51 protein-coding genes, 1 tRNA gene and 1 pseudogene (1 of these 53 cut by a window edge) are annotated in these 56,576 nt (G+C 73.3%); 16 read left to right on the top strand and 37 right to left on the bottom strand.

Translation table 11 applies throughout. The annotated features are described in order from the left end of the window. The 25 genes from ACIQKA_RS14245 to ACIQKA_RS14125 all read right to left on the bottom strand — a co-directional run. Positions 1–380, bottom strand: the 5' portion of a protein-coding gene (locus ACIQKA_RS14245) for a DUF2550 domain-containing protein (RefSeq protein ID WP_053648655.1). The gene continues 67 nt to the left of window position 1, outside the view; only the first 380 of its 447 coding nucleotides appear in the window; it begins with the start codon at positions 378–380; the stop codon falls past the left edge of the window. Positions 381–522: 142 nt separating this feature from the next. Continuing rightward, positions 523–897: a F0F1 ATP synthase subunit epsilon gene (locus tag ACIQKA_RS14240; protein WP_030218854.1), complete on the bottom strand. Its 375-nt coding sequence runs from the start codon at positions 895–897 to the stop codon at positions 523–525. A 113-nt stretch (positions 898–1,010) separates the two neighbouring features. Then, positions 1,011–2,453 carry a F0F1 ATP synthase subunit beta gene (gene atpD / locus ACIQKA_RS14235; protein WP_366371954.1) on the bottom strand — a complete coding sequence of 481 codons (1,443 nt, stop codon included), beginning with the start codon at positions 2,451–2,453 and terminating at the stop codon, positions 1,011–1,013. Beyond that, the gene (locus ACIQKA_RS14230) at positions 2,453–3,370 is read right to left on the bottom strand and encodes a F0F1 ATP synthase subunit gamma (protein WP_376236916.1); all 918 of its coding nucleotides are present in this window, start codon (positions 3,368–3,370) and stop codon (positions 2,453–2,455) included. Before ACIQKA_RS14230 ends, atpD begins: the two co-directional genes overlap by 1 nt. 20 nt (positions 3,371–3,390) lie before the next feature. Further along, positions 3,391–4,989: a F0F1 ATP synthase subunit alpha gene (gene atpA / locus ACIQKA_RS14225; protein ID WP_125661757.1), complete on the bottom strand. Its 1,599-nt coding sequence runs from the start codon at positions 4,987–4,989 to the stop codon at positions 3,391–3,393. Positions 4,990–5,129: 140 nt separating this feature from the next. Then, entirely contained in the window at positions 5,130–5,945 is an 816-nt protein-coding gene (locus ACIQKA_RS14220; RefSeq protein ID WP_383152198.1) for a F0F1 ATP synthase subunit delta, read from the bottom strand. Beyond that, positions 5,942–6,484, bottom strand: a complete 543-nt coding sequence (locus tag ACIQKA_RS14215; protein WP_383152199.1) for a F0F1 ATP synthase subunit B — start codon at positions 6,482–6,484, stop codon at positions 5,942–5,944. Before ACIQKA_RS14215 ends, ACIQKA_RS14220 begins: the two co-directional genes overlap by 4 nt. A 42-nt stretch (positions 6,485–6,526) precedes the next feature. Then, a complete protein-coding gene (gene atpE / locus ACIQKA_RS14210; RefSeq protein WP_093874070.1) occupies positions 6,527–6,784 on the bottom strand; it encodes an ATP synthase F0 subunit C in 258 nt (85 codons plus the stop codon). 91 nt (positions 6,785–6,875) lie between these two features. Beyond that, positions 6,876–7,685, bottom strand: a complete 810-nt coding sequence (gene atpB, locus ACIQKA_RS14205; RefSeq protein ID WP_365541398.1) for a F0F1 ATP synthase subunit A — start codon at positions 7,683–7,685, stop codon at positions 6,876–6,878. 222 nt (positions 7,686–7,907) lie between these two features. Next, complete coding sequence (locus tag ACIQKA_RS14200; protein ID WP_402541049.1) at positions 7,908–8,321, bottom strand: hypothetical protein; 414 nt, start codon at positions 8,319–8,321, stop codon at positions 7,908–7,910. Positions 8,322–8,583: 262 nt separating this feature from the next. Further along, complete coding sequence (locus ACIQKA_RS14195) at positions 8,584–9,915, bottom strand: MraY family glycosyltransferase (protein ID WP_383152201.1); 1,332 nt, start codon at positions 9,913–9,915, stop codon at positions 8,584–8,586. Between the two features lie 152 nt (positions 9,916–10,067). Next, positions 10,068–11,315, bottom strand: coding sequence for a serine hydroxymethyltransferase (gene glyA / locus ACIQKA_RS14190; protein ID WP_383446895.1), 1,248 nt, complete (start codon positions 11,313–11,315; stop codon positions 10,068–10,070). Between the two features lie 286 nt (positions 11,316–11,601). After that, positions 11,602–12,249 (bottom strand): protein-tyrosine-phosphatase, encoded by a 648-nt coding sequence (locus ACIQKA_RS14185; protein ID WP_383152203.1) that lies wholly within the window; start codon positions 12,247–12,249, stop codon positions 11,602–11,604. Next, the gene (locus ACIQKA_RS14180; protein WP_383152204.1) at positions 12,246–12,893 is read right to left on the bottom strand and encodes an L-threonylcarbamoyladenylate synthase; all 648 of its coding nucleotides are present in this window, start codon (positions 12,891–12,893) and stop codon (positions 12,246–12,248) included. The genes ACIQKA_RS14185 and ACIQKA_RS14180 overlap by 4 nt, the downstream gene beginning before the upstream one ends. A gap of 58 nt (positions 12,894–12,951) precedes the next feature. Then, positions 12,952–13,833, bottom strand: coding sequence for a peptide chain release factor N(5)-glutamine methyltransferase (prmC, locus tag ACIQKA_RS14175; RefSeq protein ID WP_383152205.1), 882 nt, complete (start codon positions 13,831–13,833; stop codon positions 12,952–12,954). Between the two features lie 72 nt (positions 13,834–13,905). Continuing rightward, positions 13,906–14,982 (bottom strand): peptide chain release factor 1, encoded by a 1,077-nt coding sequence (gene prfA / locus ACIQKA_RS14170; RefSeq protein ID WP_383435801.1) that lies wholly within the window; start codon positions 14,980–14,982, stop codon positions 13,906–13,908. A gap of 96 nt (positions 14,983–15,078) precedes the next feature. Next, positions 15,079–15,303 carry a 50S ribosomal protein L31 gene (rpmE, locus tag ACIQKA_RS14165; protein ID WP_030218896.1) on the bottom strand — a complete coding sequence of 75 codons (225 nt, stop codon included), beginning with the start codon at positions 15,301–15,303 and terminating at the stop codon, positions 15,079–15,081. A gap of 135 nt (positions 15,304–15,438) precedes the next feature. Beyond that, complete coding sequence (locus ACIQKA_RS14160) at positions 15,439–16,491, bottom strand: LCP family protein (protein WP_383152207.1); 1,053 nt, start codon at positions 16,489–16,491, stop codon at positions 15,439–15,441. Positions 16,492–16,687: 196 nt separating this feature from the next. Further along, positions 16,688–18,775, bottom strand: coding sequence for a transcription termination factor Rho (rho, locus tag ACIQKA_RS14155; protein ID WP_402541045.1), 2,088 nt, complete (start codon positions 18,773–18,775; stop codon positions 16,688–16,690). Positions 18,776–19,188: 413 nt separating this feature from the next. After that, a complete protein-coding gene (thrB, locus tag ACIQKA_RS14150; RefSeq protein WP_366371931.1) occupies positions 19,189–20,106 on the bottom strand; it encodes a homoserine kinase in 918 nt (305 codons plus the stop codon). Positions 20,107–20,421: 315 nt separating this feature from the next. Beyond that, the gene (gene thrC / locus ACIQKA_RS14145) at positions 20,422–21,540 is read right to left on the bottom strand and encodes a threonine synthase (RefSeq protein WP_402541042.1); all 1,119 of its coding nucleotides are present in this window, start codon (positions 21,538–21,540) and stop codon (positions 20,422–20,424) included. Positions 21,541–21,546: 6 nt separating this feature from the next. Then, positions 21,547–22,848, bottom strand: a complete 1,302-nt coding sequence (locus ACIQKA_RS14140) for a homoserine dehydrogenase (protein WP_402541040.1) — start codon at positions 22,846–22,848, stop codon at positions 21,547–21,549. 144 nt (positions 22,849–22,992) lie between these two features. Beyond that, positions 22,993–24,384 carry a diaminopimelate decarboxylase gene (gene lysA, locus ACIQKA_RS14135; protein WP_402541038.1) on the bottom strand — a complete coding sequence of 464 codons (1,392 nt, stop codon included), beginning with the start codon at positions 24,382–24,384 and terminating at the stop codon, positions 22,993–22,995. A 16-nt stretch (positions 24,385–24,400) separates the two neighbouring features. Then, positions 24,401–25,396 (bottom strand): ArgS-related anticodon-binding protein NrtL, encoded by a 996-nt coding sequence (nrtL, locus tag ACIQKA_RS14130; RefSeq protein ID WP_402541037.1) that lies wholly within the window; start codon positions 25,394–25,396, stop codon positions 24,401–24,403. 96 nt (positions 25,397–25,492) lie between these two features. Then, positions 25,493–26,134 (bottom strand): response regulator, encoded by a 642-nt coding sequence (locus ACIQKA_RS14125; RefSeq protein WP_383152213.1) that lies wholly within the window; start codon positions 26,132–26,134, stop codon positions 25,493–25,495. Between the two features lie 55 nt (positions 26,135–26,189). On the opposite strand from ACIQKA_RS14125, the gene ACIQKA_RS14120 reads away from it, so the two are divergent. Then, positions 26,190–26,261: transfer RNA gene (locus ACIQKA_RS14120), tRNA-Arg, on the top strand. A 114-nt stretch (positions 26,262–26,375) separates the two neighbouring features. Here the strand turns inward: ACIQKA_RS14120 and ACIQKA_RS14115 are convergent. Then, positions 26,376–26,600, bottom strand: coding sequence for a hypothetical protein (locus ACIQKA_RS14115; protein ID WP_383152230.1), 225 nt, complete (start codon positions 26,598–26,600; stop codon positions 26,376–26,378). Positions 26,601–26,972: 372 nt separating this feature from the next. Between ACIQKA_RS14115 and ACIQKA_RS14110 the strand changes: the two genes are divergently transcribed. Next, complete coding sequence (locus tag ACIQKA_RS14110) at positions 26,973–27,662, top strand: thioesterase II family protein (protein WP_402541035.1); 690 nt, start codon at positions 26,973–26,975, stop codon at positions 27,660–27,662. A gap of 108 nt (positions 27,663–27,770) precedes the next feature. Here the strand turns inward: ACIQKA_RS14110 and ACIQKA_RS14105 are convergent, their stop codons facing one another. After that, positions 27,771–28,202, bottom strand: a complete 432-nt coding sequence (locus ACIQKA_RS14105) for a PPOX class F420-dependent oxidoreductase (RefSeq protein WP_383152232.1) — start codon at positions 28,200–28,202, stop codon at positions 27,771–27,773. A gap of 493 nt (positions 28,203–28,695) precedes the next feature. On the opposite strand from ACIQKA_RS14105, the gene ACIQKA_RS14100 reads away from it, so the two are divergent. From ACIQKA_RS14100 to ACIQKA_RS14080, 5 genes are all read left to right on the top strand, one after another. After that, positions 28,696–30,780, top strand: coding sequence for a HEAT repeat domain-containing protein (locus ACIQKA_RS14100; RefSeq protein ID WP_402541033.1), 2,085 nt, complete (start codon positions 28,696–28,698; stop codon positions 30,778–30,780). 194 nt (positions 30,781–30,974) lie between these two features. Then, entirely contained in the window at positions 30,975–32,018 is a 1,044-nt protein-coding gene (locus ACIQKA_RS14095) for a hypothetical protein (protein WP_402541031.1), read from the top strand. After that, positions 32,015–33,292: an ATP-binding protein gene (locus ACIQKA_RS14090; RefSeq protein WP_402541030.1), complete on the top strand. Its 1,278-nt coding sequence runs from the start codon at positions 32,015–32,017 to the stop codon at positions 33,290–33,292. The genes ACIQKA_RS14095 and ACIQKA_RS14090 overlap by 4 nt, the downstream gene beginning before the upstream one ends. A 94-nt stretch (positions 33,293–33,386) precedes the next feature. Beyond that, a complete protein-coding gene (locus ACIQKA_RS14085) occupies positions 33,387–34,766 on the top strand; it encodes an FtsW/RodA/SpoVE family cell cycle protein (protein WP_383435777.1) in 1,380 nt (459 codons plus the stop codon). 61 nt (positions 34,767–34,827) lie between these two features. Further along, positions 34,828–36,303 carry a penicillin-binding transpeptidase domain-containing protein gene (locus tag ACIQKA_RS14080; RefSeq protein ID WP_402541028.1) on the top strand — a complete coding sequence of 492 codons (1,476 nt, stop codon included), beginning with the start codon at positions 34,828–34,830 and terminating at the stop codon, positions 36,301–36,303. 61 nt (positions 36,304–36,364) lie between these two features. On the opposite strand, the gene ACIQKA_RS14075 is transcribed toward ACIQKA_RS14080, so the two are convergent. Next, on the bottom strand, positions 36,365–37,483 hold the full coding sequence (locus ACIQKA_RS14075) for a ferritin-like domain-containing protein (RefSeq protein ID WP_383435770.1): 1,119 nt from the start codon (positions 37,481–37,483) through the stop codon (positions 36,365–36,367). 208 nt (positions 37,484–37,691) lie between these two features. Here ACIQKA_RS14075 and ACIQKA_RS14070 point away from each other — a divergent pair. The 4 genes and pseudogenes from ACIQKA_RS14070 to ACIQKA_RS14055 all read left to right on the top strand — a co-directional run. After that, positions 37,692–37,988, top strand: a pseudogene (locus tag ACIQKA_RS14070) (diiron oxygenase); the annotation flags it as partial. A gap of 349 nt (positions 37,989–38,337) precedes the next feature. Next, positions 38,338–39,060 carry a TetR/AcrR family transcriptional regulator gene (locus ACIQKA_RS14065; protein WP_383152239.1) on the top strand — a complete coding sequence of 241 codons (723 nt, stop codon included), beginning with the start codon at positions 38,338–38,340 and terminating at the stop codon, positions 39,058–39,060. A 57-nt stretch (positions 39,061–39,117) separates the two neighbouring features. Next, positions 39,118–39,414 carry a hypothetical protein gene (locus tag ACIQKA_RS14060; protein ID WP_383152240.1) on the top strand — a complete coding sequence of 99 codons (297 nt, stop codon included), beginning with the start codon at positions 39,118–39,120 and terminating at the stop codon, positions 39,412–39,414. A gap of 74 nt (positions 39,415–39,488) precedes the next feature. After that, a complete protein-coding gene (locus ACIQKA_RS14055) occupies positions 39,489–40,805 on the top strand; it encodes an NlpC/P60 family protein (protein ID WP_402541027.1) in 1,317 nt (438 codons plus the stop codon). Between the two features lie 5 nt (positions 40,806–40,810). Here the strand turns inward: ACIQKA_RS14055 and ACIQKA_RS14050 are convergent, their stop codons facing one another. The 6 genes from ACIQKA_RS14050 to ACIQKA_RS14025 all read right to left on the bottom strand — a co-directional run bounded on the left by ACIQKA_RS14050 (position 40,811) and on the right by ACIQKA_RS14025 (position 47,437). Beyond that, positions 40,811–41,338 (bottom strand): DUF6584 family protein, encoded by a 528-nt coding sequence (locus tag ACIQKA_RS14050; RefSeq protein ID WP_402541026.1) that lies wholly within the window; start codon positions 41,336–41,338, stop codon positions 40,811–40,813. A 90-nt stretch (positions 41,339–41,428) separates the two neighbouring features. Then, positions 41,429–42,664 (bottom strand): styrene monooxygenase/indole monooxygenase family protein, encoded by a 1,236-nt coding sequence (locus tag ACIQKA_RS14045; protein ID WP_383152243.1) that lies wholly within the window; start codon positions 42,662–42,664, stop codon positions 41,429–41,431. A gap of 37 nt (positions 42,665–42,701) precedes the next feature. Beyond that, on the bottom strand, positions 42,702–43,457 hold the full coding sequence (locus ACIQKA_RS14040) for an ATP/GTP-binding protein (RefSeq protein ID WP_383152244.1): 756 nt from the start codon (positions 43,455–43,457) through the stop codon (positions 42,702–42,704). Then, positions 43,438–43,869 carry a DUF742 domain-containing protein gene (locus ACIQKA_RS14035; RefSeq protein ID WP_391093215.1) on the bottom strand — a complete coding sequence of 144 codons (432 nt, stop codon included), beginning with the start codon at positions 43,867–43,869 and terminating at the stop codon, positions 43,438–43,440. Before ACIQKA_RS14035 ends, ACIQKA_RS14040 begins: the two co-directional genes overlap by 20 nt. Then, on the bottom strand, positions 43,866–44,357 hold the full coding sequence (locus ACIQKA_RS14030) for a roadblock/LC7 domain-containing protein (RefSeq protein ID WP_402541024.1): 492 nt from the start codon (positions 44,355–44,357) through the stop codon (positions 43,866–43,868). The genes ACIQKA_RS14035 and ACIQKA_RS14030 overlap by 4 nt, the downstream gene beginning before the upstream one ends. Next, on the bottom strand, positions 44,354–47,437 hold the full coding sequence (locus tag ACIQKA_RS14025; RefSeq protein WP_402541023.1) for a nitrate- and nitrite sensing domain-containing protein: 3,084 nt from the start codon (positions 47,435–47,437) through the stop codon (positions 44,354–44,356). The genes ACIQKA_RS14030 and ACIQKA_RS14025 overlap by 4 nt, the downstream gene beginning before the upstream one ends. Before the next feature lie 370 nt (positions 47,438–47,807). On the opposite strand from ACIQKA_RS14025, the gene ACIQKA_RS14020 reads away from it, so the two are divergent. After that, positions 47,808–48,665, top strand: coding sequence for a hypothetical protein (locus ACIQKA_RS14020; protein ID WP_402541022.1), 858 nt, complete (start codon positions 47,808–47,810; stop codon positions 48,663–48,665). A 96-nt stretch (positions 48,666–48,761) separates the two neighbouring features. On the opposite strand, the gene ACIQKA_RS14015 is transcribed toward ACIQKA_RS14020, so the two are convergent. Beyond that, positions 48,762–49,364 carry a MarR family winged helix-turn-helix transcriptional regulator gene (locus ACIQKA_RS14015; protein WP_402541020.1) on the bottom strand — a complete coding sequence of 201 codons (603 nt, stop codon included), beginning with the start codon at positions 49,362–49,364 and terminating at the stop codon, positions 48,762–48,764. Between the two features lie 251 nt (positions 49,365–49,615). On the opposite strand from ACIQKA_RS14015, the gene ACIQKA_RS14010 reads away from it, so the two are divergent. Both ACIQKA_RS14010 and ACIQKA_RS14005 read left to right on the top strand, forming a co-directional pair. After that, positions 49,616–50,446 carry a lysozyme gene (locus ACIQKA_RS14010; protein WP_383438538.1) on the top strand — a complete coding sequence of 277 codons (831 nt, stop codon included), beginning with the start codon at positions 49,616–49,618 and terminating at the stop codon, positions 50,444–50,446. A 225-nt stretch (positions 50,447–50,671) separates the two neighbouring features. Next, the gene (locus ACIQKA_RS14005; protein WP_383152253.1) at positions 50,672–51,565 is read left to right on the top strand and encodes a lytic polysaccharide monooxygenase; all 894 of its coding nucleotides are present in this window, start codon (positions 50,672–50,674) and stop codon (positions 51,563–51,565) included. A 145-nt stretch (positions 51,566–51,710) separates the two neighbouring features. Here the strand turns inward: ACIQKA_RS14005 and ACIQKA_RS14000 are convergent, their stop codons facing one another. Both ACIQKA_RS14000 and lon read right to left on the bottom strand, forming a co-directional pair. Next, entirely contained in the window at positions 51,711–52,301 is a 591-nt protein-coding gene (locus ACIQKA_RS14000; protein WP_383434414.1) for a DUF4240 domain-containing protein, read from the bottom strand. Between the two features lie 122 nt (positions 52,302–52,423). After that, the gene (lon, locus tag ACIQKA_RS13995) at positions 52,424–54,835 is read right to left on the bottom strand and encodes an endopeptidase La (RefSeq protein WP_391093222.1); all 2,412 of its coding nucleotides are present in this window, start codon (positions 54,833–54,835) and stop codon (positions 52,424–52,426) included. Between the two features lie 137 nt (positions 54,836–54,972). On the opposite strand from lon, the gene ACIQKA_RS13990 reads away from it, so the two are divergent. Together ACIQKA_RS13990 and ACIQKA_RS13985 are read left to right on the top strand one after the other, a co-directional pair. After that, positions 54,973–55,605: a GNAT family N-acetyltransferase gene (locus tag ACIQKA_RS13990; protein WP_390107415.1), complete on the top strand. Its 633-nt coding sequence runs from the start codon at positions 54,973–54,975 to the stop codon at positions 55,603–55,605. A 127-nt stretch (positions 55,606–55,732) separates the two neighbouring features. Then, entirely contained in the window at positions 55,733–56,281 is a 549-nt protein-coding gene (locus ACIQKA_RS13985) for a hypothetical protein (RefSeq protein ID WP_390107417.1), read from the top strand. Positions 56,282–56,576 lie beyond the last annotated feature (295 nt).

Below are 56,576 nucleotides of genomic sequence, written 5' to 3'. Positions count from 1 at the left end.
TCCTCGCTCATCGCGAGCTCCAGGCGGACGCCCTCGTACATACAGGGCTGGATCACCGCGTCCGAGAGCAGCGCGAGCTCCTCCTCGCCCTCCGGCGTCCGGCGCTCCAGGGCCACGATGGAGGAGCGCTCCAGGACCCGGCGCGGGCGGGGCGCGTACGAGAAGACGCGGAACCAGGCGATCTCGTCACCGCTGTAGCGGGCGACGCCGTACACCCAGCCCTTGCCGGCCGGATCGGGCTCGTCGGGGACGTTCCAGCGCAGGGAACAGTCGAACGTCCCGCCGGCCTTCTGGATCAGTCTCCGGCGCAAACCGAAGACGAAGAGCCCGATCACCACCAGTGCGACGACCAGGCCGCACACGAGCAGAGCGAGGAACATCTTCACCGACCTCCTCGCTGCGTCCCGCGGCCGAACCCGCCGGCCGAACCGAATACAACCTGCACCTGCATCGCCTCAGCCGCGGCACGGTCTGGAAAATTCCAGCCGTGCCGCGGCTGAGGGCACTACTCTGCGCGGACCGTCAGCGGACCGCTACCGCGCGCAGCCGGACCTCGGCGCGCCGCTCGGCGGCGGCGTCGGAGTCCGTCTTGGCGCGCTCCAGCGCGCGCTCGGCGCGCTGGGCGTCGATCTCGTCCGCCAGCTCGCAGACCTCCGCGAGCAGCGACAGCTTGTCGTCCGCGAACGAGATGAATCCGCCGTGGACGGCGGCGACGACGGTCGCGCCCTCGCTCGTACGGATGGTCACCGGGCCCGACTCCAGCACACCGAGCAGCGGCTGGTGGCCGGGCATGACGCCGATGTCGCCGGAGGTGGTACGCGCGATGACCAGGGTGGCCTCGCCGGACCAGACACTCCGGTCCGCGGCGACCAGCTCGACGTGCAGCTCAGCAGCCAAGGGTGGCTCCTCGGGTCACCACCCGGCGGTCGTGCCGGGTGTTGGGGTCAATTCTAGGGGGCGTGGAGAGGGGGGCGGGACGGATCCCGCCCCCCTCAAGGCGAGCACGGGGCTCAGGAGACGCCGAGCTCCTTGGCGTTCTTCTTGAGGTCCTCGAGACCACCGCACATGAAGAAGGCCTGCTCCGGGAAGTGGTCGAACTCACCGTCGCAGATCGCGTTGAACGCGGCGATCGACTCGTCGAGCGGAACGTCCGAACCGTCCACACCGGTGAACTGCTTGGCGGCGTGGGTGTTCTGCGACAGGAAGCGCTCGACGCGGCGCGCGCGGTGGACGACGAGCTTGTCCTCCTCGCTGAGCTCGTCGATGCCGAGGATCGCGATGATGTCCTGGAGGTCCTTGTACTTCTGCAGGATCCCCTTGACGCGCGTGGCGGCGTCGTAGTGCTCCTGCGCGATGTAGCGCGGGTCCAGGATCCGGGACGTGGAGTCCAGCGGGTCCACGGCCGGGTAGATGCCCTTCTCGGAGATCGGACGGGAGAGAACCGTCGTCGCGTCGAGGTGGGCGAAGGTGGTCGCCGGCGCCGGGTCGGTGAGGTCGTCGGCGGGGACGTAGATCGCCTGCATCGAGGTGATCGAGTGACCACGGGTCGAGGTGATGCGCTCCTGGAGGAGACCCATCTCGTCGGCCAGGTTCGGCTGGTAGCCCACCGCGGAGGGCATGCGGCCGAGCAGGGTCGACACCTCGGAACCGGCCTGGGTGAAGCGGAAGATGTTGTCGATGAAGAACAGCACGTCCTGCTTCTGCACATCGCGGAAGTACTCCGCCATGGTCAGACCGGCGAGGGCGACGCGCAGACGGGTGCCCGGGGGCTCGTCCATCTGGCCGAAGACCAGGGCGGTCTTGTCCAGAACGCCGGACTCCTCCATCTCCGCGATGAGGTCGTTGCCCTCACGGGTGCGCTCGCCGACGCCGGCGAAGACGGAAACGCCCTCGTGCAGCTTGGCCACACGCATGATCATTTCCTGGATCAGAACGGTCTTGCCGACACCGGCGCCACCGAACAGACCGATCTTTCCACCCTTGACGTACGGGGTGAGGAGGTCGACGACCTTCAGGCCGGTCTCGAACATCTCGGTCTTCGACTCGAGGTCCGCGAACGCCGGGGCCTTGCGGTGGATGGACCAGCGCTCGCCGACCTCGGACTCGGCCTCGGGCTCGTTCAGGATCTGACCCAGCGTGTTGAACACGCGGCCCTTGGTGACGTCGCCGACGGGCACCGTGATGCCGTCGCCGGTGTCGACCACGGGGGCCTGGCGGACCAGGCCGTCGGTGGGCTGCATCGAGATGGTGCGGACGATGCCGTCACCGAGGTGCTGCGCGACCTCGAGGGTCAGCGTCTTGAGCTTGCCCTCCTCGGCCGGGTCGGCGACCTCGACGTGCAGGGCGTTGTAGATCTCCGGCATCGCGTCGACGGGGAACTCCACGTCGACGACCGGGCCGATGACCCGGGCGACGCGGCCCGTGGCGGCGGCCGTCTCAACAGTGGTCGTCATTACTTGTCACTCCCCGCGGTCGCGTCGGCCAGGGCTGCGGTGCCACCGACGATCTCGCTGATTTCCTGGGTGATTTCGGCCTGGCGGGCCGCGTTGGCAAGTCGGGAGAGGTTGTTGATCAAGTCTCCCGCGTTGTCGGTGGCCGACTTCATCGCGCGGCGCGTGGCGGCGTGCTTGGAGGCAGCCGACTGGAGCAGCGCGTTGTAGATCCGGCTCTCGACGTAGCGCGGCAGCAGGGCGTCGAGGACGTCCTCCGCCGACGGCTCGAAGTCGTACAGCGGGCGGAGGGTGTCCGGCTCGCCGGCCTCCTTCGCCACCTCGTCGAGGCTGAGGGGCAGCAGCCGGGCCTCGATGGCCGTCTGGGTCATCATCGAGACGAACTCGGTGTAGATGATGTGGAGCTCGTCCACACCGCCCTCGGCCGTGTCCTTCTCGATCGCCTCGATCAGCGGTGCCGCGATCTTCTTGGCGTCCGCGTACGTGGGCTCGTCCGTGAAGCCGGTCCACGTGTCGCTCAGCTTCCGCTCACGGAAGTTGAAGTGCGCGACACCGCGGCGGCCGACGACGTAGACGTCGACCGTGCGGCCCTTGCCCTCCAGCTCCTTGATGAGCTTCTCCGCCGCCTTGATGGCGTTGGAGTTGAAGGCGCCGGCCAGACCGCGGTCGCTCGACAGGAGCAGGACCGCGGCACGGCTCGGGTTCTCCGCCTCGGTGGTCAGCGGGTGCTTGTCGTTCGCACCCGTGGCCACCGCCGTGACCGCGCGGGTGAGCTCGGTCGCGTACGGGGTCGACGCCTGCACCTTGCGCTGCGCCTTGACGACACGCGAGGCGGCGATCATCTCCATCGCCTTGGTGATCTTCTTCGTCGCGGTGACGGATTTGATGCGACGCTTGTAGACCCGGAGCTGCGCTCCCATGAGTCAGGTCCCTTCCGTCGTCACTTCGAGACGTTGACGGCGGCAGGGGCGTCCGCGCCGAGCAGCTTGCCGTCGGACGTCTCGAACTGCTGCTTGAACTCCGCGATGGCGTCGGCGACGGCCGTGAGGGTGTCGTCCGACATCTTCTTGCCCTCGCGGATGGAGGTCATGAGACCGGAGTGGTTCTGGCGCAGGTACGCCAGGAGCTCGGCCTCGAAGCGGCGGATGTCGGCGACCGGGACGTCGTCCATCTTGCCGGTGGTGCCGGCCCAGACCGAGACGACCTGGTTCTCCGTGGGCATCGGCTGGTACTGAGCCTGCTTGAGCAGCTCGACCATCCGCTGACCGCGCTCCAGCTGCGCCTTCGAGGCCGCGTCCAGGTCCGAACCGAAGGCCGCGAAGGCCTCCAGCTCACGGAACTGGGCGAGGTCCACGCGGAGGCGACCGGCGATCTGCTTCATGGCCGGGTGCTGGGCGGAGCCACCGACTCGGGAGACCGAGATGCCGACGTTCAGGGCCGGGCGCTGGCCGGCGTTGAACAGGTCGGACTCCAGGAAGCACTGGCCGTCGGTGATGGAGATGACGTTGGTCGGGATGAACGCCGAGACGTCGTTCGCCTTGGTCTCGACGATCGGCAGACCGGTCATCGAGCCGGCACCCAGCTCGTCCGAGAGCTTCGCGCAGCGCTCGAGGAGACGGGAGTGCAGGTAGAAGACGTCACCCGGGTAGGCCTCACGGCCCGGCGGGCGGCGCAGCAGCAGCGACACGGCGCGGTAGGCGTCGGCCTGCTTCGACAGGTCGTCGAAGACGATCAGGACGTGCTTGCCCTGGTACATCCAGTGCTGGCCGATGGCCGAGCCCGTGTACGGCGCCAGGTACTTGAAGCCGGCCGGGTCGGACGCCGGGGCGGCGACGATCGTCGTGTACTCGAGCGCGCCGGCCTCTTCCAGGGCGCCGCGCACGGACGCGATGGTCGAGCCCTTCTGGCCGACGGCGACGTAGATGCAGCGGACCTGCTTGTTCACGTCGCCCGAGCGCCAGTTGTCGCGCTGGTTGATGATCGTGTCGACGCACAGCGCGGTCTTGCCGGTCTGGCGGTCGCCGATGATCAGCTGACGCTGACCGCGGCCGACCGGCGTCATGGCGTCGACGGCCTTGTAGCCGGTCTCCATCGGCTCGTGCACCGACTTACGGGCCATGACGCCCGGGGCCTGCAGCTCGAGGGCGCGGCGGCCCTCGGTCGCGATCTCGCCGAGGCCGTCGATCGGGTTGCCGAGCGGGTCGACAACGCGGCCGAGGTATCCCTCGCCGACACCGACGGAGAGGACCTCGCCGGTGCGCTGCACCGACTGCCCCTCCTCGATGCCGCTGAACTCGCCGAGGACGATCGCACCGATCTCGCGCTCTTCGAGGTTCAGCGCGAGACCGAGGGTGCCGTCCTCGAACTTCAGCAGCTCGTTCGCCATGGCCGAGGGAAGACCCTCGACCTTCGCGATGCCGTCGCCGGCCAGGCTGACCGTGCCGACCTCCTCGCGCGAGGCCGCGTCCGGCTGGTACGACTGGACAAAGGTCTCCAGTGCGTCCCGGATCTCCTCCGGCCGGATCGTGAGCTCCGCCATCTGGGTTCCCTGCTCTCCTTGTTGGGCCCGAAGTTTCTTAAGGGGTCTGGGGGCCGACCCCCAGGAATCTTCTGCAATCTCTGCACGGCCCAACCGGGCCGCTGGTGATGCTGTGATGCTTTTCTGCTGTGGTGACCGCGTCAGCCGGCCAGTCGACGGGTCGCCTCGCCGAGGCGCTCCGCGATGGAACCGTCGATGACCTCGTCGCCGATCCGCACGGTGATCCCGCCGAGGACCGCGGGGTCCACGTCCAGGTTCAGGTGCATCTCCCGGCCGTACAGCTTGGCGAGGACGCCTCCGAGGCGCTGCTTCTGCCGGTCCGACAGCGGCACCGCCGAGGTGACGACGGCGACCATCCGGTCCCGGCGCGCCGCGGCGAGCTTGGACAGGGACTCGAGTCCCGCTTCCAGGCTACGTCCCCGGGGCTGGGTCACCAGACGGACGACCAGGCGCTCGGTGGTCGCGTGGGCCTTGCCGCCCAGCAGGCTGCGGAGCAGCGCGCCCTTGGCGGTGGCCGTGGCGGCCTTGTCCGTCAGCGCCGAGCGGAGCTCGGTGCTGGAGGACACGATCCGGCCGAAGCGGAACAGCTCGTCCTCGACGCCGTCCAGCGCGCCCGCCTTCTGCGCCGCGGTGAGGTCCGCGGTGTTCGCCAGCTCCTCGGTCGCGTCGACCAGGTCGCGCGAGCGCGACCAGCGGGAGCGGACCATGCCCGAGACCAGGTCGGCGGTCTCGCCGCCCACCTGACCGGTCAGGAGTCGCTGCGCGAGTGCGGCCTTGGCCTCACCCGACTGGGCGGGGTCGGTCAGGACCCGGCGCAGCGACACCTCGCGGTCGAGCAGCACGGTGACGGCGGCGAGCTCGTCCGCGAGCTTCGTCGCGTCGACCGGGGTGTTGTCGGTCAGCGCGTCGAGGGACTCGCGGGCGGCTGCCAGTGCTTCACGGCTCGCTCCGTTCATCGGACGGCCTCGGCCTTCTCCTCGAGCTCGTCGAGGAAGCGGTCGATCGTGCGGCTCTGGCGGGCGGAGTCCTCCAGGGACTCGCCGACCAGCTTGCCGGCCAGGTCCGTGGCGAGCTTGCCCACGTCCTGACGCAGCGAGGCGGACGCGGCCTTGCGGTCGGCCGCGATCTGCGTGTGGCCGGCCGCGATGATCTCCTCGCGCTGGCGCTGGCCTTCCGCCTTCATCTCCTGGATGATCGCGGTGCCCTGCTCCGTCGCCTCCTGGCGAAGACGCGCGGCCTCGTGGCGGGCCTCGGCGAGCTGGGCCTTGTACTGCTCCAGCACACTCTGAGCCTCGATCTGGGCCGACTCGGCCTTCTCGATGCCACCCTCGATGGCCTCGCGACGCTCGTCCAGAACCTTGTTGATGTTCGGGAGGAGCTTCTTGGCGAGGAAGCCGAAGACGATGACGAAGGCGATCAGGCCGATGACGAGCTCGTCAAGATGCGGGATCAGAGGAGGCTGGGGCTCCTCCGCCGCAAGAAGCAGAGCGTTCACATCAGTGCCTTCCGTAAAAAGAATCGGGCTGTCGATCCGGGCTTACTGGTAGACGAAGCCCATGACGATGCCGATGAGGGCGAGCGCCTCACAGAAGGCGAAGCCCATGATCTGGTTGGTACGGATCAGACCGGCGGCCTCGGGCTGGCGGGCGAGGGCCTGGGTGCCGTTACCGAAGATGATGCCGACGCCGACGCCGGGGCCGATGGCCGCGAGGCCGTAGCCGATGGAGGCGACGTTGCCGACGACGTTCTCCTTGGCGCCGGCGGCGAGGTTGACCATGTCGAGAGCAGCGGACATGCCGTTACTTCCTTCTCTTTCAATGACCCGGTGGGGGTTGGCCACCGGACGACTGTTGGCTTGGGGGTGGAGCAGTGGTCCCGGGCGGGGCTCAGTGGTGCTCGGAGAGCGCGCCCTGGACGTAGCTGCAGGCCAGGAGGACGAAGACGTACGCCTGGACGGCCTGGATGAAGAGCTCGAACGCGGTCATCACGAGAACCATCACGAACGAGGCGCCGGCGTAGACGAAGCCCAGGCCGTTCATGAGGTACCAGGTGGCCAGCGAGAACATCACGATGAGCAGGTGACCGGCGAACATGTTCGCGAACAGTCGGACCGCGTGCGTGAAGGGCCGGATGAGGAGGTTCGAGAAGAACTCGAGGACGATGACCATCGGGAGGATCGCGCCGAGGGACTTGTCGTAGCCGACGATGTTCTTCCAGCCGCCCACGAAGCCGTGCTTCTTGAAGGTGAGCGAGATCCACATGACGTACACGATCAGCGCGAGACCGGCCGGGAAGGCGATCAGCGAGGTGACCGGGAACTGGGCGAGCGGAACGATCGACCAGAGGTTCATGATCCAGACGAAGAAGAACAGCGACACCATGAAGGGGACGTACTTCTCGCCGTCCTTCTTGCCGATGATCTCGTAGACGATGCCGCGGCGCACGAAGTCGTAACCGGCCTCGCCGACCATCTGCAGCTTGCCGGGGATCAGCTTGGGCTTGTTGAAGGCGGCCCAGAAGAAACCGACGACCACGATGGAGCCGAGGATGGCGAGCAGCATCGGCTTGGTGAACTCGATGCCGCCCACCGTCGCGATGGGCTCGTACATGAACGTGTGCAGGCCCGGCGCCGGGAAGCCACATCCGGTGAAGATGTGGCAATCCGGGTCGAAGGCAAGCGTCTGGTCAGCACTCACCGCGGGCTCCTTCAGCGTGGCGCATAGGTACGGCAACCTCGTTGTGTCGGCGCGGCACGCAGCCGCGGGTCGGCACTGGACTGGTCTTACGGATAAGGGGGCGGCGGTTCGGCTTCGAGCCTCGCGCTGGGACAGGCGTCTCGGATGCCCGCGCCCGCAGTGCCGCAGTTGGCACCGGACGATAGCAGGAAGCCGAACGCGGCTTTATCCCGGCCCTACCCTTCACGACTTCGGCCCCGAGTTTCCGGGGTCGATGTAAGTGATCTTGGCCTTCATGTAGGCCCGGGCCTGCGCGGCGACCCACACGATGGTGGCGGCGAGCAGCGTGAAGGCGAAGGCCTTGAAGTCGAACAGCGTGGTGTTCTTGAGCAACGCCAGGAAGATGAAGAGCACCAGGAGCTGGGCCGTGTAGAGCATCAGCCCCATCGCCTGGAACAGGTGCGGGAACGACTTCGCCGTCCGCTGGAGAACCAGCTGTCCGATCCCCATGAAGAGGAGGACCACCAGGGTGCCGACGACCGCGCCGAGCGCGCCCTTGCCACCGGCGACCACCCCGCTGACGACCGTGGCGACGACGCCGACGGCTGCGGTGGGCACAACGGTGTGCAGGAGGATGCGTGCGTCGTTGGACGGCATGGCGGTGTCTCCGCTTGATGGAGGGGGCGATGGTGTCGTCATGGACGAGCGTAAGCCCGGTCCGAGGTGGGTCTCGGGGCCAACGGACCGTCGCACTACGGTCTTTCGGCACTGTCGCCGGGTCTCGTGAACGGTATCACAAACTATTTGAATAGGTCTTTACCCATAAGGTGTGCCAGTTGTCACACATGAGGGTTACACCGCGCGTGTGTGCACGACGGCGGGGCGCCTTGTCTGGTAATGCCCGCCGTCGCGGCTTTCGTCAACTTGGCGTTCCGGCCTTCCGCCGGTCGGTGAAGCGCGCGCGGTTGCCGATGGCGGTGGCGCCGTTGATGCCCGCGGGCACCGGGACGCGCTCGTCCCCGGCCGGGACGGGCTCCGGGGACGGCTCGGCGTCCGCGTCCGCCTCCTCGGCGGCGGCCGGCCCGCGGCGCCGGTAGCGGGGCGGCACGACGGACTCGGCCCAGCGGGGCGCGCGCGGCGTGAAGCGCGGCATCAGGAGCAGCACCAGGCCGATCGCGCTGAGCGCGACGACCCCGAGGACGATCCACATCGAGGTCGAGTGGACCGAGTACGCCAGCGTCCCGAAGGCGATCAGGGCCGACCAGAAGTACATGATCAGCACCGCGCGGCTGTGCGAGTGGCCGATCTCCAGGAGCCGGTGGTGCAGGTGGCCGCGGTCGGCCGCGAACGGCGACTGGCCCTTCCAGGTGCGGCGCACGATCGCCAGGACCAGGTCGGCCATCGGGATCGCGATGATCGTCAGCGGCAGCAGCAGCGGGATGAAGACCGGCAGGGCGGCGTGGGTGGCCTCGCGGGTCGAGCCCTCGAAGAGCTTCAGCACGTCGGGGTCGACCTGGCCGGTGATCGAGATGGCGGAGGCCGCCAGGATCAGGCCGATCAGCATCGAGCCGGAGTCGCCCATGAAGATCCGCGCCGGGTGCATGTTGTGCGGCAGGAAGCCCAGGCACATGCCGATGAGGATGGCGGTGAAGAGGGTCGCGGGGGCGGCGGCCTCGATCGTGTAGCCGTACCAGAGGCGGTAGGCGTACAGGAAGAAGGCGGTGGCGGCGATGCAGACCATGCCGGCGGCGAGGCCGTCGAGGCCGTCGACGAAGTTCACCGCGTTGATGGTGAGGACCACCAGGGCGACCGTGAGGAGCGTGCCCTGCCCGGGGGTCAGGGAGACGACGCCGATGCCGGGGATCGGCAGCCACAGGATCGTCAGGCCCTGCGCCACCATGACGCCGGCCGAGATCATCTGCGCGCCCAGCTTGATCAGCGCGTCCAGCTCGAACTTGTCGTCCAGGACGCCGATCAGCCAGATCAGCGCGGCGCCGGAGAGCAGCGCGCGGGGCTCGTTGGACAGTTCGAAGACGCTGCCGAGGTTCTGCAGGTGGGCGGCGACCAGCAGGCCCGCGCACAGGCCGAAGAACATGGCGATGCCACCGAGCCGCGGAGTCGGTTCTCGGTGTACGTCGCGGGCGCGGATCTCCGGCATCGCCCCGGTCGCGATGGCGAACTTGCGCACCGGACCGGTGAGCAGGTAGGTCACCGCGGCCGTGACACAGAGCGTCAGCAGGTAATCACGCACGGGCTGCCCCACAGGAATCGCTGGCCATCTCAGCCCCACACCCTAGCCGTGCCGTCCATGTGCTGGAGGACACGCGGGGCCGCCGGACGGTTGCACCGGGGCGCGCCCGGTGTCCGCGCGGCGGGAACGCGGTGTGCTGTACGGCGGGGAACTCAGCGTCCGTACGGCGGAAACCGTCCGGTCAGCGCGCGCACTTCCGCCCGCACCCGGGCCGTCTCCTCGGGGTCGTCGCGGAGCGCGGCGGTGAACAGCCCGGCGATCCCGGCCATTTCCGTGGTGCCCATGCCCTGGGTGGTGACGGCGGCCGTGCCGAGCCGGATCCCGCGCCCCTCCCCGTACGGGAGCGCGCAGGTGTCGAGCACCATGCCGGCGGCGGCGAGCCGGGCGCGGGCGGTGCGCCCGTCGACGCCGAGGGGGGCCGGGTCGGCGGTGATGAGGTGGGTGTCGGTGCCGCCGGTGGTCGGCGCGAAGCCCTCGGCGGCGAGGGCGGCGGCGAGGACCCGGGCGTGCTCGACCACCCGGTGGGCGTACGCGGTGAACGCGGGCCCCTCGGCCTCGCCGAAGGCCACCGCCTTGGCCGCGATCGTGTGCATCTGGGCGCCGCCCTGGCTGAACGGGAACACCGCCCGGTCGATCCGCCCCGCGAGCTCCTCCCCGCACAGGATCATCCCGCCGCGCGGGCCGCGCAGCACCTTGTGGGTGGTGGCGCAGACGACGTCGGCGTACGGGACGGGGCTGGGGGCCGCTCCCCCGGCGACCAGGCCGATGGTGTGGGCCGCGTCGGCGATGAGGTAGGCGCCGGTCTCGTCGGCGATCTCGCGGAAGACCGCGAGGTCGAGGTGGCGGGGGTAGGAGATGGAGCCGCAGACGATCGCCTTGGGGCGGTGGTGGCGGGCGAGGGCGGCGACCTGCTCGTAGTCGACGAGCCCGGTCTCGGCGTCGACGCCGTACGGGACGAAGTCGAACCAGCGGCCGGAGAAGTTGGCGGGCGAACCGTGGGTGAGGTGCCCGCCGTGCTCCAGGCCCATGGCGAGGACCGTGTCACCGGGCCTGAGAAGGGCCGCGTACGCCGCCAGGACGGCCGAGGAGCCGGAGTGGGCCTGGACGTTCGCGTGGTCGGCTCCGAAGAGCGCGGTGGCCCGTTGCACGGCGATCCGCTCGACGGCGTCGGCGTACTCGCAGCCGCCGTGGTGCCGGGCGCCGGGGTAGCCCTCGGCGTACTTGTTGGCGAGCGGGGAGCCGAGGGCGGCGAGGACGGCGGGCGAGGTGAAGTTCTCCGCCGCGATCAGCTGGAGGCTGTCGGCCTGCCGCCGCTCCTCGCCGAGCAGCACGTCGGCGACCTCCGGGTCCTGCCGGCGCAGGACGTCGAGTGCGTCTTCGGGGAGCGCGGTGACCGGCATGGCTGACTCCGGGCGTGGAGGGATGTCAGCACCAATGTAGGTACGGCCCGCCGGACCCGCGCGCCGAGAACCGGCGGCGCCCCCGGCCTCTCCCCGCCCCGGCCGCGCCCGACCGGCTCAGCGCCGCGCCGTCACCCCGGTCAGGGCCGTCACCACCGGGTCGAGGGCCTGGTCGAGCACCTTCTCCGACGCGCCCCTCGCGCCGCTCGCCCCCGGGGGGCCTCCCGGGCTTCGGGCCGCTGCGCCGGACTCCGTCCGCCGGACGTGGTGGCCGTGGCCGACCGGCTCAGCGCCGCGCCGTCACCCCGGTCAGGGCCGTCACCACCGGGTCGAGGGCCTGGTTGATCTCGTCGCCGATCGAGCGGAAGAACGTGATGGGGGCTCCGTACGGGTCGTTGACCTCGTCCGCGTCCGGGGACGGGGCCAGGAGCCACCCGCGTAGGGCCGCGGCCGCGCGGACCAGGGCGCGGGCGCGCTCGACCATGCCCTCGTCGCGCGGGTCCGGGAGCGTGGCCGGGTCGATGGCGCGGACCAGGCGGGTGAACTCCTTCAGGGTGAAGGTGCGCAGTCCCGCCGAGTGGCCCATCGAGATGACCTGCGCCCGGTGGTCGCGGGTCGCCGTCAGGACGAGGTCCGCGCGGATGACGTGCTCGTCGAGGAGCTCGCGGCCCACGAAGCCGCTGGAGTCCGCGCCGAAGTCGGCGAGGACCAGCTCCGCGTTGGCCTCCATCGGGGCGCCCTCGTGGCCCCAGGTGCCCGCGCTCTCCACGACCAGTCCGCCGCCGAGGGGGTCCCCGAGCCGGTCGGACAGGGCGTGGCGGGTCAGCCGCTCGGTGATCGGCGAGCGGCAGACGTTGCCGGTGCTGACGTGGAGGATGCGGAAGGTGTCGCTGTCGTCGTGCCCCGCTATGCCACGCCCCTCAGGGGCGGTCAACTGGCCACCTCGAGGTCGGGTACGACCTTCCGGAGCTCCTCCGCGGAGAGCGCTCCCTGCCGCAGGAGCACCGGCACCGGGCCGGTCACGTCGACGATGGACGAGGGGACGTTGCCGGGCGTCGGGCCGCCGTCGAGGTAGACGGAGACGGAGTCGCCGAGCATGTTCTGCGCGGCGTCGCAGTCCTCCGGCGACGGGTGGCCGGTGAGGTTCGCCGAGGAGACGGCCATCGGGCCGACCTCGGTGAGCAGCTCGATCGCGACGGGGTGCAGCGGCATCCGGACGGCGACGGTGCCCCGGGTGTCGCCGAGGTCCCACTGGAGGGACGGCTGGTGCTTGGCGACCAGGGTGAGCGCGCCGGGCCAGAAGGCGTCGACGAGCTCCCAGGCCTGCTCGGAGAAGTCGGTGACCAGGCCGTGGAGGGTGTTCGGGGAGCCGATGAGCACGGGCGTGGGCATGTTGCGGCCGCGCCCCTTGGCGGCCAGCAGGTCCGCCACGGCCTCGCTGCTGAAGGCGTCCGCCCCGATCCCGTACACGGTGTCGGTGGGGAGCACGACCAGTTCGCCCCGGCGGACGGCGGACGCGGCCTCGCGCAGGCCCGTCAGTCGGTCGGTCGCCTCGTTGCAGTCGTATCGCCGTGCCATCAGTTCCCGGCCTCCTCGTACGCGTGGTTCGTCATGGTGGTGATGACGGTCGGGGCCGTCATGGCGTCGCCTTGCGGGCGGTCGCGAAGCGCGGCCGGTTGTTCAGGTCGGGGTGGTCGGCGGCGTCCGCCCAGCCGGCCTCCTCGTTGAAGATCCACGGCACCTGGCCGCCCTGGGTGTCCGCGTGCTCGATGACGACGAGGCCGCCGGGACGGAGCAGGCGGTGGGCGGTGCGCTCGATGCCGCGGATGGTGTCGAGGCCGTCCTCGCCGGAGAAGAGGGCCATCTCCGGGTCGTGGTCGCGGGCCTCGGGCGCCACGTACTCCCACTCGGTGAGCGGGATGTACGGCGGGTTGGAGATGACCAGGTCGACCTGGCCGTCGAGGTCGGGCAGGGCGGTCAGCGCGTCGCCCTGGTGGACGGTGACGCGGGAGCCCTCGGCGTTCTTCCGGGTCCAGACGAGGGCGTCGTCGGAGAGCTCGACGGCGTGCACGCGCGAGCGCGGCACCTCCTGGGCCATGGCGAGCGCGATGGCCCCGGAGCCGGTGCACAGGTCGACGATGAGCGGCTCGACGACGTCCATGGCGCGCACGGCGTCTATGGCCCAGCCGACGACCGACTCGGTCTCCGGGCGCGGCACGAAGACGCCGGGCCCCACCTGGAGCTCCAGGTAGCGGAAGAACGCCCGTCCGGTGATGTGCTGGAGGGGTTCGCGGGCCTCGCGGCGGGCGACCGTCTCCCAGTAGCGGGCGTCGAAGTCCGCGTCCTTGACGTTGTGCAGCTCCCCCCGCTTGACGCCGTGCACGAATGCGGCGAGCTCCTCGGCGTCGAAGCGCGGGGAGGGGACGCCGGCGTCGGCCAGCCGCCGGGTGGCCTGGGCCACCTCGGCGAGCAGCAGACTGCGGGGGCCTGGGGGTCGCCCCCCAGAAGGTGACTGCACGCTGGTCCTCCGTGGTGCGGGGTGGGGCTTGAGGGGTGGTCGTACGGTCCTGCGGGCCGTACGACCGCGCGGTTACGCCGCGGCGAGCTTCGCCGCCGAGTCGGCGTCGACGCACGCCTGGATCACCGCGTCCAGTTCGCCGTCGAGCACCTGGTCGAGGTTGTACGACTTGAAGCCGACGCGGTGGTCCGAGATGCGGTTCTCCGGGAAGTTGTACGTCCGGATCTTCTCGGAGCGGTCGACGGTGCGGACCTGGCTGCGGCGGGCGTCGGCGGCCTCGGCCTCGGCCTTCTCCTGGGCGGCGGCGAGGAGCCGGGAGCGCAGGATGCGCATGGCCTGCTCCTTGTTCTGGAGCTGGCTCTTCTCGTTCTGGCAGGAGGCGACGATGCCGGTCGGCAGGTGGGTGATGCGGACGGCGGAGTCGGTGGTGTTGACCGACTGGCCGCCGGGGCCGGACGAGCGGTAGACGTCGATGCGCAGGTCGTTGGCGTGGACCTCGACCTCGACCTCCTCGGCCTCGGGCGTGACGAGCACGCCGGCGGCGGAGGTGTGGATGCGGCCCTGGGACTCGGTGGCGGGCACGCGCTGGACGCGGTGCACCCCGCCCTCGTACTTGAGCCGGGCCCAGACGCCCTGGCCGGGCTCGGTGGCGCCGTTGCCGCCCTTGGTCTTCACGGCGACCTGGACGTCCTTGTAGCCGCCGAGCTCGGACTCGGTGGCGTCGATGATCTCGGTCTTCCAGCCGACGCGCTCGGCGTACCGGAGGTACATGCGGAGCAGGTCGCCGGCGAAGAGCGCGGACTCGTCGCCGCCGGCGCCGGCCTTGATCTCCAGGATGACGTCCTTGTCGTCGCTGGGGTCGCGCGGGACGAGGAGCAGGCGGAGCCTGTCGGTCAGCTCCTCCCGGTCCCTCTCCAGCTGCTTGACCTCGGCGGCGAAGTCGGGGTCGTCCTGCGCCAGCTCGCGGGCGGTCTCGATGTCGTCACCGGTCTGCTTCCAGGAGCGGTAGGCGCCGACGATCGGGGTCAGCTCGGCGTAGCGCTTGTTGAGCTTGCGCGCGTTCGCCTGGTCGGCGTGGACCGAGGGGTCCGCCAGCTTCTTCTCGAGGTCGGCGTGCTCGCCGACCAGTTCCTCGACCGCCTCGAACATGCGGGGGCTCCTGGTTTTCGTCAGTTGCTACGGGGACGCCAAAGCGCCGGTCCCGGCCACCCGCGCGGGGCGACCGTGGACCGGCGCAGGGGCTCGCTACTTGTTGGCGGAGCCGGCGGCCTTGCCGAAGCGGGCCTCGAAGCGGGCGACGCGGCCGCCGGTGTCGAGGATCTTCTGCTTGCCCGTGTAGAACGGGTGGCACTCGGAGCAGACCTCGGCACGGATGGTGCCGTCGGTGAGGGTGCTGCGGGTGGTGAACGACGCACCACAGGTGCAGCTGACCTGGGTCTCGACGTACTCGGGGTGGATCTCGCGCTTCAAGGTGTCTCCTATGTTCCGGGAGGGCACCGGGTCGCTGCTGCGGGTTGCGGCATGCGTGAACCGGGGCCGACGTACCAGTCTGCCAGGACCGGCCGCATCTCCCCAAACCGGGGTCGGGCCGGAGGTATTCCCGGCCTACCGCACGACGCCCCCGGCCGCCCCGGTGGCGGTGTCCGCCGACACGGAGGCGGGGACGGGCAGGTCGTCCTTGAGCGCCTTCCAGAGCTGCGCGGACTGCTGCTCCAGGGGCACGACCCGGTTGGGGTCGATCCGGTCGTACACGACGGGCAGGGTGACCATGTGGACGTTCCGGGCGTCGATGCCGGAGAGGCTCCGGGCGAAGCCGGTCAGCTCCTGGACGGTGTCGAGTTCGGAGTCGGGGGTGATGGCCCTGGTGGCGGCGTCGGCGAGGCCGAGGAGCTTCGCCGGGTCGGTGAGGACGCCGACGCCCTTGACCTGCTCGACGAGGGCCTTGACGAAGGCCTGCTGGAGCTGGATGCGGCCGAGGTCGCTGCCGTCGCCGACGCCCTTGCGGGTGCGGACGAGGCCGAGGGCCTGCTCGCCGTCGAGGGTGTGGGGGCCCGGGGCGAGGTCGAGGTGGCTGTCGTCGTCCTTGATGGGCTCGGTGGTGGTGATCCCGACGCCGCCGAGTTCGTCGATGATCTCCTTGAAGCCGGTGAAGTCGACCTCGACGTAGTGGTCCATGCGGATGCCGGACATCGACTCGACGGTCTTCACGGCGCAGGCCGGTCCGCCGACCTCGTAGGCCGTGTTGAACATGGCGCGGCGCCGGCCGGGGACGTCGGCGCCGCGGGCGTCGGTGCAGTCCGGCCTGGTGATCAGGGTGTCGCGGGGTATGGAGACGACGCTCGCCTTCTTGTGGCCCTCGTGGACGTGGACGACCATCGCGGTGTCGGAGCGGGCGCCGCCCTCGTCCCTGCCGTAGGCGTCGTTGTCGCCGGAGCGCGAGTCGGAGCCGAGGACGAGGATGTCCATGGAGCCGTCGTCGACGTCGACGGGGCGCTGGGCGCCGAGCTGGGCGTTGATGTCGACGCCCTGGATGTTGTGGTCGAGCTTCTTGTAGTAGGCGTAGCCGAGGCCGGCGCCGCCGAGGACGAGGACCACGAGGGCCCCCGTGATGAGGATCGGCACCTTGCGGCGTCGGCCGCTGTTCGTCTGCTCGGTCATCGCCCGTCCTTCGGCCCTGGATTCACCTTCTGTGACGGGGAGACACCCGAAAGGGTTGCACGGGGATCGGCGGCGTTTCGGACGGAAAACACCGCGCCCACCGTGCGGACACGGTGGGCGCGGTGGTCGGCGCAGTTCACGGGGTCACGGGCCGGGGCCCGGTGTCCGCCGTGTGACGCGGATCTCGTGGACCGCGTCAGTCGTTGTTGCTCGCTCCGGGGGTGGTCTTCTGGATCTGGAGGAGGAACTCGCCGTTCGACTTCGTCTGCTTCATCTTGTCGAGGAGCAGCTCGATCGCCTGCTGCTGGTCGAGCGCGTGCAGCACGCGGCGCAGCTTCCAGGTGATCGCGAGCTCGTCGCTGCCGAGGAGGATCTCCTCCTTGCGCGTGCCCGAGGCGTCGACGTCGACGGCCGGGAAGATGCGCTTGTCGGCGAGCTTCCGGTCGAGCTTGAGCTCCATGTTGCCGGTGCCCTTGAACTCCTCGAAGATCACCTCGTCCATGCGCGAGCCGGTGTCGACCAGCGCGGTGGCCAGGATGGTCAGCGAGCCGCCGTCCTCGATGTTGCGCGCGGCGCCGAAGAAGCGCTTCGGCGGGTAGAGCGCGGTCGAGTCGACACCACCGGACAGGATGCGGCCGGAGGCCGGGGCGGCGAGGTTGTACGCGCGGCCCAGGCGGGTGATCGAGTCGAGCAGGACGACCACGTCGTGACCCAGCTCCACGAGGCGCTTGGCGCGCTCGATGGCCAGCTCGGCGACGGTGGTGTGGTCCTCGGCCGGACGGTCGAAGGTCGAGGAGATGACCTCGCCCTTGACCGACCGCTGCATGTCGGTGACCTCTTCCGGACGCTCGTCGACCAGGACGACCATCAGGTGGCACTCGGGGTTGTTGACCGTGATCGCGTTGGCGATGGCCTGCATGATCATGGTCTTGCCGGTCTTCGGCGGGGCCACGATCAGACCGCGCTGGCCCTTGCCGATCGGCGCGACGAGATCGATGATCCGCGTGGTCAGCACGCCCGGGTCGGTCTCCAGGCGGAGCCGGTCCTGCGGGTAGAGCGGGGTCAGCTTGTTGAACTCCGGGCGGCCGCGGCCGGAGTCGGCGGCCATGCCGTTCGCGGAGTCCAGGCGGACGAGCGCGTTGAACTTCTCCCGGCGCTCGCCCTCCTTCGGCTGGCGCACGGCACCGGTGACGTGGTCGCCCTTGCGCAGGCCGTTCTTGCGGACCTGGGCGAGGGAGACGTACACGTCGTTCGGGCCGGGCAGGTAGCCGGAGGTCCGGATGAACGCGTAGTTGTCGAGGATGTCGAGGATGCCCGCGACGGGGATCAGGACGTCGTCGTCGGCGACCTGCGGCTCGCCGGCCTGGAAGTCGTCGCGGCCACGGCGCCCGCGGCGGTCGCGGTAGCGGCCGCGACGGCCCCGGCGGCCGCCGGCCTCGTCGTCGTAGTCGTCCTGCGGACCGGCCTGCTGGCCGCCCTGCTGCCCCTGGCCGCCGCCCTGGCCCTGGCCGCCCTGGCGCTCCTGGCGGTCCTTGCGCTGGCCACCCTGGCCGCCCTGGCCGCCGCCCTGCTGGTCGTCGCCCTTGCGGTCGCGCTGGCGGTCCCGGCGCTCGCGGCGGTCACCGCGCTCGCCGCGGTCCCGGCGGCCGCGGCCCTCGGCGCCGTCGGCGTCGGTCCGGGTGTCGGCCTGCGCCTCGCCCCTGACCTCGCGGGTCTCGGTGCGGGCTTCCGCACGGGCCTCGGTCTTGACCGCCTGGGCGGTCTCGGCCGCGCCGTCCGGCGAACCGGCGGGGGCGGTGGCGCGGCGGCGGCGGCGCTCGCCGGCCGGCTGCTCGTCGCCCTGCTCCGACGGGGTCTTGGGCGAAGGCTGGCCCGGGATGTCGATCTGCTGCTGGCCGACGGCCTTCTCGGCCTTCTCCGCCTTGGGGGCGGGGGCCTCGGCGGCCGGCTCGGCGGCGGTCTCGCCCGTACGGGCCTTGGAGGTGGCGCGGCGCTTCGGCTTGGTCTCGGCGGCGGCGTCGGCGGCCTTGGCCGGGGCGGCGAAGCCCCCGCCGGCCTGCGCCTCCTTGATGACCTCGATCAGCTGGCTCTTGCGCATCCGCGCGGTGCCCCTGATGCCGAGGCCGGACGCGACCTGCTGCAGCTCGGCCAGGACCATGCCCTCGAGGCCGGTGCCGGAGCGGCGGCGCCGTGCGGTGCCGCCGGTGGCAGCACCTGCGGCGGGCGCGGCGTTGTCGACACTGCTGTCGGCAGTCACGCCCATCAGATCGGTGGTGTCGCTCACGAAGGGTCCTTCCCTGGAGCGGACGTCGGCCATCTGGCTCGGCGACCGGTTGTGCTGTCCGGCAGGGTCCTGGTGTGTGGACCGAGTCCGGGGCGGTGGTCCCGCCGCGTGCGGCGGAAGAGAGGAAACGTGCTGTGGGTCCGGCCCGAGGCCCCCTGCTCGGCCCTCACGAGAGAAGAGCGAGGGGTGTCGTGCCGGTTCCGGAGCGTGCTCGAAACTGCTCAGGCGGGCTGCTCAGGCAGTTGGGGAGGCTCCCGGAAGAATGGGTGGTCCCTGAGGGGACACTCCGCACCGCTCCACAAGGAGGTCGGGTGCAGACTTGAGATTAACACTACCGGCTCCAACAAACATTCCCCCTCTCACTCACCGGCAATCTCCCGACCGGGGCGCTGCCCGGCGCCCCGGCCCGTCACCTAGGGCGCCAGCGGCAGGACGCTCGCGCCGGACGCGTCGAGGTCGAGCCGGTTCGCGGCCCATCCCCCGCCCGCGAGCAGGGCGACCTTGTCGGCGGTCCCCCGTTCGGCGAGGGCGAGGACCGTGGGGCCCGCGCCGGAGATGACCGCGGGGACGCCGTCCGCCCGCAGCCGGTTGACCAGGGCGACGCTCTCGGGCATCGCGGGAGCGCGGTACTCCTGGTGCAGCCGGTCCTCGGTGGCCGCGAGCAGCAGCTCGGGGCGGCGGGTCAGGGCCTCGACGAGGAGGGCGGCGCGGCCGGCGTTGGCGGCGGCGTCCACGTGCGGGACGGTGCGCGGCAGGAGTCCGCGGGCGGTCTCGGTCAGCACGGGCTTCCCGGGGACGAAAACCACCGGAACGATGGAATCGGAGGGGTCCATCCTGATGGCCCGCGCGGCGCCGGACTCGGTCCAGGCGAGCGTGAATCCGCCGAGGAGACAGGCGGCGACGTTGTCGGGGTGGCCCTCGATCTCGGTGGCCAGCTCCAGGAGGGCGGCCTCGTCGAGCTTCGCGTCTCCGCCTATGGTCACGGCGCGGGCGGCGACGATGCCGGCGCAGATGGCGGCGGAGGAGGAACCGAGGCCGCGGCCGTGCGGGATGCGGTTGGCGCAGACGACCTCAAGACCGCGCGGCTGCCCGCCGAGCAGGTCGAAGGCCGTGCGCAGGGAGCGCACGAGCAGGTGGCTCTCGTCGCGCGGGAGCGTCTCGGCGCCCTCGCCGGCGATGTCGACGTGCAGCCCGGAGTCGGCGACCCGGACGACCACGTCGTCGTAGAGCCCCAGCGACAGGCCGAAGGCGTCGAAGCCCGGGCCGAGGTTGGCGCTGGTGGCGGGGACGCGCACCCGTACGGCGGCGGCGCGGAACGCTGGACCGGCCATCGCTCGCTGACTCTCCTTGATGACGACAACGGGTTTTTCAACGGGTATTTCAAGAGAAGTACACCGGGACCCGGCGGGCCGTTTCGGCCACGGGGGCGACAACGGCAACGACACCGCGCATATGCGTCGGGGCGGGTCGGTACAGCCTATCGAAGGAAGGTTCTGCGGCGACATAGGGCGCACAGGAGGCGCACGATGCGTGTCGCGGGCCCGCCCGTGCCCCTCCGTGGGTTCCTGATCGGGTTTCGCCGCGCGGCACTTCCCGTACGGGGGACGGTCCGGATCGGGACGCGTCCCCCGTACGGAGGAACGGGATCAGGCCAGACCGAGGCGCTCGGCGGCGGCCGCGGCGTCGACCGGGACGGTGACGGGCTGCGGCGCGCCGGCGACGGCCCAGTCGGGGTCCTTGAGGCCGTTGCCGGTGACGGTGCAGACGATCCGCTGGCCGGGGTCGACCTTGCCCTGCTCGGCGGCCTTCAGCAGACCGGCGACCGAGGCGGCCGAGGCGGGCTCGACGAAGACGCCCTCCTGCGCGGCCAACAGGCGGTAGGCCCGCAGGATCTCACGGTCCGTCACCTCGTTGATGAAGCCGCCCGACTCGTCGCGCGCGGCGATCGCGTAGTCCCACGAGGCCGGGTTGCCGATGCGGATCGCGGTGGCGATCGTCGACGGGTCCTTGACGACCTCGCCGCGCACGAGCGGGGCGGAGCCGGAGGCCTGGAAGCCCCACATGCGCGGCCGGCGGGTGGCGAGGGCGGGGAGGGTGCGACGCGTGGCGTCTCCGTCAGGGGTGGTGGCGGGCGACGGGTGGGCGTACTCGCTGTACCCCTTCCAGTACGCGGTGATGTTGCCCGCGTTGCCGACCGGGAGGACGTGGATGTCGGGGGCGTCGCCCAGCATGTCCACGATCTCGAACGCGGCGGTCTTCTGGCCCTCGATGCGGACCGGGTTGACCGAATTGACCAGCGCCACCGGGTAGTTCTCGGAGAGGGCGCGGGCCAGGGTGAGGCAGTCGTCGAAGTTGCCGTCGACCTGGAGGATCTTCGCGCCGTGCACGAGGGCCTGGCCCATCTTGCCGAGCGCGATCTTGCCCTGGGGCACGAGCACGGCGGACACCATGCCGGCGCGCACCGCGTAGGCGGCGGCGGAGGCGGAGGTGTTGCCGGTGGAGGCGCAGATGACGGCCTGCGCGCCCTCCTCCTTGGCCCGGGTGATGGCCATGGTCATGCCCCGGTCCTTGAAGGAGCCGGTGGGGTTGGCGCCCTCGACCTTGAGGTGCACCTCGCAGCCCGTGCGCTCGGAGAGGACCTGAGCCGGAACGAGCGGCGTGCCTCCCTCACGGAGCGTGACGACCGGCGTCGCGTCCGTGACCGGAAGGCGGTCCCGGTACTCCTCGATGATGCCGCGCCACTGGTGGGTGCCCTTGCTGGTCATGGGTCCTTACTCCCCTTCAACACGCATGATGCTGGCGACACCGCGCACGGTGTCGAGCTTGCGCAGCGCCTCGACGGTCCCGGAGAGGGCGGCGTCGGGCGCGCGGTGGGTGACGACGACGAGGGAGGCCTCGCCGCCTCCGTCCGGTCGACCGTGCTGGCGCACGGTGTCGATGGATACGCCGTGCTCGGCGAAGACCGTCGCGACCTGGGCGAGGACGCCCGGCTTGTCGGCCACGTCGAGGCTGATGTGGTACCGCGTGACGACCTCGCCCATGGAGCTGACGGGAAGCTGGGTGTACGCGGACTCTCCGGGGCCGTTGGCCTCGTTGAGCTTGTTGCGGCACACGGCGACGAGGTCGCCGAGCACGGCCGAGGCGGTCGGCGAGCCGCCGGCGCCGGGGCCGTAGAACATGAGCCGCCCGGCGGCCTCCGCCTCGACGAAGACCGCGTTGTACGCCTCGCGGACGGAGGCGAGCGGGTGGCCGAGCGGGATCATCGCGGGGTGCACGCGCGCGGTGACGGACCCGCCGTCGGCGGCCCGCTCGCAGAGGGCGAGCAGCTTGATGGTGCAGCCCATCTCCTTGGCGGAGGCGAAGTCGGCGGCGGTGACCTCGGTCATGCCCTCGCGGTAGACGTCGTCGAGGCGCACGCGCGTGTGGAAGGCGATCCCGGCGAGGATGGCGGCCTTGGCGGCGGCGTCGAAGCCCTCGACGTCGGCGGTCGGGTCGGCCTCGGCGTACCCGAGGGCGGTGGCCTCGTCGAGCGCCTCGGAGTAGCCGGCGCCGGAGGTGTCCATCTTGTCGAGGATGAAGTTCGTCGTGCCGTTGACGATGCCCATCACCCGGTTGATCTTGTCGCCGGCGAGGGACTCGCGCAGCGGCCGGATCAGCGGGATGGCGCCGGCGACGGCGGCCTCGTAGTACAGGTCCTGTCCGTGCCGTCCGGCGGCCTCGTGGAGGGTCGCGCCGTCCTGGGCGAGCAGCGCCTTGTTGGCGGAGACGACGGAGGCGCCGTGCTCGAAGGCGGCGGTGATGAGGGTGCGGGCCGGCTCGACGCCGCCGATGACCTCGACGACCACGTCGATGTCCCCCCGTTTGACCAGGGCGGTGGCGTCGGTGGTGACCAGTTCCGGGGCGATGCCCTCGCGGACCTTGTCGGGCCGGCGGACGGCGACGCCGGCGAGCTCGACCGGGGCGCCGATGCGCGCGGCGAGGTCGTCGGCGTGCGTCGTCATGATGCGCGCCACCTCTGAGCCGACCACTCCACAGCCCAGCAGCGCCACCTTCAGCGGACGCGTACGCATCATCCGACCTCGTTTCTCGTACTACTTCGTATTTCTACGGTCGTGTCTCTACGGTCTCTACGGTGGGGACCAGTCTCACTCACCGGACGGGCGTTTCCGCCCTTTGTCCGGATCGTGAGACATGGATTCCACCACCCGACTATTTCATCACCCGACGTCGAGACGCAGGAGATCTTCCTCCGTCTCGCGGCGGACGATGACGCGCGCCTCGTCGCCGCGGACGGCGACGACGGGCGGGCGGAGCGCGTGGTTGTAGTTGCTGGCCATGGAGCGGCAGTACGCGCCGGTGGCCGGCACGGCGAGGAGGTCGCCGGGCGCCAGGTCGGAGGGCAGGAAGGCGTCCCGCACGACGATGTCGCCGCTCTCGCAGTGCTTGCCGACGACGCGGGAGAGCATCGGCTCGGCGTCGCTGGTCCGCGAGACGAGGGCGACGCTGTACTCGGCGTCGTACAGGGCGGTGCGGATGTTGTCCGACATGCCGCCGTCGACGCTCACGTACGTCCGCAGCCCGTCGAGCGGCTTGATCGTGCCGACCCGGTAGAGGGTGAAGGCGGTGGGTCCGACGATGGCCCGCCCGGGCTCGACGGAGATGCGGGGCGTCCGCAGCCCGGCGGCCTCGCACTCCCTGCTCACGATCTCGTGGAGGGCCTTGGCGATCTCGCGCGGCTCGCGCGGGTCGTCGTCGGAGGTGTACGCGATGCCGAGGCCGCCGCCGAGGTCGATCTCGGGCAGCTCGACGCCGTGCTCGTCGCGGACCTCGGTGAGGAGCTGGACGACGCGGCGGGCGGAGACCTCGAAGCCGGCCATGTCGAAGATCTGCGAGCCGATGTGCGAGTGGATGCCGACGAGTTCCAGCCCGTCGAGCTTGAGCGCCCGGCGCACGGCCTCGGCGGCCTGCCCGCCGGCCAGCGCGATGCCGAACTTCTGGTCCTCGTGGGCGGTGGCGATGAACTCGTGCGTGTGGGCCTCGACGCCGACGGTCACCCGGATCTGCACGCGCTGCCGCTTGCCGAGGGACTGGGCGACGTGCGCGACGCGGACGATCTCCTGGAAGGAGTCGAGCACGATCCGCCCGACGCCGGCGGTCACCGCCTTCTCGATCTCCTCCTCGCTCTTGTTGTTCCCGTGGAAGGCGATGCGCTCGGCGGGCATGCCGGCGGAGAGGGCGGTGGTGAGCTCGCCGCCGGAGCACACGTCGAGGTTCAGCCCCTCTTCCGCGAGCCACCGCACGACGGCCCGGGAGAGGAAGGCCTTCCCGGCGTAGAAGACGTCGGCGTCCGGGCCGAAGGCCTCGGCCCAGGCGCGGCAGCGGGCGCGGAAGTCGGACTCGTCGAGGAAGTAGGCGGGGGTGCCGAACTCCTCGGCGAGGCGGTTCACGTCGATCCCCCCGACCGTGGCGACCCCGTGCTCGTTCCTCCCGACGGTCCGGGACCACACCTTGGGGTCGAGGGCGTTGAGGTCGGCGGGCGGGGCGGAGTAGTGGCCCTCGGGGAGGACGTCGGCGTGGCGGGGCCCTGCGGGGTGGGCGGAACGGCTCATGTCTGCGTCTGCTCTTTCAGATCCGATCGGGTGCGCTGATGCCGAGCGCGGAGAGGCCACCGGCGAGCACCGTCCCGGCGGCTTCGGCGAGCGCGAGCCGGGAGCGGTGGGCGGCCGAGGGTTTCTCGTCGCCGAGCGGCAGCACGGCGTGCTGGAACGCGAGCAAGGCGTCGGCGACGGCTTCGAGGTGCCGGGCGACCCGGTCGGGGGCGCGGTGGCGGGCGGCGGAGAGGAGGACGGGGGGGTGGTCGCGGAGGAGACCGGGGAGTCCGGCGCCGTCGCAGTCCCCCGGTTCGGGGGAGAACCCGAGCTGCCGGGCGTTGACGAGCAGCCGGCGGGCGCGGGAGTGGGCGTACCGGACGCGGAAGAGGGGGTTGCGCTCGTGCGGGACGAGGAGGGGGGCGGGGTCGAGGGCCCGGTCGTGGGGGGCGGCCCGCAGGAAGGCCCAGCGCGTGACGTCCTCCCCGTACTCCCCGTACTCCCCGTACTCCCCGTACCCGTCCGGATCGCCCGGCCCGCCGGGCCGCACGCGGATCCGCTCGCCGTCGTCCGCCCCGGTCTCGACGTGGGCCCCCTGGGAGCGCAGCAGCCGGGCGAGGGTCTCGGCCACGACGACGGCGCGGGGCCCGTCGCCCCCGGCGAGACGGACGGTGGTGCCGGCGAGGGCGGCGCCGTGCCCGTACGAGGTGCCGGCGGCCAGGATCCCCCGTACGAGATCGGCGTCGGCGTCCCCGCGCAGGGTGAAGTTGAGGAACCCGGGCCCGGTGATCTCGACGGACCGCAGCTCCGGAACGTCACGGAGTCGTTCTTCGAGGATCCCGGCGACGTCGAGGGCGCTGCGTCCGGCGGGCCGGGCGAGGGCGAGGGCGATGCTGCTGGCGTACTCCCCCGCTCCCCCGGGCCGGGCCCGCTCGACCTTGGCGCGGGGAGGGACGTCGACCCGCAGAGCACCGTCGTCGACCGCACGGCGCACGGCGCGCAGCACGGTGAGGGAGAGGTCCGCGGGGGTCACGGGACAAGCGTAGGGGAGGAGGGGGGGCCTGACGCGAACCGGTTTCGCCATGCGGGCAACGGGGTACGGGCGGCTCCCCCCGGCCCACGGAGGAAATCAGTCGGGGAGAGGGTCGCCGCGGCCTTCGACGGCGCCGTCGCGGAGGCGGTCGCGTTCGAGCCCGAGGCCGTCCGGGAGTGCGTCCCGGAGCCCTTCCTGAGGGGCGTCGGCCAGGGCCGGTTCCTCTCCGCCGTCCTGACCGGCCGTGTCGGGACGCTCCCGCCGCTCGCGGCGCATCAGCTGCCGGACGACACGGACGAGCTCGGTGGGCTCGAAGGGCTTGGAGAGGAAGGCGTCGACCCCGGAGGCGGCTTCGCCGGCGGCATCGCCACAGGCGCTGATGATGGCCACCGGAAGATGCCGGGTCCGCGGATCGGCCCGCAGCCGCTCGGCCGTTCTGATCCCGTCGAGACGGGGCATGACGACGTCGAGGGTGACGACATCGGGCCGAACCCGGTGCACGACATCCAGACACTCGGCACCATCGGCCGCGGTCACGACCTCGAACCCCTCGAGTTCGAGATTGACCCTGATCAGCTGCCGGATCACCTTGTTGTCGTCGACAACGAGCACCCGGCCGGACGCGCCTGACACACGAACGAGAGTAGGCCGACCCCGACGACCGCGTCCGGCTTTTACCCACTTCTGACCCGTGCGGGGGACACGCCCCTCCGTGACACCCCGGAAATACCTGTTCACAGGCACTCCTCCGAAGCTGGTAGGGTTCTACCCGTCGCCGCCGAACGCGGCGGACGCCCCCGTAGCTCAGGGGATAGAGCAACGGCCTCCGGAGCCGTGTGCGCAGGTTCGAATCCTGCCGGGGGCACTTCGCAGGAAGTGCCACACAGACCCCGTGATCGGCGAAAGCGCCGAGAACGGGGTCTTGTTGTACGTGCGGGTCGGATGTGCGGGCGGGCAGGTGCACCGCCGCCGGGGCGGCCTACTCGGAGGCCCGGTAGAGGCGCAGGTCGCTGTTGGCGAACAGGTGGACGTAGCCGCACGACCAGCAGATCAGGCCGGTGGCCGACTCGTTCGCCCAGGCCAGGTTGAAGAACTCCATCCCGGTGCTGTTCAGCTTCACCTCGCGCTCCCGGAAGGTGTCGCCCCCGCAGATCAGGCAGTGGATCTCCTTCTCGCCGATCTGCGCGTGCACGGGCTTGGCCATGTGTCCCCCTCGTTCTCGTTCTCGTTCCGGGGGCGAGGCCATGTGCGTGCGCCGGCGCCCCGTCGCCCCACTCCCGTCACTCTGGCACGACGCCGGGTCCCGCGACATTGCCCGCGGTCGGCAGTCCCGACGGCTGCCCCGTGCCGGGGCGCGCGGGGTTTCACCCGCGGCCACGGCCCCAGGCGTCCCGTGTTCCCGGCGGTGGTCGTGGCCGGTCCGCCGGTGCTTCTACGATGCCTGGCAGCGTCCCGGTGGCCGGGGCGCCCGGAGTCGGGTGAGGTGGGGGTCTGTATGGGGCGGTCGCGTGATGCCTGGCTGCGGCGCTTCCCCGGGGCGGGAGCCGCGGGCGGGAGCGGGGCGGAGTGGGAGTTGGTGTGCTTTCCCCACGCCGGTGGTTCCGCCTCCTACTGGCGCCCCCTCGCCCTGGCGCTCTCCCCCGCCGTCGACGTGTCGGCCGTGCAGTACCCGGGGCGGCTCGACCGGCTGCGCGAGGCGCCGGTGGAGGACCTCCACCGGCTCGCCGACCTGATCGCGGAGGCGCTGGGGCCGTCGGGCGGTCGGCCCCGGGCGCTGCTCGGGCACAGCATGGGGGCCTCGCTGGCGTACGAGGTCGCCGTGCGGCTCGCCCGGGTGCCCGGCGGCGAGCCGGACCTGCTCGTCGTGTCGGGCCGGCGGGCGCCCGCCGCCGCCCGGTGGCGGGACCGGGGCGTTCCGCTCGGCGACGACGAACTCGTGGCGCGGGTGAAGCGGTTGGGAGGGACGGACGCCGCCGTGTTCGACGAGCCCGACCTGCTGGAGCTCGTCCTGCCCGCGCTGCGCGGCGACTACCGGGCCCTCTCGTCGTACGAGGACACCGCGGGCCGGCCGCTGACCTGCCCCGTCGTCGCCCTGGCCGGCGACCGGGACAGCGAGGCGACCCCCGAGGAGGTCGGGGCCTGGGGCGAGCACACCTCGGGCGCCTTCCGGACGCACGTCTTCGAGGGCGGCCACTTCTTCCTCAACGACCGCGCCGACGAGGTGGCCGGGCTGGTCCGCGGCCTGCTGTCGGCCCGTACCGGCTGAGCGCGGACGGGCCGGTCTTCCGGCGGGCCCTGGAACCGTTCGGCCGGGGGCGCGCGATCGGCGGGCTGGAAGGGTTCGGCGGGCCCGGCCCACCGTCGTCGCGGCCCGTCAGCGGATGTCGGCTCCGTACACGCGCTCGACGGTCAGGGTGATGAGGACGCGGCGGTCGGAGACCATCACCGCCCGGTACTCGTCCCAGTCCGGGTGTTCGCCGGCGGCGGCGCGGTAGTAGTCGACCAGGGCCTCGACCTCCGGTCCGTGCGGGTCGGTGCCCGGTCCGGTGAGCGTGACGGTGCCCTCGGCGGTGGCCCAGGACATGCCGTCCGGGCCGGTGACCTCGATCGCGGCCCGGGGGTCCCGGCGCAGGTTCGCCGCCTTGGCGGTGCCGGCGGTGGTCGACACGCGGACGACGCCCGCCGACTCGTCGTAGGAGGGCTGGACGGGGGAGAGCTGCGGACGCCCGTCCGCCTTGATGGTCGCGAGGACGCCGAGCCGGCTCTCGGCGAGCAGGGCCCTGGGGTCGAAGGATGCGGCAGTCATGGAGCGATCATCGGCCGCCCGGTGGTGGGGAAGTCAAGTGAACTCCCCCTGGAACGGCGGTACTCGGCCGGACCGCCCCACCCCTTCGGCACCGGCGGGCGATCCGCGCGACCCCGTCCCCGGCCCCTGCCAAGAGCCCGTTCTCCTCATGGACGACATCACGCCACGTATGGAGCGGTACGGGGAGTTCCCGGCACCGCTCTTCGCGCCGGAGCGTGCGGGGGCGTGTCGTGGGGCGCGGACGCCCACCGGTCGCGCGGGTGACGAGTGGTCCGGTCGGGGCGGTGGGGAGGAGGCGGCGTCCGGACGGGCGGCAGCGGGACTGCAAGGGCGCGCACGCAGGGCAACTGCCCTGCTCCGCAGCGTACATGGCGCAAAGAGAACGGAAGGCGGTCCTCCCGCCGGGTGGGTATCGGCGGTACGGCCTTGTTGTCCGTCCTGTGGTGCACACTTGCTGCCTGGTACAGGGCTCACGGGGAAGGCGGCCTGGCACATGCTGACGGGGATCGAGGAGGTCGACTGGGCCTCGCTGGGGCATGCGTACGGCCCCGCGGACGACGTGCCGGAGCTGCTCCGCGGACTCGCCTCCGCCGATCCCGCCGAGCGGGAGACGGCCCTCGACGGCATGTACGGGGCGGTGCACCACCAGGGCGACGTCTACGACTCGACGCTCGCCTGCATCCCCTTCCTCCTCGAACTCGTCGCCGACCCCGGCGTCCAGGACCGCGGCTGCATCGTCGAACTCCTCACCAGCATCGGGGGGATCGAGCTGGACGACGAGGAGGAGATGGGCGAACACCCGGACGACGAAGGGGAGTTCATCCCCGCCGCCAACTACGCCATGGCCGCCGCCGCCATCGCCGCCGGGGCCGACGTCTTCCTCGGCCTCGTCCAGGACCCCGACCCCGAGGTGCGGCTCGCCGCGCCGTACGCGCTCGCCTCGCTGCACCCCGAGCCCGCCCGGGTGCTGACCCTGCTGCGGGAACGGCTCACCGTCGAGCGGGACACCGAGGTGCGGCTCGCCCTGGTGGCCGCCGTCGGGCAGCTCGCCCTCCGGCACGCGTCCCTGCGCGCCGAGACCGTCGACTGGCTCGGCTGGCTCGCCCGGGCCGCCCAGGACCCGGGGCTCCGGCTCGCGGCCCTCGCCCAGCGGGCGCGCTGCGCGCCGTGCGAGATCCCCGAGGACGTCGTGCCGTGGGTGACGGAGCTGCTGGAGGAGATCAGGACCGCGTCCGTCCCCGGCGCCGGGTCCGACGCGCCCCGGGGCGCCGCCCCGACGCTCATCGGGCAGGTGCGGGAGCTCCTGGAGGAGCACGCGGCCGGGCGGCCGGCGCCCTGGACCGAGGAGCTGCTGCGGACGCTGCACGCCGCGCTCGACGACCGCGTCGACGACCGGATCGCGCTGGTCCTCGCCCAGCTCCGCAGCCCCGACTGGGGGCAGCGCTCGGACGCGATCTGGCTGTGCGGAGGGCTGATACGGGTCTGGCGCGGGCGGTACGAGGAGGTCGTCCGGCTCGTCGGCGACCAGCTCCACGATCCCGAGCCCCGGCTCCGGGAGGCCGCCACCTCCTTCCTGGAGCGGCTCTTCGAACTGGGCGCGCCCGCCGCCGACGCTCTCGCGGCGCGCCTGGCCCCGGCTCCCCCGGGCCCGGCCGGCGGGCACGGCGCCGTCGGGCGGGACGGGGCGCTGATCGCCCTCGCCCGCGCCGGGGACGTCCGCGCGGTTCCGCTGATCGCCCGCGCCCTGGAGGAGGGCGAGGTGCGGCGGGAGCTGCTGTACGCCACGGACGGCCTCGGGCCCTCCGCGGCGATGCTCGCTCCCGCGCTCCGGCGCGAGCTCGCGCGGGTCGAGCTGGACGAGCGGCTGTACGACCGGGCGGCCCCGCTGCTCCACGCCCTGGCCGCCGTGCGGGGCGCCCAGGCCCTCCCCGAGGTGCTGCGGGTGCTGCGCGGCGCGCCCGCGAACCGGCGCGACCGGGTGCGGGAGGCGGCCCTGCGCACCCTCGCGGCCTTCGGGCCCGCCGCCCGGGAGGCCGTGCCGGAGCTGCGGGGGTTCCTGGCCGACGAGTCGGCCGCCGTCTCCACGGCGGCGGCCCGTGCCCTGTGGGCGGCCGAGGAGGGCACGGCGGAGGTGCTGGCGGTCCTGGAGCGGTGGCTGCGGCAGGACCTGCCGGGCGCGGACCGGTGCGCCGCCGCGCAGGCGCTCGGGGAGATCGGTCCGGCGGCGGCCGCGGCGGCCCCCGCCCTGCGGCCCGCCCTCGCCTCGCGGGACCCCTGGGTGCGGGTCCGCGCCGCCGCGGCCCTGTGGCGGGTGACCGGGGAGACGGAGGAGGCCCTTCCGGTGCTGCTCGCCGCCTGGGAGGAGAACCGGCACGCGCGCGTGGACATCGCGGAGTGCCTGGCGGAGATGGGCCCCGCCGCCTCGGCGGCCCGGCTGGTCGTCCTCACCGAGCTGACCCGCAGACGCCGCCACAACGCCCGCGAGGGCGCCTCGGGCACGCACGACCTCCACCTGGACGAGAAGCTCCTCACCCTGTGCCGGGCCGCCCTCGCGCGGATGGAGCGGGGGGCGTACTGAGCGGGGGCGCGCCGCCGGGCGGAGCCCGTACCCGGGCGGGAACCGTGGCCCGGGCGGGAACCGTGGCCCGGACGGAGGCCGCGGCCCGGACGGAAGAGCCCGACCCGGGTGGAAGACAAAAAGGACTTCGCTCCGCATAAGGTCTACGGGGAGCGGGACGGCCCGTAGACCGACACCGGGGAGCAGGTGGCCACGTGGGAGCGAGCGGAGTGCACGTCGCCCTCGGCGTCCTGTGCGCGCTGTGCGTCTCCGCGCTCGCCGGCTGCGGAAGCGCCGGTACGGGCGGGCTGGAGAGCGCCGGGCCCACGAGCCCCGCCGTGGGGCCCGTACGGCTCTGGCCCGACCTGCCGCCCGCCACGAACCCGCCGATGGACTACGGCGAGTCCGACATCCAGCGCGTCCCCGGGATCCGGGTCGCCGGCGGCGACGTCCGCTCCGTCGACGCGGTGGAGGTCGTCCGGGCCGAGGTGCGCGCCCACCCCGACGCGCGCAGCGGCGCGGACGGGCTGTACGAGGAGACCGCACGGGCGATCGGGGCGTGCGTGAGCGCGCCGGCCTCCTGCCCGGTCATGCGGCCGTACCACCGCGACCTCACCGGCGACGGCCGGGACGAGCTGATCGTCGGGATCCGGATGCCCGAGCAGCAGGTCGCCGTCCGGGTCTACCGCGCCGAGGGGGGCGGGCTCACCCGGATCATGTCCACCGTCGACCAGGTCATCAGCGTGGAGCTGGCCGGCCGCGACCTGATCATGCGGGTCGGATCGGCCGGCATCCCCGGTTACGAGTACCGCACCGCCTGGTCCTGGGACGAGCGGCAGGGCAGCATGCTGCCCACCCGGGACGAGATCGTCCGTACGGGCCCTTCCGGCGGCCGGTCCCGGGCCGGGCGCGCTTCCGGGCCGGGGCCGGGGTCCGTCTCCGGGTCCGGCTCTGGGTCCGAGGCCGGGTCCGCGTTCGGGTCCGGCTCCGGGTCCGAGGCCGGGTCCGGAGCAGGGTCCGCGTTCGGGTCCGGCTCTGGGTCCGAGGCCGGGTCCGCGTTCGGGTCCGGCTCCGAGGCCGGGTCCGGAGCAGGGTCCGCGTTCGGGTCCGGCTCTGGGTCCGAGGCCGGGTCCGGAGCAGGGGCCGCGTCCGAGGCCGGGTCCGAGACCCGTTCCAGATCCACGTCCGGCCCCGCACCCGCGCCCACCCCCTCCGGAACCGCCCCCGTCCCCGCACCCCCTCCGGAGGAGGGCCCGTGAAGGCGCTCCGGCGGCCCGCCTGGACCGCGACCCTCACCTGGAAGGCCGCCGTGTTCATCGCGGTGATGTGCTGCGCCCTCGCCGCGCTGCTCGGTGCCCTCGTCCACGTGTCCGTGACCCGGCAGACCGTGGACGACGCCCGGGAGAAGGCGCTGGTCCGGCTCGGCGAGGTCACCGACCTCTACGAGGCGGGTGAGCCGCTCCCCCGGTTCGCGGGCGTCGACCCGCCGGACCTCCCGGCCGCCCTGCGGCTGCTCGCCCTGCGCGGCGAGCGCGGCACGGTGGTCGCCGACCGCGGCGGCCGGCCGGCGATGTGGGCGGCGGGCCCCGCCGACGGCCGGACCCTCGCCGTGCGCCTCGACTACACGCAGAGCGCCGGGACGATCGACGCCCTCGGGCGCTCGCTGCTCGGCTCCTCCGTCCTGGCGATCGGGGCGACCCTGCTCGTGGGCGTCTTCGCCGTCACCCGGGTCACGCGCCGGCTGCACCTCACCGCCCGGGTGGCCCGGCGGATCAGCGCCGGCGACCTCGACGCGCGCGTGGACGACCCGAGGACCAAGGACCCCTCCCGGCCCCAGGACGAGGTGGCGACGGTCTCCGGGGCGCTCGACACCATGGCCTCCTCCCTCCAGCGGAAGCTGCAGAGCGAGCAGCGGTTCACCGCCGACGTGGCGCACGAGCTGCGCACCCCGCTGACCGGCCTCACGGCCGCGGCCGAGCTGCTGCCGGAGGGGCGCCCCTCGGAGCTCGTGCGGGACCGGGTGCGGGCGATGCGCGGGCTCACCGAGGACCTCCTGGAGATCTCGCGGCTCGACGCCCGCAACGAGACCGTGGACCTGGCGGTGCACGAACTCGGCCCGCTGGCCGGACGGGTGGTCCGCGCCTCGGGCACGGAGACGGATGTGCGGGTCGTCCGGGACGCCGACGTGGAGACGGACCGGCGGCGCCTGGAGCGGGTCCTCGGGAACCTGGTGTCCAACGCACACCGGCACGGCGCGCCCCCGGTGGTGGTCACGGTGGACGGGCCCGTGGTCTCCGTGCGGGACCACGGGCCGGGGTATCCCGCGTACCTGCTGGAGTCCGGGCCGCAGCGCTTCCGCACCGAGAGCGGGGGCAAGGGGCACGGCCTGGGCCTGACCATCGCGGTGGGGCAGGCCGAGGTGATCGGCGCGGAGCTGGTCTTCGCCGAGGCGCCCGGCGGGGGCGCCGAGGCCCGGCTGCGGCTCCCCGAGTACGTGCGCCTGGACGATCCCCCGCCGGAGGAGCGCGGCTGAGGGTTCCCGGGGCGGCCCGGGGGCCACGGCAGAGCACGGCGGCACACCGTCCCGCAAAAGGGACATAAAGCATGGCGCTTGCTACGTTGCGGCCATGACCGCACCGCGAACGGACGCGCCCCCGCCCGGGGTCCCCGTCCCGAAGCGCCGCGGCGTGGAACTCTCCCTCCTCGTCTGCGCCGTCCTCATCTCCGTCTACGGCTACGCCGCGGTCGGTCTCGCCCGCGTCGGCGCCGTGCCGCCGGACGCCGCCCGCTACGCGGCCGGACTCGGCCTGCTCGCGCTCGTCGCCCACCTCGCGGTCCGCTTCGGGGCCCCGTACGCCGATCCGCTGCTGCTGCCGATCGCGGTGCTGCTCAACGGCCTCGGCCTGACCCTGATCCACCGGCTCGACCTGGAGACGCCGTACGACCGGGCGGCGACCACCCAGCTGGTCTGGTCGGCGCTCGGGGTGACGCTCTTCATCCTGGTGGTGCTGCTGCTGCGCGACCACCGCACCCTCCAGGGGTACGCGTACGTCTCCGTCGCCGCCGCCCTCGCCCTGATGCTCCTGCCGGTCCTCTTCCCCGCCGTGAACGGCGCCAGGATCTGGATCCGGATCGGCGGGCTCTCCTTCCAGCCGGGCGAGTTCGCCAAGATCCTGCTCGCGGTCTTCTTCGCCGCGTACCTCTCCGCCAACCTCAACGCGCTCGCGTACACCGGCCGCCGGATCTGGAAGTTCCAGTTCCCCTCCGGGCGGGTGCTCGGGCCCGTCGTGGCGATCTGGCTGCTGAGCGTCGGCGTGCTCGTCCTGGAGCGGGACCTCGGCACCTCGCTGCTCTTCTTCGGCCTCTTCGTGATCATGCTGTACGTGGCGACCGGCCGGACCGGCTGGATCGCGGTCGGCCTGGTGCTCGCCTCCGCCGGCGCCTTCCTGGTCGGTTCGCTCGAACCGCACGTCCACGGCCGGGTGCAGGACTGGCTCGACCCCTTCGCCTCGATCCGGGCGGGCGAGGGGCCGGGGCAGCTCGCCCAGTCCCTCTTCTCCTTCGCGGCCGGCGGGATGCTCGGCACGGGGCTCGGCCTCGGCCACTCCGTGCTCATCGGCTTCGCCGCCAAGTCCGACTTCATCCTGGCGACGGCCGGCGAGGAGCTGGGGCTCGTCGGCCTGACCGCGCTCTTCCTGCTGTACGCGCTGTTCGTCGGCCGCGGCTACCGCGCCGGGCTCCTGCTGCGCGACCCCTTCGGACGGCTCCTCGCGATCGGGCTCGCCTCGATCGTGGCGCTCCAGGTCTTCGTGATCGCGGGCGGGGTGATGGGGCTCATCCCGCTGACCGGCATGGCCATGCCGTTCCTGGCGCAGGGAGGTTCGTCGGTGGTGACCAACTGGGTGATCGTCGCCCTCCTCGTCCGGGTCAGCGACTCGGCGCGCGCGCCGCGACCGGAGTCGGCCGACACGGGGGAGCTCGCACGGGTCAAGGAGGGCGCCGCGTGACCGGGCCGCCGGGCGGACGGACGCCCCCGCCCGGACTCCGCCCCGCCCCCGGAGCCCTCCGGTGATCCGGTACATCCGGCGCGCCGCCGCGCTCTGCCTCCTCCTCCTGGTCGCGCTGCTCGTGAACGCGGGCCGCGTCATGGTCGTCGAGGCCGGGTCGCTCGACGACAACCCGGCCAACCGGCGGATCGCGATCAGCCGGTACGAGCAGCCGCGCGGCGAGATCGTCGTCGACGGGAGGCCGGTGACGGGCTCCCGCGACAGCGGGCAGCAGCTCCGCTGGGAACGGACCTACCGCCAGGGGCCGTTGTACGCGCCGCTGACCGGCCACGCCTCCCAGACGTACGGCACGACCCTCGTCGAGAACGCCGAGGACGCGGTCCTGGCGGGCACGGAGCCGATGCTGGCCCCGCTGCCGCTCCTGAACGGCCTCACCCGGGGCCGGGAGCCGGGTGGCGACGTGGTCACCACGATCCGGGCGCCGATGCAGGAGACCGCCTTCCGGGGGCTCGCCGGGAAGCGGGGCGCGGTGGTGGCCGTCGAGCCGGCCACCGGCCGGATCCTGGCGCTGGTCAGCTCGCCCTCGTACGACCCGGGGGTGCTCTCCGGGACGGGCCCGAAGGTGGAGGAGGCCTGGAAGCGGCTGAACTCCGCGCCGGACCGGCCGATGCTGAACCGGGCGCTGCGGCAGACGTACCCGCCGGGCTCCACGTTCAAGATCGTGACGGCCGCGGCGGCCCTGGACGCGGGCGCGGTGCGGGACGTGGACGCGCCGACGGACACCCCGGACCCGTTCGTGCTGCCGGGCACCCGGCAGGTGCTGCCGAACGAGGCGAAGGGCTGCGGCGACGCCTCCCTCGCGTACGCCCTCCAGTGGTCGTGCAACACGGTGATGGCCGGGCTCGGGGTGGAGGTGGGCCTGACGGGGATGGTCGACGCGGTGGAGCGGTTCGGCTTCAACGACACGGCGCTGCGGGTGCCGTCGTGGGTGGCGAAGTCCACCTTCGACCGGGAGATGAGCCCGGACCAGCTCGCGCTGTCGTCGATCGGGCAGTTCGACACGACGGCGACCCCGTTGCAGATGGCGATGGTGGCGGCGGCGGTCGCCAACAACGGCGAGATCGCCCGTCCGCACCTCGTCGACCGCACGACGACCTCCGGCGGCGCGACCGTGGAGCGGACCGCGCGCCGCACCCACCGGCAGGCGATGAACCCCTCGACGGCGCTCCGGCTCCAGGAGCTGATGGTGCGGGCCGTGGAGGACGGGACGGGGGCGAACGCGGCGATCCCCGGGGCCCGGGTCGGCGGCAAGACCGGCACCGCCCAGCACGGCTTCGGCAACACCGGCACCCCGTACGCCTGGTTCATCGCCTGGGCGCAGGGCGAGGGCTCGGCCCGGCCGGCGGTGGCGGTGGCGGTGGTCGTCGAGGACGCGGAGGCCTCCCGCACGGACATCAGCGGGGGCGGCAGCGCGGCGCCGGTCGCGAAGGCGGTGATGGAGGAGGCGCTGCGGCTGGAGGCGGAGGGGAGGAGGTAGGGCGCGGGGAGCGGGGGCCGGACCGGCCCCGGGCGTCGCACCGGTCCGGCCCCGGAGGTCCCTACTCGGCCCCCGCCCCGGTCCCACCCGCCTCGATCGCCGCCGCCACCTCCGCCGCCCGGTCCCGCTCCTCCGCCGCGAAGCGCTCCGCGTCGAGGCGTTCCGCCACCTCCTCGTCCTGGGCCATCAGCAGGTCCAGGTTGGAGTCGCCGAGGTCGAAGACGCCCATGTCCAGGTAGGCCTTCTGGAGGCGCGGGCCCCACAGGCCGATGTCCTTGACGCAGGGGACGATCCGGCTGAAGAGCAGCTTGCGGAAGAGCCGGAGGAACTCGCTGCGCTCGGTCAGCTCCTCGGCCTCCTTGCGCGCGACGCCGAAGTTCACCAGGACGTCGGTGGCGCGCAGCCGGTCGCGCATCAGGTGGCAGCCCTCGATGACGAACTCCTCGCGCTCGCGGAGTTCGGCGTCCGAGAGCTGCCGGTAGTGGTCGCGCAGGGCCATCCGGCCGAAGGCCACGTGCCGGGCCTCGTCCTGCATCACGTACGCGAGGATCTGCTTCGGCAGCGGCTTGTCGGTGGTGTCGCGGATCATGCCGAAGGCGGCGAGGGCGAGGCCCTCGATGAGGACCTGCATGCCGAGGTAGGGCATGTCCCAGCGGGAGTCGCGCAGGGTGTCGTCGAGGAGGCCCTTGAGGTTGTCGTCGATCGGGTAGAGCATCCCGACCTTCTCGTGGAGGAAGCGGCCGTAGATCTCGGCGTGCCGGGCCTCGTCCATGGTCTGGGTGGCCGAGTAGAACTTGGCGTCGAGGTCGGGGACGGACTCGACGATCCGGGCGGCGCAGATCATGGCGCCCTGCTCGCCGTGGAGGAACTGGCTGAACTGCCAGGACGAGTAGTGGCGGCGCAGTTCGCCCCGGTCCTTCTCGGTCAGCTTGGCCCAGTGGCGGGTGCCGTGGAGGTCCAGGGCCTCGTCCGGGGTGCCGAGCGGGTCGTACGGGTCGACCTCCAGGTCCCAGTCGATGCGGGTGGCGCCGTCCCACTGCTTGTCCTTGCCCTTCCGGTAGAGGGCGAGGAGCCGGTCGCGGCCGTCGTCGTAGTCCCAGGAGAAGCGGGCGGCGCCGGCGGCCGGCACGTCCCAGACGGCTCCGTCGGGGGCGTTCGCGTAGAGGTCGTGCGTCGACATGGACGACTCCTTCCGCCGACCTGCTCAGGTCCGACCCCAGCAGGCTCACACGCTGTTGACGCACCGTCAACAAGTCGCGCGCGAAGGATCGACGGCCCTGCTGACGAGCAGTCCAATAACGGATGATCCACGGCGACGCGACGGCGGGCACTGCGGGGTGTCTCCGCATGAGCCCTTTCCACGAGCCCGACTCCACCCGCCTCCGGGATACGCCCGCGAGGAGCCGCGCCGCCAGATGGCGACCGCCCCGCGCCGGGAGCGGGAGTTCACCCGGCCGAGCCGCGGCGAGGCGGCCCGGGTCTTCTCGGTCCGCTTCGTCAACCCGGGGGTGTACGGGGCGGTGGGCCCGGACCGGCGCGAGGCCGTCGCCCAGGGGCGGGCGAGCGGGCACCGGCGGGAGGTCGTGCGGGCGGGCGCCAGGCGGCTGACGGACTTCCTCGACGACGTGGGCCTGCTGCGGGGACCGGGACGGCGGCTGTGGAGGCCGTCGGGACCGCCGGCGTGAGGGGGCCCTGCGGGCCGTATGAGGACTGCGGGCTCCATGGGTCCTGTGGGTCCTGTGGGTCCGGCGGGCACTACGGGTCCGGCGGGCACTGCGGGTCCCACAGGCCGCACGGGCTCTGCGAGCCCCACGGGCACTGCGGGTCCCACGCGCCCCACGGGCACTGCGAGTCCCACGGGCACTGCGGGTCCCACAGGAATCAAGGCCCCCACGGGCCCCGTGGTTCCCGCCGGGCCCGCCGGTCCTCCCGGTCGTGCGGGTCCTCCCGGTCGTGCGGGTCCTCCCGGTCGTGTCGGCCCCGGGAATCGGACCGCGCGCCCCGCCGGGAAGGCGCGCGGTTACGCTGCGGAGCATGACGAGTCCCGCCACGCCCGCGTACCGCAGGCTCAGCGTCGAGGAACGGCGCGGCCAGCTCCTCGAAGCGGCCCTGGGGCTCTTCGCCCACCGGACGCCCGAGGACGTCTCGCTCGACGACGTCGCCGAGGCGGCCGGCGTCTCGCGGCCCCTCGTCTACCGGTACTTCCCCGGCGGCAAGCAGCAGCTGTACGAGGCCGCCCTGCGCTCCTCCGCCGACGCCCTGAACCACTGCTTCGCCGAGCCGCTCGCCGGACCGCCCACGGAGCGGCTCGGCCGGGTGCTCGACCGCTACCTGGCCTTCGTCGACGAGTACGACGCGGGGTTCAGCGCGCTGCTGCGCGGCGGCAGCGTCGTCGAGACCCCGCAGACCACCGCGATCGTGGACGAGGTGCGGCGGGCCGGCGCCGAGCAGATCCTCCTCCACCTCGGGGTGGAGCGGCCGGGCCTCCGGCTCGGGATGCTGGTGCGGACGTGGATCGCCGCCGTGGAGGCCGCCTCGCTGATCTGGCTGGGCGAGGAGAAGCAGCCCCCGGCGGCGGAGCTGCGCGACTGGATGGTGGACCACCTGGTCGCCCTGCTGACCGCGACGGCGGCGGGCGACGAGGAGACGATGGCGGTCGTCCGGCGGCTGCTCGCCCAGGAGACGGCCGAGGGGCCGGTGGCGGACCTGGCCCGCCGGGCGATCCCGGTGGTGAGCGAGGCCGCCCACCTGCTGTGAGCCGTGCGCGGGGGCGGACGGTGACCCGTCGCGGGCACGGCGGGAGAGACTGGAGGGGTGAGAAGCGAGAACACCCCCTTCCGCGGCGGGCCCCTGGACGGCCGGGTCCTGCCGATCCTGCTCGGCCCGACCGGCCACCCGCCGAAGTGGTACGAGGTCCCGGTCCCGGCGCACGACGGGAACCCGCCGACGGTGTACGCCTACCGGCGCGAGCCCGCCGGTCACACGAAGCGGCTCGGGCTCCAGCGCGGCTGGGTGTACGAGTACGCCCCCGGGGGCCGGGAGCGGCGCGAGCCGAAGTGGCCGTGGTCGAAGCCGGGCGGGGGGCCCGGGGCCCCTGGTCCGACCGGGTGAGGGCGCCGGACGCGCCCCCGTTCGTACGGTGATCGGATGAAGTGAACCGTCATCATCCCCGTGGAGGTGGTGACGTGTCACGAAGGCTGCTGCGCACGGTCTGCGCGGGAGCGCTCGCCGCGCTGACGGCGCTCACGGGGCCGGTCCCGGCGGGCGCCGACCCGGCGGACCCGCCCGCGGAGCCCCCGGCCCGGGCCCCGGTCGCCCGGCCGGACCCGGAGCTGGAACCGGTGGGCCCGGTGGACCCGAAGGTCCCCGGAGCTCCCGTACCGCCCACCGCCACCACCCCGGAAGCCCCGGAGGCCCAGGAGGACCCGGAAGGCCCGGGCCCGGACCCCGGCGACGACGCCGCGGCCCTCGCACCCCCCGGCGGAACCTCCGTCGCGAGCCTGCTCACGCGCCTGCGCACGCTCTACCGGCAGGCCGAGGAGGCCACCGAGCGCTACAACGCCGCCGAGGAGGCGCTGAGGCTCCGGACCGCCGACGCGCAGAGGCTCGCGGCCGGTCTCACCACCGCGCGGGCGGCCCTCGACCGGGAGCGCGCCGAGGCCGGACGGATCGCCCGGGAGCAGTACCGGGGGAGGTCGGAGCTCTCCTCGTACCTGGACGTGCTCTTCGCCCCGGACGCGCGGGCGGCCATGGACCGGGAGCGGCTGGCGGCCAGGGCGGGGCGGAACCGGGCGGGCGTCGTCGCCCGGCTCGAAGGGGCGGCCCGGCGGGCGGACGCGCTCACGGCCACCTCCCGCAAGGCCCTGGACCGGCAGCGGCTCCTGGCCGCCGAGCGGCGCACCCGGCGCGACGAGGTCCTGACGAGGCTGAAGGAGGTCGAGAGGCTCCTCGCCGACCTCTCCCCGACCCAGCTCACCCGGCTCACCCGACTGGAGCGGACGCAGACCGCGGGCGCCCAGCGCGAACTGCTGGACTCCGGGGTCCTGGACGGCGCGCGCACCCCGTCCCGGGCGGGCGGGGAGGCCCTGCGGTTCGCGGTGGGGCAGATCGGCAAGCCGTACGCGTGGGGGGCGGAGGGCCCGGAGGCGTACGACTGCTCGGGGCTGGCGCAGCGGGCGTGGGCGGCGGCGGGCCGGACGATCCCCCGGACCAGCCAGGAACAGTGGAGGACGCTCCCCCGGGTCCCCCTCACGGAGCTGCGGCCCGGGGACCTGGTGGTCTACTTCCCGGGCGCGACGCACGTGGCGGTCTACCTGGGCGGGGGCCTGGTCGTCCAGGCCCCGCGCCCCGGCGCGAAGGTGAAGGTCTCCCCCGTGGCGGCGAACCCGCTGCTCGGAGCGGTGCGCCCGGACCCGGACGGAACGGCCCTGGCCTCGTACACCCCGCCGGACCTGCCGGAGGGCGCGGAGGACGGCGGGGACGAGGGGTTCGACGGCGGCTGATCCGCTCAGCCGGCGATCGTGAGGAGGCCGACCACCCAGATCGCCAGGTTGAGGAGGACTCCCACGACGCACCCCCCGCCCACGAGGACGCCGGCGAGCGACCGGTTCCGCCCCTCGGGCCGCCAGGTCTCGCCCGCCCGCTCCTCGTAGGAGTCCGGCCGGTCCCAGTCGACGGGCCGCTCCAGCTCCCCGGCGCGGGCGCCCCGCACCGCCGCCAGCTGCCCCTCGGCGAACGCGGTGGCGGCCAGCGCCTCGGGCCCGCGCCAGGCGAGCGCCTTCATCCGCCGCCCCGGGGACCGGTACCTCTCCTCGAACGCGACCGTCTCGTCCTCCCGCCGGTCCTCTTCGAGGTACATCCAGCGCCCGGCCTCCGCCGCGTCCCCGTACAGCCGGTACACCTCGGCCAGCCGACGGCGCAGCGTCAGGTCGCACGGAAAGGACGAGACGAGCCCGCGCAGCCGCTGCCGCGCCACGGGCACCCGCCCGGCGGCGAGGTCCGCGTCCACGCGGGCGAGGGTGTTCGAGAGGGTCATGCCCGCATGATCGAACAGAACGGGTCGCCGCCACGACCGGTTTTCGGCGGTCGTGGCGGCGGCCCGCCCTTGTCGGCTCTCGGTGCCTTGTCAGCTCTCGGTGAGCGACGCCAGGTAGGCGCCCGCCTTCTCCGGTTCGTAGAAGAAGTTCTCGAAGTCGGACGGGTCGTTGAAGCCGTTGGCGAAGCGGTCGGCGGCGGGCTGGAGCCGGCCGGCGGCGCCGAGGAGGTTCAGGACGTGCTCCGGCGGCGGGGCCAGCATCGCGTTCGTCCACTTGGTGACGTGCCGGGCCGTCTGCCAGTAGCGGTCGAAGGTGGCGCGCATCCAGGACTCGTCGAAGGGCGCCTCGCCGTGTTCGACGATCGAGGAGAGGTAGGCCGCCGCGCACTTGGAGGCCGAGTTGGAGCCCTGGCCCGTGACCGGGTCGTTGGCGACGACGACGTCCGCGACGCCGAGGACCAGGCCGCCGCCGGGGAGGCGGCCGACCGGGTTGCGGACGGTCGGGGCGTAGCGGCCGGCGAGGGTGCCGCCCGCGTCGGTCAGTTCGACCCTGGTGGCCCGCGCGTACTCCCACGGCGTGAACCGCTCCATCAGCTCCAGCGTCAGCGCCAGGTGCTCGGAGGGGTCCTTGACGCCCTTGAAGACGTCGAGCGGGCCGCCGGGGACGCCCTCCCAGAAGAGGATGTCGGCGCGGCCGCCGGTGGTGAGGGTCGGCATGACGAACAGCTCGCCGACGCCCGGGACGACGTTGCAGCGGACCGCGTCGAAGTCGGGGTGCTCGGGGCGCGGGCCGAGGCCGTGGACGTACGCGACGGCCAGCGCCCGCTGCGGCGCGTCGTACGGGGAGCGCGCGGCGTCCCGCTCGAACATGGAGACCAGCTCGCCCTTGCCGGCCGCGACGAGCACCAGGTCGTAGTTGCGGGAGAAGTAGTCGAGGTCCCCGACCGCCGCACCGTGGATGACGAGCTGGCCGCCGCGCTGGGCGAAGGTCTCCGTCCAGCCGGCCATCTTCACCCGCTGGTCGACGGACTGGGCGTACCCGTCCAGCCTGCCGACCCAGTCGATCGGGCGGGAGGAGTCGGGGCCCGCGACCGAGACGCCGAGGCCCTCGATGCGGGGCGCCTGGGACTCCCAGAAGTTCAGCCCGAGGTCCCGCTCGTGCTGGAGGGCCGTGTCGAACATGCACTGGGTGGACATGACCCGGCCGGCGCGGATCTCGTCCGCCGTCCGGTTCGACATGAGGGTGACCTCGTACCCCCGCGACTGCAGTCCGAGGGCGAGCTGGAGGCCGGACTGCCCGGCTCCGACTATGAGTATCTTCCGCATGGGTGGTGCTCCTGGCGTGGCGTGACGGGGGGCGGGGCTATTCGGGGGTGGCGTCCAGGGCGTGCGCGACCATGGCGAGCAGGGTCTCCACGACGCTGTAGCGCTTGCGCGCGTCCATGATCACCACGGGGACGTGCGCCGGCACGGTCAGCGCCTCCCGCACGTCCTCCGTCTCGAACAGCTCGCTGCCCTCGAAGTGGTTGACCGCCACGATGTACGGGAGGCCGCAGCTCTCGAAGTAGTCGAGGGCCGGGAAGCAGTCGGTGAGGCGCCGGGTGTCGGCGAGCACGATCGCCCCGATCGCGCCGCGCACCAGGTCGTCCCACATGAACCAGAAGCGCTGCTGGCCCGGCGTGCCGAAGACGTAGAGCACCAGGTCGTTGTCGAGCGTGATGCGGCCGAAGTCCATCGCCACCGTGGTGGTGAGCTTGTCCGGCGTGGCGGTGAGGTCGTCGGTGTCCTCGCTCGCCCGGGTCATCAGGGCCTCGGTCTGGAGCGGGGTGATCTCCGAGACCGCGCGGACGAAGGTGGTCTTGCCGACGCCGAAGCCGCCCGCGACGACGATCTTCGTCGCCGTGGGTGCCTTGCTGTGGTCGAGCTGCCAGTCCTGCGCGCCGTCCTCGGTGTCCGGGCCGGACGGGCCGGACGAACCGGACGGGCCGGGGCGGGGCTGGGCGGGGATGCCGACGGCCGCCGGTGTGTCGGCGACCGCTTCGGAGGCGGCCGCGGAGACGGTTCCGGAGGCGTCTCCGGAGACGGAGACGGCGGTGGCGTCAGAGACGACGGAGTCCACTCAGCACCCTTTCGAGGAGCGCGCGGTCGGGCTGGCCGGTGCCGTGACCGGTCCCGTACACACGGATCTTTCCCTGGTCGGCCAGGTCGCTGAGGAGCACCCGGACGACCCCCAACGGCATCTTCAGAAGCGCCGAGATCTCGGCCACCGTCCGCATCCGGCGGCAGATCTCGACGATGGCCCGCATCTCCGGCATCAGGCCGCGGGCGCCGGTCCCGCCGTCCGTCAGGACCTTGCGCGCGGCGGGCGCTTCGAGCGCCGCCACGAAGGTCTCGACGAGCAGGACGTGGCCGAAGCGGGTCCGGCCGCCGGTCAGCGAGTACGGGCGCACGCGCGCGGGGCGGCGGCCCTCTCCCCGTACCGGCAGCTTGAACGCGGGCGGGACCGGGGCCGCCGAGGACAGGGCCGTCACCGGGGGCCCTCCAGGGACTTGCGCAGCTCGCTGCGGACCTCGGGGGTGAGGACGTGGCCGGCGCGGCCCACGAAGAGCGCCATGTGGTACGCCACGACGCTCATGTCGCAGTCGGGCGTGGCGTGCACGCCGAGCAGCGAGCCGTCGCTGATCGACATGACGAAGACGCTGCCCTCGTCCATCGCCACCATGGTCTGCTTGACCCCGCCGCCGTCCATCAGGCGCGCGGCGCCGATGGTCAGGCTGCCGATGCCGGAGACGATGGTGGCCAGGTCGGCGCTGGAGCCGCGCGGGCCCCGGGGACCGTCGGCGTCCTCGGCGGGCGCGGCGTCCCGGGGGGGCTCCGGATCCGAGGACAGCAGCATCAGGCCGTCCGAGGACACGACGGCCACCGAGCGGACCCCCGGCACCTCCTCGACCAGGTTCCCCAGCAGCCATTGCAGGTTGCGGGCTTCCGTACTCAGTCCGAACGTTCCCGTCGCGGTCAACTGCGTGCCTCCTCGACTGTGTCCCCCGTCTTCTCCTCTGTACGTGCAGTCCTTGCGTTCGCTATCCCCGTCGCGTCCGATCCGGGCGTGCCCGTTCCCGGTGCGCCCGCGCCCGCCGTCTCCGTGCCCGGCGTGCTCATCTCCGCCTCCACGTCCCGGCGCCCGGCCTCGGCGCCCCGGTGGAAGCCGCCGAGCCTGCGGCGCAGGGCCTCGGCGTCCACGCCGCCCTTGCGGGGAGGAGCGGCGGGTCCCGCCTGGCGCACCACCTGGGGGGTGCGCTTGGGCAGGCCCTTGTCGGTGACCCGCCCCCACTGCCCGGGGCGCGGCCCGGGAACCGGCGGCTGGTCGACGGCCGGTTCGGGGGCGGGCTGGACGGCATCGGCGACGGCGCGGGCACCGGTGTCCCCGTCGGCGGCGCGCTCGTGGACGTCCGGCTCCCGCGGCGGAACGGGCAGCCGCACCTGGAGCGTGGTCTCGGAGACGGACTCCGGGGCGTGGGGGCCTTCACTCTCGTACGGCTCCGGGGCGGGAAAGCCTTCGCTCTCGTACGGCTCCGAGGGCGCGGGCTCCGGCTCGGGGGCGTACGGCTCCTCCACCGTCCGGCGCGGTTCCGGAACGTACGGCTCCTCGGAGACGACCGCCGGCGCGTGGGACTCCTCGTCGGGGACGCCCTCGGGCGCGTGGGGCTCCTCGGGCGCGTGGGGCTCCTCCGCCGCGCCCTGCGGCTCCGCCCGCGCGAACGCGCGTTCCGCCGCCTCCACCAGGGGGTCGCGGGTGCGGGACGGCAGGGTGTTGGAGTTGGCCTCCGCGACCGAGCCGGGCAGCTGGATCGCGGGGGCCGCGCCCGCGACCCGTGCGGGCTCCTTGACGGCGGCCGGCGGGGTGGTGGGCAGCAGGGGCAGCGGCAGGACCACGACGGCCGCCGTGCCGCCCGGCTGCTGCTCGCGCAGCTCGACGCGGACGCCGTGGCGGGCGGCGAGCAGGGCGACGACCCGCATGCCGAGGCCCTCGCCCTCGAAGGCGTCCGGGTCGGCCTCCGCCAGGCTGGCGTTCAGCTCGGCGGAGCGGGCGGGGGTCATGCCGATGCCGGAGTCCTGGACGGAGAGCATCACCTCGCCGGTCTCCAGGAGCCAGCCGGAGAGCTGGACCTCGGCGTCGGGCGGCGAGAAGGAGGTGGCGTTCTCCAGGAGTTCCGCGACGAGGTGGCTCAGGTCGTCCGCGGCGAAGCCGGCGATCTGGGCGTGCGGCGGCAGGGACTGGATGGTGACCCGCTCGTACCGCTCGATCTCGCTGACGGCGGCGCGCAGCACGTCGACGAGCGGGACGGCACCGGCGTGGCCGTGGACGTGCTCGTGGCCGGCGAGGACGAGGAGGTTCTCGCTGTGGCGGCGCATGACGGTCGCCATGTGGTCGAGCTTGAAGAGGGTGCCGAGGCGGTCCGGGTCCTGCTCGCGCTCCTCCAGCTTCTCGATGACGCCGAGCTGCCGCTCGACGAGCCCGAGGTTGCGCAGGGAGAGGTTGACGAAGGTGTGCCGGACGGTGCCGCGGAGCTTCTCCAGCTCGGCGGTGAGGAGGGCGACCTGCCCCTGGAGCTCGGCGCGCCGGGTGGCCAGCTCGGTGGCGAGGGCCTCCTTGTCGGCGGCCAGGTCGGCCCGCTCGGCGGTGAGGTGCCCGGTGCGCGCGGCGAGGCCGGCGAGCTCGCCGTGCAGGGTGTTGAGGGAGCGGACGGCCTGTGCGAACTCGTCGTTGCGGCCGGTGAAGCGGATCGGCTCCTCGGTGGCCGGGTCGGGGGCGGCGGCGAGCCGGGCGGCCCCGATGCGGAGCACGGCGAGCGGCCGGGTGAGGCTGCGGGCCACGTAGGTGGAGACGCCGACGGCGAAGAGGAAGCAGCCGCCGAGGAGGGCGAGGCGCAGTTCGAGGGCGGTGACGTCGTCGTCGCGGAGCGCGGAGAGGCGCTCGACGCGCTGGGCGGCGAGGGCGGACTCGACGCCGCGCATCTGCTCGATGCGGGCGGAGAGCGCGGCCTCCAGGGCGGCCGGGTCGGTCTTGCGCTCGGCGGTGGTCAGCCGGGGCTGGTCGGTGAGGGAGGCGAGGGAGCGTTCGGCGCTCTTGACGTCGGGTCCGGTGACGGTGCCGGCGAGCGAGTCGCGGGCGGCGGCGCCGGCGGCCTGGTCGAAGTCGCCGAGGGCGGCGAGCTCGCGGACGCGGGCCTGCTGGGCGGCGGCGGTGAGGCGGTCGCGGGTCCGGTCGGCCTCCGCCGCGCCCTTCGGCTCCTCGGGGACGTAGGTGCCGGTCGTGTCGTCGTAGCGGAAGTCGCCGGTGGGCTCGGGCTGCGGCACCGAGAGCGCGGCGAGGAGCAGGCCGCGGGTGGCGGAGGCCTGTTCGACGGCGCGGCCGAGGGCGGCGGGGGCGCGGGTGGCGCCGATGAGCGAGACGTCGGCGGCTCGGGCCGGGGTCCGGTCGGCCAGCTCGTCGGCGAGGGCCTGGAGCTTGTCGATGACGTCCGAGTACGCCTTGTGGGCCTCCAGGGCCGTGCCCTTGCCGGTGAGGGCGGCGCGGCGGACGGAGGGGACGCCGGCGAGGTCGCGGCGGAGCTCCGTGGAGGCGGCGGGGCGGATCTCGTCGATCTGCCGGTCGACGCGGGTGGAGCGCACGGTGGTGACCCGGCGCTTCTTCTCGGCGTCGCCGCTCTGGGCGTCGCGGCCCGCGGCGATGTACGCGACGACCTCGTCGCGCTCGTCGGCCAGGGAGTGCGCGAGGGTGACGGCCTGCCGGTCGAGCTCGGCGAGGGTGACCAGGCGCTGGGAGTCGGTGAGCTCGGCGGAGGTGGCGAGGATCCCGGGGGCGCCGGCGGCCAGGACGGTGACGCCCACGAGGGCGACGCCGACGACGAGGCGGTTGCGGACGCGCTTGGCACGGCCGGCGGGGGCGGCGGGCTGCGCGGGGGCGGACGACGGGGCCTGGGCGTGGTCGGCGGCCGTGCCTCCGGCGGGGGCCGCGGCGGGGCCGACCGGGGCCGGTGGGACACCGGGGCCCTGGCTCCGCGTGCCGTTCTTGCTCCGAGGCCGCTTCATCTGCACCGGTGCTCGCATTCTTGACTCGTCCAGCCACAAAGCAGAGGTGACGGCCGATCACATGGAGCGCCCCCACCCCCGATACGGCTTCCGACCATTCCAGCGCTTCCGGGAAGGGGACGGGCATCGGCCGCTCCGCCACCCGAACGAGTGAACAACACTCCCGAGTTGGCGAACAACTTCCCCGGGCCGGGTCCCCGGGCCCGGAAGGGGCCCCGGTTGGATCTTCCGCGCGGGCTTTGGCAGGATGCCCGCCCGCAGCTCCGCGGCGGCGCCCGTTCCGCCCCTTCCACCGCCTCCGCCCTTTGGTACAGGCCTTTTCCCGTCATTTACGGGTCCGGTGGGGGCGGACCCGGGGCCGGGCACACTGGGCCGCATGCGCAGCGACGTCGCCTCCCTCCCCGGCAGCCCCGAACGCCCCAACGAGGACTGGGCGGCCACCGCCCTGTTCGCGGCGGAGGGCGGGGGGACGCTGGTCGTCCTCGACGGCGTCACACCGCCCGCCGGTGAGGACGGCTGCGTGCACGGAGTGCCGTGGTTCGTCGCCCGTCTCGGCGGGGCTTTGACCGAACTGTCCGCTTCCCGGCCGGATCTCCCCCTGTCCGGGATCCTCTCCCTGGCAATCCGGCGCACCGCGGACGCCCATCAGGCGACCTGTGACCTTTCTCACGTACGGACGCCTCAGGCAACCGTCGCCCTCGCCCGTTGGAACGGGACGGCGGTCGAACACCTCGTCCTCTCCGACGCGGTCCTCCTCCTGGAGGGGCCGGACGGGGTGGTGCGGGCGGTCCTCGACGACCGGCTCGACCGGGTGCCGGCCGAGGTGCTGCGGTCCGTGGCGGCGACGGACCGGCTGCGGAACCGGGAGGGCGGCTTCTTCACGGCGGCGGCCGACCCGGCGGTCGCGGAGCTCGCGGTGACCGGGACGGCCCCGCGCGCGGAGGTGCGGGCGCTGACGGGGCTCACGGACGGGGCGAGCCGCTGGGTGGACCTGTTCGGCGAGGGCGACTGGGCGGACTGCCTCGGCGTCCTGCGCGCGGAGGGCGCGTCCGGCCTGCTCCGCCGGGTGCGCGAGCGGGAGGCCGCGGACGCGGGGGCGGGGGGCGTACGGCGCTGGAAGCAGCACGACGACGCGACGGCGGCGCACGTGGAGCTGGGGCCGGGGCTTCCGTGGACGCCGGGCTTCCCGGGGGACGGGGCCGCCGGGCGGCCGGGGCGCCCGGGGCCTCCGTGACTTTCCGGCCCTCCATGGCGCCCGGGGCCTCCACGGCCTCCGGAGTCTCCACGGCTTCCGGGCCTCCTGGTCACTGAAACTCCGGAGGCCGGGACCTCAGCCCTCCGCCCGTACGTTGAAGTGGTTCAGGAGCCGGGCCAGCTCGGCGACCTCCGCGCGGTCCCAGTCGGCGAGCTTGCGGACGTAGCGCTCGCGCCGGGCGTCGCGGACGCGGCGGAAGCGGTTCCGGCCCTCCTCGGTGAGGCGGACGAGGGAGGCGCGCCCGTCGGCGGGGTCGGGGTCGCGGGCGACGAGCCCGAGGTCTTCGAGGGCCCGGAGCTGGCGGCTCATGGTCGCCTTGCCGACGCCGAAGTACCCGGCCAGTTCGGTGGCCCGCTGGGGCCCGGCGTCGTCGAGGCGCACGAAGAGGCCGTAGGCGGCGGGCTCCAGCTCGGGGTGGACCTCCCGGGCCATCTCGCCGGACTGGGCGCGGGCGCGGCGCAGGAAGACCGCCAGCTCGCGTTCGAGGGCGAGGAACTCCCGGTCCACGGTGACCGGAGGGGCGGCTCCGGCCGTGTCGGGGGACGACGGGGCGGGGCCCGTCCCGTCGGGGGCCGGCGAGGCGGCTCCGGTCCCACCGGCGACCGGCGGCACGGCTCCGGCCCCGTCGGGCGCCGGCAGGGTGACCCCGCCCTCACTTCCCGCACCGCTTCCGTGCACGTCAGCGCCTCCCACGTGTTCCCCGTTGGCGTGACTCCGCCACACCGGCGGTCTTCCGCCGCTGAAAGTTTCTTCCCGTCGCGGCCGTTTCCGCAGCTCTTCCAGTATTTCGCAGGCGTAGACCAACGGCGGTGACCGGGCCCCCTTCCACGGGTGGGTCTACGTGCGTAGCGTCGTTCCCACCACCCCCGCTGACATGTCCGCGACAGGACTGTCACCCCCTCTCCCCACGAGCCTTTCGGAGGCACGCGATGCGTGTGCACGGATCCGGAACGACCCTCGCCGGCGCCGCCCTCGCGGCCCTGGCCCTCCTGCTCCCCCTCGCCGGACCCGCCGGGGCCGCCCCCGACGCGGACGCCCGGAGGGCGCCCGCCCGCGGCACCGCCCACATGGGCATGGGCGTCCTCGCGCACGACGGACGCGGCACGGCGCCTTCCGGCCCGTCGGTCCGGGCCGCCCGGACGGAGGGCGTGGACGTCTCCAGCCACCAGGGGAACGTCGCCTGGGGCACGCTGTGGAACAGCGGCGTCCGGTGGGCCTACGTGAAGGCGACGGAGGGCACGTACTACGAGAACACCCACTTCGCCCAGCAGTACAACGGCTCGTACGACGTCGGCATGATCCGGGGGGCGTACCACTTCGCCACCCCGGACACGGCGTCCGGCGCCGCCCAGGCGGACTACTTCGTCGACAACGGCGGCGGCTGGTCGAAGGACGGCAGGACCCTGCCGGGCGTGCTCGACATCGAGTGGAACCCGTACGGAGCGACCTGCTACGGCAAGTCCCAGGCCGGGATGGTGGCCTGGATCCGCGACTTCCTGAACCGGTACAGGGCCCGGACCGGGCGGGACGCCGTCGTCTACACGGCGACGAGCTGGTGGACCCAGTGCACCGGCAACCACTCCGGCTTCGGCGCGACCAACCCGCTGTGGGTGGCGCGGTACGCCGCCACCGTGGGCACGCTCCCGGCCGGCTGGGAGTACTACACGATGTGGCAGTACACCTCCACCGGCCCGACGGTCGGCGACCACAACCACTTCAACGGGGACCTCTCGCGCGTGAGGGCGCTCGCGAACGGCTGACGCCCCCTCCCCCCTTCCTTCGTCACCCCCACCTCCCGGCGGCCCCCGGGGGCGCCGCGTGCGCCCCGGGGGCCGCTCCGGCTTTTTCCCTCCCTCCCCTTGCTCATTGGTATGGACCAATGCGAGGCTCTACGACGGCCGCCCGGAATTCAACTTCCGTGCGCCCCGCGCGCGTTGCTCGTTCCGTACTCCCCACGCACGAGAGAGAGCCCCCGCATGCCCTCCCTGCCTTCCGCCCGCCGTGCCGCCGCCGCCGGCGCCGCGGCCCTGTCCGCCGCGGCGCTCGTCGGTCTCACCCCCACGGCGGCCAGTGCCCACGGGGCCGTCTTCAACCCCGTGAGCCGGGTGGCCGCCTGTTACGCCGAGGGCCCCGAGACGCCCAGGTCGCAGGTGTGCAAGGACCTCGTCGCCGACTCCGGCACCCAGCCGCTCTACGACTGGAACGAGGTCAACATCGCCAACGCGGACGGGCAGCACCGGACCCTCATCCCGGACGGCAAGCTCTGCTCGGCGAACCGCGCGAAGTACCGGGCCCTGGACTGGGCGCGCACCGACTGGCCGGCGACGGCGGTCGCCGCGGGCTCCTTCGACTTCAAGGTGCGGGCGACGGCGGCCCACTCGGGCACCATGACGGTCTACATCACCAAGGCCGGCTTCGACCCGACCCAGCCCCTGAAGTGGTCGGACCTGGACGAGACCCCGGTCGCCGTCTACCAGACCACCCGCACCGCCACCGACGGCCACTACAACTTCACGGGCACCCTGCCGGCCCGCACCGGCCGCCACATCGTCTACAAGGTGTGGCAGCGCAACGACAGCCCCGAGGCCTTCTACAGCTGCTCGGACGTCACCTTCGGCGGCGCGGCGGCCCAGGCCGGCACGGCGACGGCCGGCGCGAAGGCGCAGGCCCCGACCGAGGCGAAGATCGCGGCGGGCGCCGCCCTGTCCACCGTGAGCCACGCGGGCCACGGCGGCGACGAGCAGCCCCCGGCGCTCTCCGCCGAGGCCGCCGGAACCGCCTCCCCCCTGATGCCGGCCCTCGCGGGCGCGGGCGCCCTCGCCGCCTTCGCGGCGGGCAGCCTGCTCCTGGGCCGCCGCCGGAACCCGTCCGCCTCCTGACGCGCCCCCACGCGTCACCGGTGCCGCCGCCCGGGTCCGACGGGACCGGGCGGCGGCCGGGGCGCGCGCCGGGCTCCCTCCCGCCCGGCGCGCCCCGGGGCACGTGCCGAAGGTCCCGCCCGCCCGGCGGCGCCCGGCACGCGCCCTAGGAGCCGGACTCCCCGAGCGGGAAGAGGGCGGTGAGCCGGGGCAGGGCCGACCCCTCCGGCCCGGCCGCCCCGCGCTCCTCGTCCTCTTCCCCCTCTTCCTCCCCCAGCGCCTCCTCGGCCTCCTCGACCGCGTCGAGGAACTCCTCGCCGTCGTCGTCCTCCTGGCCGGTCAGCTCGTCGTACGCGTCCTGGGCGACGTAGTCGAGCTCCTCCCACTCGGGCCACTCGTCGTCGTCCCAGTCGTCGCGGTGCCGTCCCGCGAGCGCCCGCACCTCGGGCACGTCGGCCAGCGCGTCCGGGTCGGCGAGCACCGCCTCGTACGCCTTCCGGCCCTGGCCCACCAGCCAGAGCGTGAAGTAGTGGAAGCCGTCGTCCGTGCAGTGGCCGCCCTCGATCCGGTTCGCCGCCCTCCACAGCGCGTGGGTGTCGGCCGTCCCGCACGCCTTCTCCAGGCGCACCTGGAACGCCACGCTCTCGTCGGCCGGGCGCCGCAGCAGCTCCCCCTCCAGCCACTCCAGCCGCTCGTCCCGGGTGCCGGGGCGGCTGCCCAACTCGTCGATGAGAGCCCAGAAGGCGTCTTCGTTCATGCGTACGATCATGACAGCCGGGACTGACATCGCGGACCCGCCCCCGGGCCCCCGTCCCGGCCCTCGTCCGGACGTGCCGGAGCGGGGCGCCCCCGAAGGAACGCCCCGCTCCCGGCGAGGGGTTACGCGGCCACGCCCACCGGCACCTCCGCCGGGGCGAGGGCGATCTCCAGGACCTGCCGGACGTCCGTCACGGGGTGGACCTCAAGCTTCTCCAGGATCTCGGCCGGGACGTCGTCCAGGTCGGCCTCGTTCCGCTTGGGGATCACGACCGTGGTGATGCCCGCCCGGTGCGCGGCGAGCAGCTTCTGCTTCACTCCGCCGACGGGCAGGACCCGGCCGGTGAGGGAGACCTCGCCGGTCATGGCCACGTCCGTGCGGACGAGCCGTCCGCTCAGCAGGGAGGCGAGGGCGGTCGTCATGGTGACGCCCGCGCTCGGCCCGTCCTTGGGGACCGCGCCCGCCGGGAAGTGGATGTGCACGCCCCGGTCCTTGAGGCCGGTGACGGGCAGTTCCAGCTCCGCGCCGTGCGAGCGGAGGAAGGAGAGCGCGATCTGCGCCGACTCCTTCATCACGTCGCCCAGCTGCCCGGTGAGGGTGAGTCCGGCGGCGCCGGTCTCCGGGTCGGCCAGGGAGGCCTCCACGAAGAGGACGTCGCCGCCCGCGCCGGTCACCGCGAGTCCGGTGGCGACGCCCGGCACGGACGTCCGGCGCTCGGCCGGGTCCTGCGCCGACTCGGGCACGTGGTGCGGGCGCCCGATCAGCTCGCGCAGGTCCTCCGGGCCGACCGTGAACGGCAGCTCGCGGTCGCCCAGTTCGTGCTGGGCCGCGACCTTCCGCAGCAGCCGGGAGACGGCCCGCTCCAGGGTGCGGACGCCCGCCTCGCGGGTGTACTCGCCGGCCAGCTTCCGCAGCGACGCCTCCTCCAGGACGACCTCGCCGGGCTCCAGGCCGGCCCGCTCCAGCTGCCGGGGCAGCAGGTGGTCGCGGGCGATGACGACCTTCTCGTCCTCGGTGTAGCCGTCGAGCCGCACCAGTTCCATGCGGTCGAGGAGGGCCTCCGGGATGGACTCCAGGACGTTCGCCGTGGCCAGGAAGACCACGTCGGAGAGGTCGAGTTCGACCTCCAGGTAGTGGTCGCGGAAGGTGTGGTTCTGCGCCGGGTCGAGGACTTCGAGGAGGGCCGCCGCGGGGTCGCCGCGGAAGTCGGAGCCGACCTTGTCGATCTCGTCGAGCAGGACCACCGGGTTCATGGTCCCGGCCTCCTTGACGGCGCGGACGATCCGGCCGGGCAGGGCGCCGACGTAGGTGCGGCGGTGGCCGCGGATCTCCGCCTCGTCCCGGACGCCGCCGAGGGCGACCCGGACGAACTCGCGGCCCATCGCGTGGGCGACGGACTCGCCGAGGGAGGTCTTGCCGACGCCGGGCGGGCCGACGAGGGCCAGGACGGCGCCGCCCCGGCGTCCGCCGACCACGCCGAGGCCGCGGTCGGCGCGCCGCTTGCGCACCGCCAGGTACTCGGTGATCCGCTCCTTCACGTCGTCCAGGCCCGCGTGCTCGGCGTCGAGCACCGCGCGGGCGCCCCGGATGTCGTACCGGTCCTCGGTCCGCTCGTTCCAGGGCAGTTCGAGGACCGTGTCGAGCCAGGTGCGGATCCAGGAGCCCTCGGGGGACTGGTCGCTGGACCGCTCCAGCTTCTCGACCTCCTTGAGGGCGGCCTCCCGCACCTTCTCCGGCAGGTCGGCGGCCTCCACGCGGGCGCGGTAGTCGTCGGACCCGTCGCCCTCCGACTCGCCGTTGAGGTCGCGCAGCTCCTTGCGGACGGCTTCGAGCTGGCGGCGGAGGAGGAACTCGCGCTGCTGCTTGTCGACGCCTTCCTGGACGTCCTTGGCGATGGTCTCGGCGACGTCCTGCTCGGCGAGGTGCTCGCGGAGCTGTGCGGTGGCGAGGCGCAGCCGGGCGACCGGGTCGGCGGTCTCCAGGAGCTCGATCCGCTGGGCGACGGTCAGGAAGGGCGAGTAGCCGGAGTTGTCGGCGAGGGCGCCGACGCCGTCGATCTGCTGGACGCGGTCGACGACCTGCCAGGCCCCGCGCTTCTTGAGCCAGGTGGTGGCCAGCGCCTTGTACTCCTTGACCAGTTCGGTCACGGAGCCGGGCAGCGGGTCGGGCAGGGTCTCCTCGACGGCGGTGCCCTCGACCCACAGGGCGGCGCCGGGGCCGGTCGTGCCGGCGCCGATGCGGACGCGGCCGCGGCCGCGCACGAGCGCGCCCGGGTCGCCGTCGGACAGGCGTCCCACCTGCTCGACGGTCCCGAGGACGCCGGTGGCGGCGTAGGTGCCGTCGACGCGGGGCACGAGCAGCACCCGCGGCTTTCCTCCTCCCGGCCGCGCGGCGGCCTGGGCGGCCTCGACGGCGGCCCGTACGTCGTTGTCGGACAGGTCCAGCGGCACCACCATTCCGGGCAGCACGACCTCGTCGTCGAGCGGCAGCACAGGCAGAGTGAGCGGCGCGGACGCCATGGACTCAGAAGCCATGATCTCCCCTTCGGCAGTCAAGTTGAGCTGTATGGACTCAATGCTTGTGAGCCCATGAATGTTCCCGGACGCCTGTTCGCTCTGAGCGATCACCCTCGCGGGCCCCTCCGAACGGCCGATGTAATACCTCCATGGATATGAGAGCCATTACATCGGCATGGGTGAAGGGCTGGACCGTCTCCCGGGGCACCCCGGCCGCCGTCGACCGGCCGTGGGGGTACCGGATCGACGTGGGCCTCCCCCGGCACGTCCTGCGGCACGTGCTGCCCGCGCCCGACGCGGCCACCGTCGGTGCGCTCTGCGAGCGGCTCACCGAGCCGTACACCTGGCTCAAGGTGATGGCGGACGCCGAGGAGGCGGCGCCGTGGATCACCGAGGGGTGGACGATCCCCGACGACCCCGGCTTCATGATGGTCAAGCCGCTGGACCCCGGCGTCCGCCCCGCGCCGCCCGAGGGGTACGCCCGGACCGTCGAGGTCCGGGACGGCGTCGTCCGGGTCCGGATCCTCGCCCCGGACGGCACCCTCGCCGCCCGGGGGCAGATCGCCCCGACCGGCGCCACCGCCGTCGCGGACCAGATCGAGACGGACGCGGCGCACCGGCGCCGGGGCCTCGGCGCCAACGTCGTGCTCACCCTGGAGGCCGCCGCCGCGCAGGCGGGCGCCACGACCGGAGTGCTCTCCGCCACCACGGACGGCCGACGGCTCTACGCCGCGCTGGACTGGGAGTACCGGGGGCCGCTGACCGGCGTCGTTCGGGAGGAGGGCTGAGCCCAGGGGACTCCGGACGGTGGCGGAATCCCGTCGTCCGGCTGCGGGGAGGCGCCTCGCCGGGCATGCTCCTCCCATGAGTCTGAGTCCCATGAGGCGAGGCGGGCGGGGAAGGCGATGCGGGGCCGTGCTGCTCGCGGCGGTCCTGGCGGGCGGCGCGGCCGGCTGCGGATCGGACACCGGGGCTCCCCCGGCGCCCGGCGCGCCCGGGACCACGGCCGGACCGGGCGCGTCCGGCCCGACGACCGGTCCGGGCGCTTCCGGAACCACGCCCGCACCGAGCACCCCCGGCGCCACGACCGGCCCGAGCGCCACGCGGGACGACCCCCGGCCGGGCCAGGTCCTCGTCCGGGTGACCGTCACCGGCGGCTTCGCCGGGGTCCGCAACCGGCTCGTCGTCCGGCGGGACGGGGGATGGACGATCAGCTCCGGCGACAAGCCGCCCCGGACCGGCCGGCAGACCCCCGCCGAGGCCGCCGAACTGCGCGCGGCCCTGGAGGACCCCGCGTTCGCCCTCGTCCCGGCGCGGCCGACCGGACGCCCGATCGCCGACGGCTTCCAGTACGAGGTGGCCTACCGCCACCGCGTGGTCGTCGCGGACGACGGCGACCGGCCGCCCGCGCTCCGGCGCGTCTTCGACGCCCTCCCGGAGGGCGGGCCGCCGACGAGCCCCTGAGGCCGCCCCGGACCGCGTTTTCCCCGGACCGCGAACCGAACCGGGACCCGCCCGCGACAGAGCCGTCCCCGGGAGGGCTCGGCCCCGGGGAGGACTCGGCCCCCGGGAGGATTCGCCCCCCGGCCGGACGGCGCGCCTTTCCGGCCCGGTGCCCGACGGCCGATTCCCGCGACCCGGACGGGGCGCCCGTCCCGTGAGGTCCCCTCCCGCTCCCGCGCCCCGCCCGCCGGTACGCCGGAGGTCTCCGTGCGGGCCGCCCCATGGCTGGGAACAGCCCCCGGTGCCGGTCCCTCCG

The organism is Streptomyces sp. NPDC092045 (assembly GCF_044756005.1).
In the GTDB taxonomy this organism is placed as follows: domain Bacteria; phylum Actinomycetota; class Actinomycetes; order Streptomycetales; family Streptomycetaceae; genus Streptomyces.
The sequence above is the reverse complement of the archived record's forward strand: the minus strand, read 5'-3'. Positions and strand labels throughout refer to the sequence as shown.

Coding starts and splice junctions, on each gene's coding strand:
- ACIQKA_RS14050 (WP_402541026.1), bottom strand. CDS start 41,338: ATGACCCTCTCGAACACCCTCGCCCGCGTGGACGCGGACCTCGCCGCC.
- lon (WP_391093222.1), bottom strand. CDS start 54,835: ATGGCTTCTGAGTCCATGGCGTCCGCGCCGCTCACTCTGCCTGTGCTG.
- ACIQKA_RS13990 (WP_390107415.1), top strand. CDS start 54,973: ATGAGAGCCATTACATCGGCATGGGTGAAGGGCTGGACCGTCTCCCGG.
- atpD (WP_366371954.1), bottom strand. CDS start 2,453: ATGACGACCACTGTTGAGACGGCCGCCGCCACGGGCCGCGTCGCCCGG.
- ACIQKA_RS14140 (WP_402541040.1), bottom strand. CDS start 22,848: ATGATGCGTACGCGTCCGCTGAAGGTGGCGCTGCTGGGCTGTGGAGTG.
- ACIQKA_RS14180 (WP_383152204.1), bottom strand. CDS start 12,893: ATGGCACGGCGATACGACTGCAACGAGGCGACCGACCGACTGACGGGC.
- ACIQKA_RS14000 (WP_383434414.1), bottom strand. CDS start 52,301: ATGAACGAAGACGCCTTCTGGGCTCTCATCGACGAGTTGGGCAGCCGC.
- ACIQKA_RS14075 (WP_383435770.1), bottom strand. CDS start 37,483: ATGTCGACGCACGACCTCTACGCGAACGCCCCCGACGGAGCCGTCTGG.
- prfA (WP_383435801.1), bottom strand. CDS start 14,982: ATGTTCGAGGCGGTCGAGGAACTGGTCGGCGAGCACGCCGACCTCGAG.
- ACIQKA_RS14065 (WP_383152239.1), top strand. CDS start 38,338: ATGACGAGTCCCGCCACGCCCGCGTACCGCAGGCTCAGCGTCGAGGAA.
- ACIQKA_RS14085 (WP_383435777.1), top strand. CDS start 33,387: ATGACCGCACCGCGAACGGACGCGCCCCCGCCCGGGGTCCCCGTCCCG.
- ACIQKA_RS14230 (WP_376236916.1), bottom strand. CDS start 3,370: ATGGGAGCGCAGCTCCGGGTCTACAAGCGTCGCATCAAATCCGTCACC.
- ACIQKA_RS14220 (WP_383152198.1), bottom strand. CDS start 5,945: ATGAACGGAGCGAGCCGTGAAGCACTGGCAGCCGCCCGCGAGTCCCTC.
- atpE (WP_093874070.1), bottom strand. CDS start 6,784: ATGTCCGCTGCTCTCGACATGGTCAACCTCGCCGCCGGCGCCAAGGAG.
- ACIQKA_RS14115 (WP_383152230.1), bottom strand. CDS start 26,600: ATGGCCAAGCCCGTGCACGCGCAGATCGGCGAGAAGGAGATCCACTGC.
- ACIQKA_RS14200 (WP_402541049.1), bottom strand. CDS start 8,321: ATGCCGTCCAACGACGCACGCATCCTCCTGCACACCGTTGTGCCCACC.
- atpA (WP_125661757.1), bottom strand. CDS start 4,989: ATGGCGGAGCTCACGATCCGGCCGGAGGAGATCCGGGACGCACTGGAG.
- glyA (WP_383446895.1), bottom strand. CDS start 11,315: ATGCCGGTCACCGCGCTCCCCGAAGACGCACTCGACGTCCTGCGCCGG.
- ACIQKA_RS14010 (WP_383438538.1), top strand. CDS start 49,616: ATGCGTGTGCACGGATCCGGAACGACCCTCGCCGGCGCCGCCCTCGCG.
- ACIQKA_RS14105 (WP_383152232.1), bottom strand. CDS start 28,202: ATGACTGCCGCATCCTTCGACCCCAGGGCCCTGCTCGCCGAGAGCCGG.
- ACIQKA_RS14020 (WP_402541022.1), top strand. CDS start 47,808: ATGCGCAGCGACGTCGCCTCCCTCCCCGGCAGCCCCGAACGCCCCAAC.
- ACIQKA_RS14100 (WP_402541033.1), top strand. CDS start 28,696: ATGCTGACGGGGATCGAGGAGGTCGACTGGGCCTCGCTGGGGCATGCG.
- lysA (WP_402541038.1), bottom strand. CDS start 24,384: ATGAGCCGTTCCGCCCACCCCGCAGGGCCCCGCCACGCCGACGTCCTC.
- ACIQKA_RS14160 (WP_383152207.1), bottom strand. CDS start 16,491: ATGACCGAGCAGACGAACAGCGGCCGACGCCGCAAGGTGCCGATCCTC.
- thrB (WP_366371931.1), bottom strand. CDS start 20,106: ATGGCCGGTCCAGCGTTCCGCGCCGCCGCCGTACGGGTGCGCGTCCCC.
- ACIQKA_RS14045 (WP_383152243.1), bottom strand. CDS start 42,664: ATGCGGAAGATACTCATAGTCGGAGCCGGGCAGTCCGGCCTCCAGCTC.
- thrC (WP_402541042.1), bottom strand. CDS start 21,540: ATGACCAGCAAGGGCACCCACCAGTGGCGCGGCATCATCGAGGAGTAC.